Origin of the sequence: Faecousia intestinalis (assembly GCF_040096185.1) — a bacterium.
Classification (GTDB): Bacteria; Bacillota; Clostridia; order Oscillospirales; family Oscillospiraceae; genus JAZOXB01.
The window spans coordinates 1-53,698 of sequence record NZ_JBBMFF010000254.1; the positions used below are offsets into that span (position 1 = coordinate 1).

Below are 53,698 nucleotides of genomic sequence, written 5' to 3' on the forward strand. Positions count from 1 at the left end.
CCTGCTGGCTTATCAGATTTTAAGTCCGAAGATGAAAGATTCTCCATACTACCAGAAGTATGTCATCCTTCGTGTGGTCGATATCTGGCGGGAACCAGTTGTACGGCTTGCTCCGACGGAGCGCTATGATGAAACCATGTGCATTGGCCTATACGGTTGGTGGGGTGATCAAATACCGGATGCCTCTATTGTGAAGGACTTGGAATTCGTGTCAATAGATACTGGTGGCGTGACCAAAATGTGGTGTGCATTTGATTGGGGCTTGTGCCGCGGAGAGAAGCCGCATATTACCCTGTTGGAAGAAGACCCGGCGTGGAGAAGAGAGAGGTATCCGTTTTTCAATACGGAGTGTAAGCTGTGCTTGTACACACATTATATTCCATTTGATGGTAGACTGTGTAGGTCAATACTACCAAAGTTATAATATTGAATCGCGATATAATCCGTAACGAGCAAGTGCAGGAAACCTGTGAAAGGAAAAGCTCCCCCTCTGACTCATCCCGAGCCCGCTGCAGGGGGGGACACGCCGCATAAGGAGAAGCAAGCATGGAAGAAAAATGGTATGACTGGGCCTACAGCCCCATCAGGAGGAAAGTAGATTCCTCTATGCCAGAATCTACGCAGGTCTATGAGGCAAAATTTCTTTCCACGCTGTCCGTTATTCTGGAACGGCCCGGAGGTTATCTCGGTCAACCGTCTCTGGACAGACTGCTGGACCTGATGACCGGTTACATCGTCGCAGTCTTTGATTTGGCGGGTTACCGGATCACATTCGAGCAGCGGTTCCGGCAGTACCTGTGTCAAAAATATCATCTGGACACATCCGGGTTTTCGCTGTATCTGTATTTTTCGGATGGAAGGGACAATGAATCGGGCTTTGTCGCTTTTTCGCAGGAGTTTCGTCTGTTCTGCCAGTCGGAAACAGCTATTGGAAGTCAGTAATTTCAACTTTAGCAGGTTCCGTCAACAGCAGCTGCATCGTTCTCTGCGCAATTCTGCCTGTCTGGCCCATAGCGGCGCTCGCCGCACAAGGCCACTGTGCGAGAGAAAATGTAGCGGCGCTCAGTGAGCGCCCTGTACAGGACAATTCAACGACAGAAGGGCACTGGTGCACCGTCGCACCACCCTGACATGTCATTGCACGGAGGCCAAAGGCCGATGCGGCGCCCTGAGCGCGAAGCGCGTGGAAGTTCCCCTGGGGTGCAATCTTCTGCAGCAACTTACGGATTCGCCATGGTTTTCCTGTTATCCAGCCGAGTACTGCGAGATTGCCTTGCACCACTGAAGTTATGCCGCAAACGCTGCCTGTCTCCACGGGGTCACCGCCCGGAAAGGGCACGCCGCTGCAGTCAGATTTGAGGCAGCTGCAGGAGCATCACATCAAAATCAATGTCCTGCCCGCCGATGCGGAAGAAGGCCGGGAAGGTGCACAGCTTCCGGAAGCCGAATTTTTCATACAGCCGGATGGCGCGGACATTGTCGCTGCGCACCTCGATATCGAGCTGGGCAAAGCCGTTTTCCCGCGCAAAGGCAAGGACGGCCTCCGTCAGGGCCGAAGCCGCACCGCAGCCCCACCACGCCCGCTTCAGGCTGATGCCGAACACGCCGCGGTGGCGCATCCGGCCGGGCTTGCGGTTCAGGCTGGCCGTGCCGATGAGCTCGCCGTCCACCCTGGCAAGATACTGCACATGGTCCGGCGAATCGACCTGTGTGCGCAGATAGGCCTGTTCCTCCTCCGGCGCAAGCGGCACGCCCTCTGCGCCGAAGCTGAGGTTGTCCGTCTCGCCGCCCACGATCTTCAGGTAGTCCAGCAGCGCCGCGGCATCCTCCGGCCGGGCTCGCGTGATCGTAAATGCGTTTTTCTTTTCCATGCTTCTTCTCCTTTCCGATCATACGGCGGGAGGTCTCCTGCCAGAATGCAGCTCGTCAAAAAGTCTTTACGGATCTTTTTTGACAGTCCAAGAATTCTCCGCGCGGTCTCAGAGCACGAGCCGCGCGATCTCCATGGTGGCGATCTTCAGGACCGCGCCGCCGGACATTCCATAGAACCAGAGCTCCCGCATTTTCTGCGTTCTGGCGATCGGCGTGGCGATCGCGGCGACGACGATCAGCAGCGCACCGGCACAGCCGACGACGGTCGGAACGCTGACGAGCGGAAACACGCCCGGCGCGCAGCTGCCGTCGATGGTGTGCTGGATGGTCTTGTCCAGCCCGTCCCGCGCCGCCGCAAAGCAGCAGACGACCAGACCGAACACCAGCAGGAGCAGCGTTCTCCTGCCCCAGCAGGCGATATTGCCGCGGTTCCAGACGGAAACGCCGATGTAGCCCAGCAGAGTAAGGATCATCAGTGTCGTTGCCGTCGTGACGGCGTTTCCAAAATACAGCTTCATGGTAAATTCCCCCTTTCTCTCATTGCGCTCTTGACGTTTCGGCGGCGACGGCCGCCAGCAGGACGCCCATGGATACCCACGGCGCTGCCGCGCATAACGCGCAGTGCTGCGGTGCTCGTGGGATAACGAATTGCGTTCATAAAATCTTCCTCTCAAAAAACAGACGCAGCGCATGATCGGAACCGCGATCAGCACTGCGTCTTTGCGTCTGGCTGTTTATGTAACCGTTCGGTTACTTTCTATTATAGGGACTGTCGGCCCCTTTGTCAAGGCCTTTTTCCGATTTTTCTATGTGCCGCATACAAAGTGCCCCGGGAGAACCCGGGGCACTCGTTCGCTGCTTATGCGTAATTTGCTTCAGGCGTTCTGCAGCGCCGCAAAGCGGAACAGGATCGTCGCCAGCTCCGCGCGCGTTGCACCGGCCTTTGGCGCAAGCTCCGCTGCGCTGCGGCCATTGACAAGGCCCTCTGCAACGGCCCATGCCATGGCATCCTGCGCAAATGCGCTGACCGCGTCGGCATCGCCGTAGGCGCTCAGGTCGGCGCGCTTCTCGGTATTGCTGCCGAGATAGCCCGCAAAGCGATAGAGCATCATCGCCATCTGCTCGCGCGTGAGGGAAGCATCCGGATCAAACAGTCCGCCGCCGACACCGTTAACGATGCCGTTCTCCGAGGCCCAGATCACCGCCGCGCCATACCAGCTGTCGGCAGACACGTCCGTGAAGCTGCTCTCGCGGCCCGCCATGTCCGGCGTACCCGCCATACGGTAAAGCACCATGACCAGCATTGCGCGGGTCGTCTCGCCGTTCGGCTCGAACAGGCCGCCGCCGACGCCGTTCATCACGCCGTTTTTCAGCACCCAGTCAACGTACTCGTGATACCAACCATTCCGGTCGAGATCCGTGTAGGCTTCGCTCGGGCAGGTCTCTGCTGTGGTCTCGTGCTGCTCGATCTCGCCGCAGCGGCCGCACTTGCGCTCTTCCAGACCAGTGTGGAAGCAATCGGCTTCCTTCACCGTCGTCCAGTCGCCGTAGTCGTGGCCCAGAGCAGGGATTTCCTCGCCCTTGCTGTGCACCTCGCCGCAGCGCGTGCAGACCATGTCGCCCGTGTAGCCCGGCTCCGTGCAGGTGGCTTCCTTCGCGCCGGTCAGCTTGTCGTCATGGCCAAGCGGCTGACGGATCTCGCTGATGTAGGTGTAGTCGCAGTGCTTGCAGTGATTCTCCGTGTAGCCGTAGCCCTCGCAGGTCGGGGCGACTACCGTCGCCTCGCAGTCATGGCCCGCTGCATCCACGAAATCGGCCTTGTAGCTGTCGCCGCAAACAGAGCAGGTATAGGTCGTGTAGCCCATATGCGTGCAGTCCGGATCCGTCTTGACCTCCTCATAGCTATGAGCGATCATCGGGATGGACTCGGTATAGCTCTTGCCGCAGTTCGTGCAGGTGAAGGTACGAACGCCCTCCTCCGTGCAGGTCGGCTGCTTCGTCACCTCGCTCGTGTAGCTGTGATCCGCCGCCTGCGTATAGCTGTCGACATAGCTGTCGCCGCAGCGCGTGCAGGTATGCGTCGTATAGCCCATGGCGTCGCAGGTCGGAGCCGTTACAACGGTCTGATAATCATGGCCGAGCGCATCGGTCATGGTATCGACATAGCTGCTGCCGCAGACGGAGCAGGTGTGCGTCGTGTAGCCGCCCTTTTCGCAGGTTGGGGCCGTCACAACGTCCTCATAGCTGTGGCCCGTGGCCGGGAGCATCGCGTCGACATAGCTGTCGCCGCAGACGGAGCAGGTATGCGTCGTGTAACCGGCGGACTCACAGGTCGGAGCCGTCACGACGTCCACATAGCTGTGGCCCTTTGCTGCCACATAGTTCGTGCGGTAGCTGAGGCCGCAGCGCGCGCAGACAGACTCGGTATAGCCGTCCTTCTCGCAGGTCGGTTCCACGACCGTCACAGTCAGATCGTGGCCGAGCGGCTCGCCGACCTTGACCGTCAGCGTATTGCTGACCGCATCGCAGTTGTCACACTTGACATAGTAGACCGCGGCTTCGGTGCAGGTAGCTTCCGACTTGATGACATCAGAGGCAGTGTTCGCGAAGGTATGCTCCGCGTCGGCCTGCCACAGGAGGATCGGATGCTTCGTCGCGGTGCAGCCGCTCGTGAAGGCAGCCTCTGCCAGATCGGCGTTCATCGTGGAAACGAACTCCGCGTTCGCAATTTCCTCTGCGGTCCTGACAGCGGCAGTCTGGGTCTCGGCATTTTTCACGGCGCCGATGCCGCCCTTTTCACAGGTGCCCTCGAGGTAGTAGAGGTTTTTGATGACGGCATCTGCGCTGCTCACCGTGCCAATGACAGAGCCATAGGTAAAGGTTGTGTTGCAGGTGACCGTGCCGAGGTTGAAGCAGCTGCGGACCTCGGAGTTCGCGCAGTAACCGACGATACCGGCGGGATAGTTGCCGCCGGCCTTGATCGCACCGGTGTTGTAGCAGGCCGTGACCTTACAGCCGTTCGGCAGATTGGAAACAATGCCCGCTGCGCAGGTGCTGGGTGCGGTGATGCTGCCGGTGTTGACGCAGCCGGTGATGGTACTGGGCTGGCTGCCGCTGGAAATGTTGCCAACGATACCTGCGCAGTAGCGCCAGCCGGTGACATTGCCGCTGTTGGAACAGTTGGTAACATTCAGGCTGTAGTAAGCACCGCCGACAACGCCGCCGACGCTCTGCCAGTAGTTACCGGCCGTGCGCTTGATGGAAACATCGACATTCGAATGGAGATTCGTCAGGTCGGCATAGTCCGCACGGCCAACGATACCGCCGACGTAAGCATCGTTAACAGGCTTGTTGGAACCGGCGACAACGGTGCCGTTGACCGTCAGGTTCTCAATCTTCGCGCGGTTGGTGGCGTTGGCGCCGGAGACCCAGCCGAACAGGCCGCGATAGAGCGATATCGGGGTCTTGCTGCTGTAGTTGATGGAAAGATGATCAATGGTGTGATTCCGGCCGTTGAAGGTACCGGCAAACTTCTTAGAAGCGGTGCCGATGGGCGTCCACTCGTAACCGGCGAGGTCGATATCGGCCGTCAGGATGCCGGAGAGCTTGGCGCTGCCGCCGTTGACCTTCTGGGCGAACCATGCCAGCTCTGCGCCGGTGCCGATGAGGTAAACGCCGTTTTCGTCGGTGGCAGGTTCCGTGGTGGTCTTGCCGTCCCAAGCGTTCTCGGCCGCCTTGCGGACGGTGAACTTGATGGTCAGGACGCCGTTTTCGACCTTTGCTGCGTCAGCAGAGCCGAGCTTGAAGGAGCCGGTGGTGCGGACATAGCCGAGCTGCTCGACGGCGTAGGAATACGGGCCATAGCCGAGCTTAAAGGTGCCGTCGGCCTCGGCGGTCACTGCCTTGTTGTCACGGTCGGTGAACGTGGGGGTGAGGCCGTCGATCGCGTTGCCGTTTTCGTCCACGGGGACGAGCTTGACGTTGTAGGTGACCTTCGTGTTGACCTCGACGGAAACATCTGCCAGACGGCTGGCAACAAAGCTGGTGGTGACCGCGGAGAAGTTCGTGCCGACGCCGGTGTCGGTCATATTGTACAGCGTATCAAACGGGCTGGCGGCGGAGTACATGCCGCCGGAGATATAACCGTCGGTGACCATAACGGTCGTTTTGTCTGAGCCTTCGGGGAAGGTGATGTCTGTGGGCATCTCCACGGTGACGGAGGCTCTGTCCATCTGCCAGTACTGAGTCAGCTGGCCCTTGGACTCCTCTTCCTCCGCGCTGTAGTTCAGATATAGCAACGTGGGGTTGAAGATACCGGAAACCTTATCCATGCCGCGATACAGGCCGTCGAAGGAGAGCGTGACCTTATCGCCGGGCATGATGGGCTCGCCGTCATTCGAGGCATTCTTCACGGTGACGCTCATCTGCGCCACGCGCGCCAGACGGTAGGACGTGCCGGTGGAATCGGTCAGCTTCAGGATGACGGTGCCGCCGAGCGTCTTTGCCGTGCGAAAGGGCAGGAGGGAGGCGTGGAACATGCCGTTCTCGTCCGCCGTAAGCTCCGTCCAGCCGGACAGGGTGCTGTTCAGGGCAGCGTCGGTGGTGACGACGGCGTAGCTGGCCGTCGCGCCCTTGGTGGTAGTAAAGTCCAGCGTGGGGGCTTCGTCGGTGTCAAGGTAGTACCACGTGTCGTAGTTGTAGTCCCACTCCGCACCGCGGGGGCTGGTCGTGCCGCCGTTAAAGCGGATGACGGCGTCAGCCTTGCCGGCTGCCTTGTTCGTGATAACGAACACACCGGTGCGCTCGGGGGCGGTTGCCGGGAAGAGACCGCCGTGGGTTCCGGCAACGTCCTTGTCGTTGTACAGGTCGATGGCGTCGTAGGTGACGGCCACGATGTCCGTGCCGGTGGGCGTCACGTCGAGCCAGTTGCCTACGGCGTTGCCGCCGCTGACCTGCGTAACGTCCGCCGGATTGCCCTGCAGCACCTGAATGTTGAAGCTCGGCTCGACCATGATGTTGCCTGCATCGTTATTGATTAGCTCCCACATACGGTACGCGCGGATGCGGTAGGTGTCGCTCACGCTCATAAAGCCGCTGTGGCTCAGGAAGACCTGCAGGTCGGCTTCGTCGCGGGAGGATACCGTCGTGCCGAGGTCCTTGAAGCTGTGAGACTTCCTGTCGGTCGGCGCGCCGGAGTCAAAGGTGATCGTCTTTTCCGTCTTTTGGTTGAGGCTGGACAGCCAGCCGGCCTTGGTCACATAGGTACCGGTCTCATCGACCAGACGCCATGTGTAGTTGTTGTTGCGCTCAGAAACGCGGTAGGAATAGGTGGTCATGCCGGTCGCGTCGTCCTTCGCAGTCTTGTACGGCTCGACCGCTCTGGTGTTGAAGTTGTTGTACTGGAAGAACAGGGTGAACTCCGCCGTCGTGGGCGCAGTGATATCCAGCTCCACGGCGTTGGCGATCGTGATGTTCTTCGTTACGACGTTGTAGGAAGGCGCCGTGGTCTGGTTGATCTGCTGATTGAACATATACTTTTCCGTGTTCGTCGGATAAGCATAGATGTTGTACAGCGAAGCGTTCTGCGCCTCCCACGACAGGAAGGGGAAGGCAGTGTAGTCGCTGCCGTAGCGGGTGTAGGTATAGTGTGTACCGGAGTGGATCATGCTGCCGGTAACGGGCATGATCATCTCGACATGGTAGTCGTCCGTGCCGAAGTACTCGTTTTTCTCGTTCCTGGTCGTAGCGTAGACGCTGACAACGCCGAGATGGATGTCGTTGCCGCCGCCGCCGTAGATGTCCTTCTCCATCGGCAGAGGCAGGCTCTGACCGCCAAGATAGATGTCATAGGCCTCGGTCGCAGTGTTCCAGCCGTAGCCGCGCGTGGAGTAGCGGCCGGTGCTCAGGGTGGCGTAGAACATGTTGTAATTGTTCACGACCGTGTTGCTGGCCGTCGCCGTTTCGTCGGCTGCGTCAAAGGCGCTGTTGGTGAACCGGACCTCCTCGTAGCCGTGCAGCTCGTACTTTGTGCCGTCGATCTCGACATAGTCCTTCTCTTCGCCGTCGATGATGGTGTAATCGGCGGGGTTGTAGACGTACACGGTCTTGCCCTCGGCATCGGTAAACCAGCCGACATAGTCAAACTGATTTTCGTCGATGCCCGCGGTCTTGTACATCTTGAGGATCGGGTACTTATTGCCGTTTGTGCTGTAGTTCTGGTCACGGCCGACGTAGAAGTTGATATTCGCTTCGACGACATCGACGAAGGTCAGCGTCAGCGTCCAGGTATCGGCGGAGTAGCCGGCATCGTTCTTTGCGCGGAACTTATAGATATATGTGCCTGCCTTGCTCTGGATCAGGCTCTTGTTCACGCCGCCGAACATTGCTTCCTCAAAGTGCTGCTCCCCGCTCCACGTCGCACCGCCATCGGAGGACATGGTGTAGAAGTAGTTCTTGTAGGTCAGCGTGCCGTTTTTCACGCCGAAGATCTTGCCGTCCATCAGATCGTCGAGCTGATAGCTCTTGCCGGTCTGAACTTCCGCAGCGGCATCGGTCACACCGTCGAGCAGATAGGGCGCTGCAGGATCCTTCGCGCCGCAGACGGTGCAGACGCCGTCTTCATACTGATGTGCGCGGGCCTCCTGCCACGCCAAAAGCGGATAGCCGCCGCAGCCGGTATTCTCCTTGAAGCTGCTGCCGAGCGTCGGTGCCAGCGCCTTCAGCTCCTCTGCGGTCTTCGCCGTGGCGTTCTCGTCGCCAATCGCGGAAGCGCTGCCGAGGTAATACACATTGGAGACCTGATCCGCACTGCCCACGGCTGCGCCGATCGCGCCGCTGGCCACAGCCGTCGTGACCTTGCCGGACACATAGGCATTTGTCAGGGAGGACTTCTCCATGACGCCGATCAGACCGCCCATGAGCGTCTTTTCGGTGGTCACATCGCCGGTGCTGTAGGCATTGGTGATGGTCGCCTGCTTGGCATAGCCCATCAGACCGCCGACATAGGTACCGGTCGCCGTGATCCTGCCAGTGTTATAGCAGCCGGTCATCGTGCCGGAATAGAGCTCATAGCACAGGCCGCCGAGGTTGTTCACGCCGGTGACATCGCCTTCATTGCCGCAGTTCGTCACAGTCGTGTCGATCATGACACCGGCCAGACCGCCCACGGAGGAGGTGCTGCCGACCCTCTCGTCGGCCGTCACATCCACGCGGGAAATGACCTTGGAAAGCTCCGCATAACGGGCAGAGCCGACCACGCCTGCGACATAGCCCGAATAAACGGAGAATTCGCTTGCCGCGTTCACGCTGCCCGTGACCGTCAGGTTCTGAATGACCGCATGTTTTTCGGGCGTGCCCTCGACCTGACCAAACAGGCCGAGATACAGTCTCTCGCCGGAGGCCGCCGTGGTATAGTCCACCGTCAGGTTGGAGACAGTATGCCCTGCACCGTCAAAGCTACCCGCGAAAGCTACGCTGCCATTGCCGATCGGCGCCCAGACCACATCGGCCAGATCGATATCCTTCGCCAGAATGGCAGAGATCGCATTCTCACCGCCGTTGACCTTCTTGACAAACCAGACAAGCTCGTCGGCATTGCCGATCTGATACACGCCGTCCTTCTGCGCAGGCTCCGCAGGAGCCTTGACCGTCACAGCACACTGTGCCTTTGCCTCGCCGCAGCTGGCCGTGATCGTGGCCGTACCGGTCTTTCCGGCAGTCACGACGCCGTTCTGCACGGAAGCGACCTCTGCATCCGTCGTCGTCCAGGCAATGGTCGGATCCGTCGTATCCTCCGGCTGGATTGCAGCGGTCAGGGCCGCCGTGTCGCCGGTATACAGGTTCAGCTCGGTCTTATCCAGCGTTACAGCCGAGGCCATGACCGGGGGCGTGACCGTAACGGCACATTCTGCCTTCACGGTGCCGCACGTCGCAGTGATGACAGTCTCGCCGGCCGCCTTCGCCGTAACGATCCCGTTTTCCACCGTTGCGACCTCTTCCTTCGAGGAGCTCCAGACAATGGTATCCGTCGTGTTCTCCGGCTGGACCGTGGCCTTCAGGGAAGCGGTCTTTCCCGCCGTCAGCGTCAGCTCCGTCTGGTCCAGCGTCACGCCGGTCGCCGGAGTGACCTCGCGGGTCAGCTCGAGATACAGCTCATACGTCGTGCCCGCCATGACATCCATAATGCTCAGATAGGCGACCTTGCTGTTTTCCGCAGGCGTGAAGGGCTTTTCATCCTTGTCCGTCAGCAGGGCCGTCTCCAGCTCCGCAGCCTTCAGGGTGAAGGGATTCGCGCCAGCCTCGTTGAGATAATTGCTCTTCTTGTCCGTCACGAGCAGGAAGCTCGCATCCGCCACATGGATCGTCACATCACTGCCGTAGGGCAGCACGGCACGGTACTTCGTCTCGCCCTCGCCGCCAACGCGGGAAAGGGGGCTGGTCTTGCCGCCGACGCTGACCGTGAGCGGGCTGGCCGTGACCGTGACGGTGCACTCGGCCTTCACGCTGCCGCACGTTGCCGTAATGACGGTGCTGCCCGCGCCGACCGCAGTCACAACACCGTCCGCGACCGTAGCGACCGCCTCATTCCCGGTCGTCCAGGTCAAGGTATCCGTGGTGTTTTCCGGCTGTGCCGCTGCCGTCAGAACGGCCGTTTCGCCCGTCATCAGATTCAGCGTGGTCTTGTCGAGCGTCACGCCGGTCGCCGGGACGACCGCAGCCGCCTTTTCAAAGCGGACTGCCACATCGTCATAGGCGAAGTAGGCGGGCTGCGAGAAGCCATAGCCGTTATCGCTGGAGCCGGTCACATTGAACGTGACCTTCAGGACCTTACCAAGGCCGGACAGGTCCCACCTTGTCCAGTCCATCATGATGTTCTTCGGACCGTTGCAGAGGTAGATGCTGGCCGTTCCGGTCTTCTCCCCTGCCGCGTTATAGCCCGTTGCGACCAGCTTGACCCAATCGTCGTCGCCGATCTTGGCAGTCAGACCGTTGCCGTCGATGTAGCAGTTGAGCGCATAGTCCATGTTGTTGACATACATATGGTCAATGACACGGGCGGTGCCGTCGGCAAAGGTTAGGGTCGGCAGGGAGGCCTCGGTCAGGCCATAGCCGGAATTATCTGCATAGCCGTAATGCACGGCAAAGTTATTCGAGCCGTTGTGGCCGCCGCCGGTCCGCTCCAGACCGGAAACGTCCTTTTTATAAACGGTAAGCTGACTCTCGAAGCCGCCGTACTTGCTGATCTCACCGGAAACATAGTTGGAAACGGCATGACCGCCGCTCCAGTAGCACCAGGAGCCATAGCCCTCGGACAGGGTGTTGCTGAGCCAGGTATTGTTCTTATCCGTCCACTTGTAAGCAGCGTCGACGGAGTCGACACCGGCGCCGCTCTCTCCGTAGAGCATCTTGCCGCCGTACTGCGGGCTGTCAATGAGACTCGTCCAGTTGTTTCCGCCTGCGAAGTTCGTTCCGCCCTTATAGTCGGCATCCTCGAACGTGAGGACGCGCAGCTCATAGTCGGGCTCTGCTGCGAACGCACTGACGGGCAGCAGCGAGCAGACCATCACAATGGCCAGCACGAGCGCCAGCAGGCGCTTTCCGCACGCTGCGGGTTTCGTTTGCATAAGCGATCTCTCCTTTTACTGATAATGTGTATCGGCAGCCGCCGGAGCGGCAGAAGCAGGGTTCAGCCCCGCCACAGCTGAGCTGCGGGGGGCGCTTTGTTTTCCCTTCGGAAAACAAAAAAACGGCTGAAGGGATAGCATACCTATCCCCTCAACCGATTCGGGCTATGGAAATCTCCCAGTAGGTCTTCTGAGTTGCGCCTCCGGCGGAGCATCCGCCACGTCTGCCGCCCTGCCTTCTCAGTTTCCCAATGACCGGCTTTCGCCGACGGACAGCAGCCTCAGCGCTCACAGCGACGGTCATCCAGAAGGCATCTGCCTTCTCGGGGTATTATCCCCATTCCCTTGTTTACCAACGCGCCTGACGGATCCTCCGCCGTTGCGGCCACGCGGTCTCTGCGAGTCGTGTGATTCAATTTTATGGTCTGGTACCAGCCGGACCATCCTTGATTATATCGTCCCGGATTCAGAATGTCAATTGCATTTTGTCCAAAAATGCAAAGCTCCCCGCACCGTTTTCGGCACGGGGAGTCGCTGCATTGCAGAATTACTTCTCGGCAGCCTTATCCTGCTCGATGAGGATGCGCAGCGCACCGACGGCGACCTCGACGCTCTTCGGCATCTCGGAATACGCCATGACGGAGGAGGCGCGGCAGCCGCGGATGGAAGAGATGACAAAGATCGCGGCAGACTCCATCTCGGAGCTGATGACATTGCCGCGGCGCCATGCTTCCCAACGGGCCTTCAGCCACGGCTCGGCGGGCATGTTCTCCGGCTCGTGCTGGCCGTAGAAGGAGTCCTTGGACTGGGTGATGCCCTCGATGAAGTTGTAGCCGAGCTGCTTGGCGGAGTCGGCCAGAGCGGCGACAACGTGGCGGTCGGCGACGGCCGGGTACTCAATGGGGATGTAGTGCTTCGTCGTGCCCTCGTCGCGGACGGCAGCGGTGTTGATGACGCCGTCGAGCGTCGGGTCGAACGCGCGGTCGCAGACGCGGCCGGCTGTGCCGACGCGGATGAAGGTGTCCGCGCCGCAGGCGATCAGCTCTTCCAGGCAGATCGCGGTGGACGGGCAGCCCATGCCGGTGGAGACGACGGAGACGGGAACGCCGTTGAGCGTGCCGGTCCAGGTCTTATGCTCGCGGTTGTGCGCGACGAGCTTTGCATCATCAAAATAGGATGCGATCAGGTCCGTGCGGAACGGATCGCCGGGGAGCAGGACATAGCGGCCGATGTCGCCCTTGCCCACGCGAACGTGATAGGTCTTGCCCTCATCTGTAAAAACAGCCATAGTAATTTACCTCCAATTATTATCTCTTGCTCTTATCATAGGGAACGCCAATGACGCCGGGCGCATTGGAACGCTTCGTGGAGAACGCCAGAACGATCAGCGTCGCCACATAGGGAAGCATCTTGAAGAAGGCCTCCGGGATGCCGAGGTTATACAGGAACGGGATAACGGAATACGACGCGGCAATGGTCTTCGTCAGGCCGAAGAACAGAGCGCCGAGCGCGATACCCCACGGCTTCCACTGGCCGAACACGACGACGGACATGGCGAGGAAGCCATAGCCGCTGACGCTGGCGGTATAGGTCGTGGTCGTCGGCAGGATGAACACGAGGCCGCCGAGACCGGCCAGAGCGCCGGAGATCAGGACGCCGGCATAGCGCATCTTATAGACGCTGATGCCGACACTGTCGGCTGCCTGCGGGTTTTCGCCGCAGCTGCGCAGGCGCAGGCCGAAGCGGGTACGCTTGAGGATGAAGGCCGTGACGATCAGGACGAGGATGCCGAGATACGTCGTGACATAGGCCTTCTGGAACAGGATCGGGCCGAGGACCGGGATCTTGCTGAGCAGCGGGACGGCGTCGATACGGAATGTGTTGCGGAAGACGACCTGCTCCGTGCCGAGCATGACGCGGGCATAGAAGATGCAGAACGCCGTAGCAAACGTGATGATGGCCGTCGAGCTGATGGTCTGCTCCGCCTTCAGGTGGATGGAGGCAAAGGCGTGCAGGGAGCTCAGGAGAATACCGGCAAGGATCGAGATCAGGATCGCGATCAGCAGAACGAGCCATGAGGGCATGGCGGCACTTGCCGAGCGGATGAACATGATGCCCGCGAACGCGCCGAAGACCATGATGCCCTCAAGTGCGATGTTCAGAACGCCGCTGCGCTCGGAGAACAGGTCGCCGAGGCCGACGAGAAGCAGCGGGACGAGGAAGATCAGCGTCTGCTGGCAGATAAAGATAAACAGATTCATTTATTTCTCCGCTCCTTTCCCGGTGTGGTGCACATCCGTCCTCTGGCGAAGCTGCCATCTGCGGATGCCTTCGCGGATGATGAAGGAGAATGCGCTGAAGTAGACGATCACGGAAACGATGATGTCGACGATCTCCGTCGTGAAGCCGTAGGTCTGCATGTAGAAGCCCGAGACCTGCATATACGCGATGAAAATACCGGTGAATATGATGCCGATCGGGTGGTTCATGGCAAGCAGGGCGACCGGAATGCCGTTCATGCCCTCTGCCGCCTGTACGTCCTCGACCTTGATGTACTTACCGGCGGAGGAAAGGTACAGCAGCGCACCGCCGAGGCCGATGAGAGCACCGGAGATGAGCATGGCGGTCATGATCATACGCTTGGCATCGACGCCGAAGCCGATGCTGGCGTCGCGGTTCTTGCCGCAGGCCTTCAGCTCGAAGCCGAAATTCGTCTTCTCCAGCAGGATGAACACGATGATGGCCACAATAATAACGATGAAGATGCCGATATTCGCGGAGCTGTCCGGGAAGAGCTTCTCCAGGCCGGCCGTCGGGAGGCGGTGAGCCGCCGGCACGGGGCGGGTCTGGTTCTTCACATTGTCATAGATCGGGGCGATCTTGATGAGATAGTTCACAAGATACATGCCGATGTAGTTCATCATGATCGTCGCAATGACGATATTCACGCGGCGATAGGCGTGCAGCAGGCCGGGAAGCAGGGCCCACAGGGCGCCGCCGATCATGCTGGCCAGCAGCGGAACGATCCATCCGAGTGCTCCGGGGAGATTCCAGACGCTGGCAGTATAGACGCCGCAGAAGGCGCCCACGATGAACTGGCCGGCGCCGCCGATGTTGAAGATGCTTGCCTTGAAGCCGAAGCCGACGCCAAGGCCGGTCATGATGATCGGCACGGCATAATACAGCACGTTGCCGAAGGTCTTCATGCCGCTGTAGAAGCCGCCCGTGATGAGCGCACTGAAGGCCGGGAATGCATTCGAGGGATTCGTCGCCAGCAAAACAATGAGGCCGACGAGCAGACCGGCCAGAATGGCCAGAATGGAGGAAAGCACGCCCGCGTAGTCTCTCTGGCGGCGCGGAGCAAGGGGACTTGTCTGTTTTTTCATTTTACCGCTCCTTTCCGCTTGCTGCCGGACATGTAGAGGCCCAGCTCATTGACCGTAACCTCTTCCGGACGGACATCGGCAACGATCTCACCCTCGTAGAAGACGATGATGCGGTCGCTGATGTTCATGACCTCTTCCAGGTCGAACGAAACGAGGAGAACAGCCTTGCCAGCGTCGCGCTGGCGGAGCAGGTTCTTATGGATGTTCTCGATCGCGCCGACATCCAGACCGCGTGTCGGCTGCATGGCAAGAATGACGTTCTCATCCGAGTCGATCTCGCGGGCGATGATCGCCTTCTGCTGGTTGCCGCCGGACATGCTGCGGGCCGTGCTCTTCGCGCCCTCGCTGCTGCGGATATCGAACTCTTCGATGAGCTCCTCCGCCAGCTCATGGCGCTTATGGAAGCGGATGAAGCCGTGGTTCTGGAATTCCTTGCGGAAATACTTGCGCATTGCCAGATTTTCTTCCAGCGTATTGTCCAGGATCAGGCCGTACTTGTGGCGGTCCTCCGGCACATGGGCCAGTCCGTGCACATTGCGGTAGCGGATGGAGGCATGGCTGACATCCTCGCCGTTGAGCAGGATCTTGCCGCTGTTCTGCTTCAGCAGGCCGACGATCACGCGGACGAGCTCGCTCTGGCCGTTGCCTTCGATACCGGCCACGCAGAGGATCTCTCCCTTATGGACGGAGAACGAGACCTGATTCAGAATATTCTTGTTCGGGTTGCGCTCCGACTTGAGCGTTACATTTTCAAGCGTCAGGACAGCATCGCCTGCATGCTCGGGAGCCTTCTCCAGATGGAAGTCGATCTTACGGCCGACCATCATTTCGGAAAGGTCCTCGACGCTGGCGGTCGAAACGTCGCAGGTGCCGATGCACTTGCCGCGGCGCAGGACCGTGCAGTAGTCCGAAACTGCCTTGATCTCATTGAGTTTATGGGTGATAAAGATGATCGCCTTGCCCTCGCGCTTGAGGTTCTGCATGATGATCATCAGTTCGTCGATCTCCTGCGGCGTCAGGACAGCCGTCGGCTCGTCGAAGATCAGGATGTTGTTGTCCTTGTAGAGCATCTTCAGGATCTCTACTCTCTGCTGCATACCCACGGTGATGTCAGAGACTCTGGCATCGCAGTCGATATTCAGGCCATAGCGCTCGCTCAGGGCAAGCACCTTCTTGCGCGCTTCCTCCATCTGCAGGACGCCGTGCTTTGCGGTCTCGACGCCGAGGACGATGTTCTCGAGCACGGTGAAGTTCTGCACCAGCATGAAGTGCTGATGAACCATGCCGATACCCAGCGCATTGGCCGTGCGCGGATTTTTGATCTCTGCCTTTTTGCCGTTCACGAGGATCTCGCCCTCTTCCGGCTGATAAAGGCCGAACAGGACGCTCATCAGCGTCGATTTACCGGCGCCGTTCTCGCCCAGAAGGGCGTGTATCTCGCCATAGCGGACGCGCAGGGTGATGTCGTCATTCGCGACGATGCCAGGAAACACCTTCGTGATGTGCAGCAGCTCGATCGCATAGTTGTCCATAAAATGATCCCCCTAGTTGGTAAACCCGGCAGGGAAACGCCACAGCGCTCCCTACCGGGTCCGCCTTATCTCATAGTCGTTTACTCGACGACCTGAACCGTCACATACTGCAGGGTCGCTGCAACATCCTCGATGGTGACCGTGTTGCCATCCGCATCGACATCGCGGCGGATGCCGGAGGTAACGCCGTCCTTGTCAGCCTTCAGGACTTCGACGATGGCATCATAGTCAGCCTGCGTGAAGTTCTTGAAGCGGGAGGACTCCATGGGAAGACCAACAGCGTCTTCGTTGATGGTCAGAGTCTCGCTCGTGCCGCCGGGGAACGTGTCGTTGTAGTAAGCCTTAATCGCGCCGTAGACAGCCGGAGTGAGCATCTTCATGGCGGAGGTCAGGCAGGTCTCGGTGATCTGGGACATGTCGGTATCAACGCCGATGGAGACGCAGTCGCCGCCGGTGGCCTCGCAGGCCGCGAAGACGTTGTCCGGGCCGCCGCAGCCGAAGATGCACTCGGTGCCGGACTGATACCATGCAGCAGCCTTCGCCTGGAAGTCAGGAGAGTTGCCGAAAGCGCCGGTATAGGTGTACTTCATCTCAATGGAGCCAGCCTCAAGGCCGAGCTCCTTGGCAGCGTATTCCGCGCCGTCCACGAAGCCGTAGCCGAAACGAACGACAGCAGGAACAGCCAGAGCGCCGAAGAAGCCGAGCTTGCGATAGCCTTCCTTGACAGCAGCGTAGCCCGCCAGGAAGCCGGACTGCTCTTCCGCAAAGAAGATGGAGCAGGTGTTGTCTGCGATGACGGTGTCGTCATCAAGGGTCGGGGTGGAGTCGACCAAAACGAAGTGGACGTCCGGATACATGGTCTGAGCCTTGTAGATGGCTTCGCCGAACAGGAAGCCCGGGGTCACGACGAGCTTTGCACCGTTGTTGACAGCGCCCTCAATGGCGGAGAGGTAGCTCTGCGTGGACTGGTCGATCGGGGTGTAGTAGGTGTAGGTCTTGCCGTTCTCTTCGGCGTACTGCTTCAGGCCTTCCCAGGAGAACTGGTTGAAGCCGCGATCGTCGATAGAGTTGGCATCGGTGATCAGGGCCAGCTCAGCCTCGCCGCCGGAAACCGGAGTGGTAGCTTCGCTGCCCTCAGTGTTGGTCGTGGTGTCCTTGGTGTTCTCGGTGTTGTCATTGCCGGAGCCGGCGCAAGCGGCCAGGGACAGGACCATGACAAGCGCGAGAATCAGACAGAAGATTCTCTTTTTCATGTTGCCTCCTAAATGTAATACATTTTTATACTCAGTCCGCAAGCGGACCAAATACCGTTGTTATTCAGCCTGCTGTCAGACTAAATGTCATGTTATTTTGTGAATCAGGGAGCCGCTGATTCAATTCTCAAGAGCGGACGGCGAGGAATTTTTCGTCGAGTCGAGGTTTGGAAAGTGCAGGCGTACTTTGTGTACGTCAAGCTTTCCAAACCGATGGATCGGCGGAAAAGATCCGGCATCCGCCGCAGAGGATTTATTCAGGGGCGACTTTTTAAGCCTGGGGTTTGGCAAAGTAGCCCTTATTCGCAGCGGGGAAGCCGCCCTCCGGCAGCATCTCACGCAGGGTGAACTGCTTATAATCCTCCGGTGTCTTGCCGTGGATAACGAGGAATTCGTCCGGATCGCAGAACTCTGCCATGACCTGACGGCACACGCCGCACGGGGAGCAGTACTCCGTCAGCGGGCCGCGCGGGCCGCCGACGATGGCGATGGCCGCAAACTCGCGCTCGCCCTCGCTGACCGCCTTGAAGAAGGCCGTGCGCTCGGCGCAGTTCGTAGCGCTGTAGCCGGCATTTTCGACATTGCAGCCGGTGTAGATCTTGCCGCTCTTTGTCAGGAGCGCTGCGCCGACGCAGAAATTGGAGTAAGGTGCATAGGCAAATTCTCTTGCCGCGATGGCCTTATGGATAAGCTCAGGGATGTTCATGTTGTTTCCTCCTTCTTAGATCCCACGCCAAGGCGGCGGATGAGCGGCCGCCACATGGCGGCGAACACATCGCACAGCTTGCCGCCCAGCAGCAGATTGATGAACGTGCCGACGCCGATGTCACCGCCCGTCAGCCAGGTGGTCAGCAGCATGAAGCCGCAGTACACATACATCGCCGTACCGTAGCTCTTACGGATGAGCTTTGCCACGGTCAGGATGAGCATGTCCATGGGCTGCACACCGGCGTCGAGCTGTACATACCAGCCGAGCGCGATGCAGGAAATCACAACACCGAGGGTGCAAAGGGCGATGCGTGCCCACATCGGCGGCATGGTCGGAAAAATCTTCCCCAGCAGGTCAAGGTACAGGTTCAGCAGCGGCCCGAGGCCGAAGCCGATGACAAGGGAGCCGAGGCCCACAAGGGAGCGATTCGCGAAGATAAAAATCGCGAGAACGGTGCAGTTGAAGATCAGTGTGACCGTTCCGGTCTGCAGGCCGAGCATGCGGCCCAGCCCCTGCTGGAACGAGGTGTTCGTATCGGAGCCGACGCCCGAGAACACGCACATGGCGATACCGAGTGCCAGGACGATCCAGGCCGGGAGCAGCAGGAGCAGCTGCCGCAGCAGGCGCTTGCCGTTCTCACAGGTGAAAATGGCGGATTTTGCGTTTTGTTTCATGCATACCTCATGAGCCGGATCGGAGCAGAGTTTACCAATTCCGATGATTTCGAAGGAACAGGCGCTCGGGAAACAGCTGCACGTGGTCGGGTGAACAGCTCCCTCAATGGCTCGTACAAGAGAATACCACTTTTTTTACGCCGTGTCAATCGAAACGTTTTCACAAATATTTCCATTGCGAATTGTGCATTCTGACGATTTTTTCCGGCTGATGTCGCCGCCCGGAATGCATATCGCTCTTAACAGATGTTTTATTTTGTTACATAATAGCGTAAGAAAACGCACATCACAAATCATGCTTGACAGCCGTAGAATGGCCTGTATAATAGTATTGTGTAAAGACATGCTTATTTCGCGGGGTCAATCTAAGGTTTTGTTTACGAACACATGATTATTTCAGGTCTTTCCGGGAGGGATGCACCATGGGCCGCCAAAAGCGCGCTTATCAATCCGTGACCATTCGCGACGTTGCCGAGCGGGCCGGTGTAGCAGTTTCGACTGTCTCGCGCGTGCTGAACGGGCTGGACCGCGTCAGCGAAGAAACGCGCCGGCGTGTCGAACAGGCTGCCCGCGAGCTGTCCTATGTACCAAATAATTTCGCCGCCTCCATGGTCACGGGGCAGTCCAAGATCCTCGGCATTATCGTGCCGAGCTTCACGCACGACTTCTTCGGCTTCATCGCACAGACGGCAGAGCATGTGTTCCGCAAGCATGGCTATCTCACCATCGTCTCTGCCAGCGGCGAGGACCCGGTCGCAGACCCCGCCGCCTTCCTGCAGCGCTTCTACCACATGCTCGACGGCGTGCTCCTCGTGCCGACGGCCGCGCGCCTGAAGGACCTCGAGTCCTTTGACAAGCCGCTGCTGCTCGTCGACCGCGACATGCCGGGCAGCTCGTTCAGCAGCATCTCGTTTGACAACGAGCCTGCCTGCTATGAGCTGACGCGCCGCCTGACGGAAAAGGGCCACCGCCGCATCGGTCTTTTGGTGCTCAACAGCCCCATGAACATCGGCGCGGACCGGCTGGCAGGCTGCCTGCGCGCCCTGCGCGAGGCCGGCGTGGAGCAGGACCCCGCACTGGTGCGCTGCTGCGCGGCGGCTGCCGTGGACGGCTATACCCAGACGCGGCTGATGATGACCATGCCGGACCCGCCAACGGCCATCGTGTGCTGCAGCGAGGAGCTCTGCACCGGCGCGGTGCGCGCGTGTATGGACCTCTCCCTTGCCCCCGGCCGTGATATCTCGCTCGTCAGCTTCGATGAGCTGATCACTCCGCTGGCCCCAACAGCCATCACCTCGGTTTTCTCCCCGCGCCGCAAAATGGCCAAGGTCGCAGCGGAGCGCCTGCTGGAAATGGTCGCCAATCCGGCAAAACGCATACCGCGCAAGGACGTCGTCGAGACGATCATCCACGAGCAGCACAGCATTGCGCAGCTTTAAGCGCACTGCGTTTTATTTTTCAGGAAGGAAAATCATCGATCATGAGCGAATATCAACCGGCAAATCTTGAAAATCTCTTTGTCAAGCGCGCAGGCAGGCGCATGCGCGTCGCCTCCTGCGACCCGACGGGCGCCAATAACGACAATGTCCTCATTCCCTCCGGCGAGACGTATCTCTTCGCCGACCTGCAGGGTCCCGGCATCGTCACGCACTTTTTCTGCACCATCGGCAACCCGAACAAACGCCGCCCGGAATGCGGCATCGGCACGGAGGAATTCAACGTCCGCAAGGTCGTGCTGAATGTCTACTGGGACGACGAAACGGAGCCGAGCATCCAGGCGCCTCTCGGCGACTTTTTCGGCATGGGCCACGGCATTACAAAGAGCTTTGCCAGTGCTCCCCTGCAGATCACACCGGAGGACGGCCGCGGCTTCAACTGCTGGTTTCCGATGCCGTTCCGCAGGCGCGCCCGCTTCACCGTGAAGAACGAATGCTGCAGCCCGCTGCACTTCTATTTCTACGTCGATTACGAGCAGGTCGAGTCCCTGCCGGAAAACACGCTGTACTTCCATGCGCTCTGGAACCGCGAATGCCCGACGGACGGCATCCCCTCCTCGGCGCGCTCCCGCCATATGGAATGGATCATGGGCGGCGAGCAGGACAAGCATCTCTCCGCAGAGGGCAACTACGTCCTGCTGGACGCCGAGGGCAGCGGCCAGTATGTCGGCTGTAACATCAACATCCATAATCTGGAAAACAGCAGCGAGTGGGACTGGTTCGGGGAGGGCGACGATGCCATCCTGATCGACGATGAGCCGTGGCCGCCCCGTCTGCACGGCACAGGCATGGAGGACTATCTCGGCCTTGCGTGGTGCCCGACGCAGGAATACCACGCGCTCTATAACGGCTGCACGCTCTCGCCCATGGACAACTACAAGGGCATGGCATCGTATTACCGCTTCCACATTCTCGACCCCATCATGTTCGACAGGCACATCCGCGTGACGTTCGAGCACGGCCACAACAACAACCGCAGCGACGACTGGTCTACCACGGCCTACTGGTACCAGACGGAGCCGCACAAGCCCTTCCACCCCATGCTCCCCGTGGAGCAGCGCCTGCCGATCGATCAGAAGCTCTATGAGTGGACCGGCCGCCGCGAATTCTGCAAAAACGAGGAAAACGTCCGATAAATATTTGGAGGAGGACCTAACGGTCCTCCTCGATCATTTTCTTGACATAGTAGCAGAATCAGGATATAATATGACTACCATCAATAGGAGGTGTTGCTATGAACCATGGCATTTCCATCCGGCCGTCTAAGGATATCCGCACGAATTATGCGCAGATCTCTGCCCTGACCCGGCAGAATCCAGTCGCGATCACTGTCAACGGCAAGGAGGACACCGTCCTTCTCAGCCACGAGGAGTATCAGGAGCAGCTGCTCCGCATCAGCGAACTGGAGGCAAAGCTGTCCATGTACGCTCACCTTGCCCAGGCGATGGACGACATCCGGCTGGGCCGGGTGCAGTCCGCAGACGCTGTCTTTGACGAGCTTCTCGGGGAGCTGGAGGCTCCTCAGGAATGAGCACGCAGGTCGTGTTCACCGGGACGGCGAAAAACGATCTCCGGGAGATCGCCGTTCATCTTGCAAAACGGTCCGGCAGCCGGGAGCTTGCCGTCCGCTTTGTCCGGGAGCTGCAGGAGCAGACGGCGATCCTGGCGCAGTTCCCGGAATCCGGCGCATTCCCGCAGGACCGGATGCTGAAGAGCAGCGGCTTCCGTTTTCTGACGCACAAGGACTATCTGCTGTTCTACCGGTACGAAAGGGCCGAGGGTCGGGTCTATATCATGGCCATTTTCCACGGCAGGCGCGACTACCTGCGCGTCATGCAGCAATATCTGTAACGTAAATCGGGAATAAATGTGGAGGAGGGCCGATCGGTCCTCCTCCATTTTTGGCGGCACTGCACAATTCAGCCAGAGCATTCGGCGAAAAATATCCGACGAAGGCCGAAGATGCAATTGTGCGGTGCTGCCTAGGTTTATTCTCCCAGGTCCAGCTCTGCCATGACGGCAGCGCAGCGCGGGCACAGGCCGTCCGCATTGGCCTTCGTCGAGTGCATCCAGCAGCGCGGGCACTTCACGCCCTCAGCGTTGCGCACCTCGATGCGCAGGCCGGGGAAGGCGGTTCCGCTGCCGGTCACGTTCGCGGCATCGGGGTCGTCGTCCGTCAGGATGACATCCGAAACGAGCAGCAGGGCCGTCAGGTCCATGTCCTTCACGGTCTCGAGGGCCTTGGCAGCCGCCTCGTCGCGGGCGCAGAGGGCAACATGGGCCTCGAGCGCCTTGCCGATGCGCTTGTCCGCGCGGGCCTGCTCCAGCACGCCATTGACGTCGCCGCGCAGGGCGATGAGCGTATCCCAGCGAGCCATGGCCTGCGCATCGAGTGCATAGGCCTCATACGGCTGCACCATCTCGTTCAGAACGACATTGCGCACGTCGTCGCCCGCGCGATGCGGCATGGCCTGCCAGATCTCGTCGCAGGTGAACGGCAGGATCGGCGCGAACATCCGCGCCATGGCGTCGACGATGAGATACAGCGCCGTCTGCGCGCTGCGGCGCTTCAGGCCGTTGCGGGACTCGCAGTAGAGGCGATCCTTCAGAATGTCCAGATAGAAGCTGGACAGCTCCACAACGCAGAAATCGTTGATGGCGTGGGTCAGAACATGGAATTCGTAATTGTCGTAGGCTTCAAAGGCCGTGCGGATCAGCTCGTTGAGCTTTGTGACGGCCCAGCGGTCCAGCTCCAGCATATCCTCCGGCGCAACAAGATGCTCCGCGTCGAAGCCGTCGAGGTTGCCGAGGCAGTAACGGGCCGTGTTGCGGAACTTCAGGTAATTCTGGCTGAGCTGCTTGAAGATCTCCTTCGAGCAGCGCACATCGGCGCGGTAGTCCGCAGAGGCGGCCCACAGACGCACGATATCTGCACCGAAATCGCGGATGAGGTCAGCCGGGTCGACGCCGTTGCCGAGGGACTTGTGCATGGCCTTGCCCTCGCCGTCGACCGTCCAGCCATGGGTCAGGCACTCACGGAACGGAGCGCCCTGCCCGAGCGCGCCAACAGACGTCAGCAGGCTCGACTGGAACCAGCCGCGGTACTGATCGGCGCCCTCGAGATACATCGTCGCGGGCCACTGGTCTGGATGCTCGCGGCGCAGGGAGGCAATGTGCGTCGAACCGGAGTCAAACCAGCCGTCGAGCGTGTCGGTCTCCTTTTCAAACGTTCTGCCGCCGCAGTGCGGGCAGCTCAGGCCCTCAGGGACAAGCTCCATGGCCTCGCGCTCAAACCAGATGTTCGAGCCGTGCTCGCCGAACAGGGCGGAGATGTGGGCGATGGTCTCCGGGGTGCAGACGGGCTTGCCGCAGTCCTTGCAGTAGAACACCGGGATCGGCAGGCCCCAGCGGCGCTGACGGGAGATGCACCAGTCGGCGCGGTCGCGGATCATGGCGACCATGCGGTCCTTGCCCCACGCGGGCAGCCACTTGACATTGTCACAGGCGGCGACGGCCTCGTCCTTGAAGGACTCGACGGAGCAGAACCACTGCGGGGTGGCGCGGAAGATGATCGGGCTCTTGCAGCGCCAGCAGTGCGGATAGCTGTGGGTGAATTCCTCGGAGGCGAACAGCGCGCCGCTCTCCTTCAGGTCGGCCAGAATGACGGCGTTGGACTCGTCATAGCGCAGGCCGGCATACTTGCCCGCAGCCTCGGTCTGGCGGCCGCGGTCGTCCACGGGGACGATCAGGTCGATGTTATAGCGGCGGCAGGTCTGATAGTCGTCCGCGCCGAAGCCCGGGGCGGTGTGGACGCAGCCCGTGCCGGAGTCCATCGTGACATAGTCCGCGCAGACAAGCAGGGACTCGCGCGGCAGGAACGGATGCTGTGCCGTCATATACTCAAAATACCGGCCCTCATGGCGCTCGACGATCTCATATTCCTCGATGCCGCCGGCCTTCATCGTCTTTTCAAGCAGCGCCTCGGCGACGAGATAGCGCTCGCCGTTTGCCGCCTTGACGACAACATAGCTCTCCTGCGGGTTCAGGGCGATGGCGAGGTTGCCGGGCAGCGTCCACGTCGTCGTCGTCCAGATGATAACATAGGTGTTTTCAGCCTCGAGCTTGCCCTTCGTGTCCTTCAGGGCGAACTTGACGTAGATGGACGTGCAGGGATCGTCCTGATACTCGATCTCGGCCTCGGCCAGCGCCGTCTCGTCCTTCGGGCACCAGTACACGGGCTTCAGGCCCTTGTAGATATAGCCCTTGCGGTACATCTCGCCGAAGACCTTGACCTCCTCGGCCTCAAAGGCCTTGTCCATGGTCTTATAGGGATGCTGCCAGTCGCCGAGGACGCCGAGGCGGCGGAAGCCGCTCATCTGACGGTCGATGAAGTCCTGCGCAAAGGCCTGGCAGGCATTGCGGAACTCCGGGATCGGCATGGCCTTGTGGTTGAGCTTGTTCTTCTTGATGATTGCCGACTCAATGGGCATGCCGTGGTTGTCCCAGCCGGGAACATAGGGCGTGTAATAGCCGCGCATCGCATGGGAGCGGACGATGAAGTCCTTGAGCGTCTTATTGAGCGCGTGGCCCATGTGGATATCGCCGTTGGAGAACGGAGGGCCGTCGTGCAGAATGAACGCAGGCTTGCCCTCGTTCTTTTCGAGCATCAGGCGGTAGACGTCGATCTTGTTCCAGTGCTCCAGCATGCCCGGCTCGCGCTGCGGCAGGCCCGCGCGCATCGGGAAGTCCGTCTTCGGGGTGATGATGGTGTTCTTATAGTCCATAAATGCCTCCATTTATTTCTTTTAAACGCTTGTAACTGGTTATTGTCCCAAAAAATCCTCTGTCTCATCAAGAGACAGAGGATTTCTCTGCGGTACCACTCCTGTTCCCCCGGAACGGGGGCGCTTGGGGCGCGATAACGGGCGCAGGCCGTCTCCCCTTACGCAGGCGCATGGCCCTTCCGGGGAAAAGCTCCGGGGTGATGCCCTGCAGCGCGCGTCTGCCTTGCATCCTCCGGCAGCTTTCTGAACGCGCGGGGTCCGCAGGTCCGTCCCCTTCGTCGCTTGATCGGTATTCGGTTCCGGTACGAATGTACAGAGATTCTTACCGCTTTTTCGGGTCGTAATTCCGCCCGAACTGCAGATCTTCAAATTTTTTGCTCACGGGGAAGCCGTGCAGCGTGTCGAGCTTGCGCGTATCGCCGGAGTGATCCTCCTGCGCGATGTCGCCGAGCGTCGAGCCGCTGAGGCTCTGCTCGATCTGCTGGCCGATCTCCTCGATGAGGGCGTCGGCCTTCTCCTCGGCGGAGGGATGAGACTGCTCTGCCTCGTAGTCATAGGCGCGGTTGTGAGACGGCTCCTTCGGCTGCTCCTTCGGGGTCAGCACGGGGGTCTGCGGCTCCACCGGCGGGGTGAAGCGGTGGACGCGCTCCGGCTCCTCCGGCTGGGAGGGCGTGAGCGGCGTCTCCCTGCGCAGCTCGTCGATAAGCTCGAGCTGGCGCTTCAGGCGCTTTTCCATGCCATCCAGGAACTGCGATGTGGCGGCCTTGGCCGCATCGAGGCGCTCCTGCTCCTCGCCGACGAGAGCGTCGACATTGTTCGTCTTGGCGCTGGCGGCATCCTCTGCCTCATGCAGCATCTGCGCGCACTTTTTCTCGGCGTCCGCGACCATCTGGTCGCACGTCTTCTGCGCGGCAAGCAGGGCGTTCTGCATGGAAGCCTCCTGCTTGCGGTATTCCTCCAGCTTTTCCACAAGAATGCGCATCTTGCTCTTCAGCACGGAATTTTCTTTATAGAGGGTAACATAGTCCTCGGTCAGCGGCTCGAGAATGTCATCGACGGAGTCCATATCGTATCCGCCGAACAGCGCCTTCTCAAAGCTGATGTCCTGGATCTGCTGCGGGGTCAGCATCGTCTTCAGCTCCTGTCTCTGTCTTGCGTGGGATGGAACGCACCTTAGAAGTACATCCCGTTGTTTTCGAGTTCCTCAACGAGATCGCCAACGACATCCACGTTGTACGGCGTGATGAGATAGGTGGAAATGGCGATCTTCTTGATCTTGCCGTCGAGCGCATAGGCGCAGCCGGAGAGGAAGTCCACCAGACGGCGGGCGACGTCCTTGTTCGTGGACTCGAGGTTCAGCACGACGGCCTGCTTGTCGCGCAGGTGATCGGCGATGTCGGAGACCAGATCAAAGCGGTCCGGCTTGACCAGCACGACCTGCAGCTGGGTGGTGGCGTTGATATTCACGACCTTGTTGCCGCCGCGGGTCGTCTGCGTATCCTGCGCGGCCGGGGTGCTGCGGCTATAGCTGCGGCGGGAAGACTGAGGCGCGGGAGCGGGATCGTTGTCCAGCGGCTCGTCGTCATAATCATCATAATCATCCTCTTCCGGTTCGGAATACGGGTGAGTCAGCTTCTTCAGTTCGTCCATAAATCCCATGGGTTCGTCCTCCAATATTGTTTCGATATGATCGTTAATCGCTCTTTACCGGCGCATAGTTCCGCGGGCCAAAAATGGCCGTGCCGATGCGCACCATGGTGCTGCCGCAGGCAATGGCGTCCTCGAAATCGTCCGTCATTCCCATCGACAAAAAATCCATAAAAATATTATCGTATTTTTGGGCTGTTATGTCAACAGCAATTCTGCGAATTTTTTGAAAATATCTGCAATTATCGCCCTTTTTCCTGCCGATCGGCGGCACCGTCATCAATCCGCGCACGCGAACGGCGGGATAATCTGCCATTTCTTCCACGATCCGGGGGAATTCCTTCAGCAGGAAGCCGGACTTCTGCTTCTCGCCGCCGGCGTTGACCTCCAGCAGGATATCCTGCACGATGCCGCGCTTGGCGGCCTCGGCATTGATATCCGCAAGCAGCTCGCGGCGGTCCACGGACTCGATCACATCGACCTGCCCGACGACCTGCCGGACCTTATTGCGCTGCAGCGCGCCGATGAAGTGCACCGGAGCGCCGTCATAGGCATGCTCGTCCAGCTTTTTGACCAGCTCCTGCACGCGGTTCTCGCCGCAGCAGTCCACCCCGGCCGCAATGGCCTCGCGCACGGCGGCGCTGTCGTTCATTTTTGTTGCGGCGCACAGGCGGATGTCCGCCGGGTCGCGCCCGGCAGCCCGGGCGGCAGCCGCGATCCGGCTGCGGATCTGCGCCACGTTTTCCGTGATCATGCTCATGCTTCCATCACCTTTCCGTCCTCGATGTCATCCGAGGTCAGGATAATATCGTCGCCCGGCCAGAGGTTTCCCGTGCTGGACTGATCCAGCTCGACAACGTAGCCGTCTCCGTACGCATAAAGGATCTCCACCGGCTTCCAGCGGGCGCGCGCGCCCTCGAGCACATAGACGCCCGCCTGCCCATCGACCATATAGAGCGCCTGCTTCGGCACGCGCAGGCCGGTATAAGAGGAGAAAATGATATCCGCGCTCTGGCGGCGCAGGGCCGTGACCTCCTGCGGCTCGCGCTCGCAGGACAGCACGATGGTACAAACGCCGTCCTCCGCCTCGCTGATGGCCTCGACCTGCATTCTGATCTGGGAGAGCTTTTCCAGTCCGAAGCTGACGGTCAGCGTCTCGCCCGCGGCAGTCTGCTCCGCGCGCGCCTCCGGGATCTCGGCTGCAAAATACCACTTCTGGCCCGTGATGAGCCTGCCGACGGCATTGCCCGGAACGGCAGAGGCATGCTGCGCAGCGGCGCGCAGCTCGCTCGGTTTCATCTGCAGCACGCTCTCCGGCGTGAGCACGCGCTCAAGGCCGTCCGTCTGCTCGGAAAAATAGCCGGCGCTCTCGACCGTCACGGCCTCGGCGCTCTGCTCCGTCTCGGCGGAGAGCGCGGAGATCTGCGACTCGAGCTCGGCGATGCGGCCCTCCATGCGCGCGGCGTCGTCCGCCGTCACGCTGCGGCGCAGCACGAGCGGCTGCAGCTCGGACATCACATCGTCGGCCTCCGTCAGATCACGGCGGGCCGTCAGTGCAGCCAGCTCGCCGAGGGCCTTTTCGATGGCGTCGTCCGTCTGGGTCGTGTCCTCCCCTGCCGTGCCGGAGGCCGCATAGCGCAGCTGCGAAAGCTGTTCCTGCAGGGCCGTGAGCCTGTCGCGCTTTTCGCGCGCCGCAGAGGTCTGATAGCCGTCTGCCACGCACTGCCCGCTGCCGACGCGCTCGCCCTCGGTCAGGGCGCAGACCACAACGGGCTGTGAGGCCGTGATGATCTCCTCCTCACGCACCACAAAGCCGGAAACGGTCTGCCCGTCGCCGGCTTCGCAGCGCACGGCAGTCTCGAGGGTGTAGCTGCTCCCGCCGCTGCCGAAAAGGACCGACAGCACGAGATAGGCCACCACGATGCCTGCCAATACGATGGATACGATTTTTAGGTAAAGGTCTCCCTGCTTTTTCATCTGGGTACTCCTGTCCGGCCGGGGCACTCGGCCCGCGGCCCGCGGGAGCAGGGTCTTCAGGTACGAACGGGCTGCGCCGGGACAAGCGTGGAGATGGCGTGCTTGTAGATCATCTGCTGCTTGCCGTCCGAGCTGAGCACAACGACGAAGTTGTCAAAGCCCGTCACGATGCCCTTGAGCTGGAAGCCGTTCATGAGGAACATGGTCACGGCCGTGTGCTCGCGGCGCACCTCGTTTAAGATCAGATCCTGCAAATTTTCCGTGTTTGCCATATGTGGTACTCCTTTTCTTTGTTTTCCGGCTCAGCCGGTGTTGGAATACCACGATTGTATCAGATTCCGCTGTCGAAATCGGCCGCTTTTTGCAGGGCCGCGCGGAAAATCTCGTCTGCGCCCGCAGAGGCATCGAGCCACTGCACGGCGGGATTGGCGCGGAACCACGTCATCTGGCGCTTGGCATAGCGCCGCGTGGCCTGCTGGATGGTCCCGAGCGCCGCCTCCGGCGGCAGGCCCTCCTCCAGCGCCTGCACGACCTGCTTATAGCCGATGGCCTGCAGGCTCGTCGCCCGGTCCGGCACGCCGCTGTCAAGCAACGCGCGGACCTCCTGCGCAAGTCCCTGCGCATACATCAGCTCCACGCGCAGATCGATGCGGGCATAGAGCTGCGCGCGCTCCGGGAAGTGCAGGCCGAGCCACAGCGGCCGGTAGCGCGGCGGGATCGCCCGGCTCTCCCGGTCGAAGTCCGTCATGGTCCTGCCGGTCTCCTGCCAGATCTCCAGCGCGCGGACGATGCGCTTTACGTCCGAGACGGACAGCCGCGCCGCCCGCTCGGGGTCCACGGCGCGCAGCTCGTCCAGAAGCGGCTGTGCGCCCTCCTCGGCCGCGCGGCGCTCCAGGGCCTCGCGCCTGCCGGTCTGCGGCAGCGGCGCAAACTGCCGCCCCGCGATGAGAGAATCGATATAAAGCCCCGTGCCGCCGACCAGAATGACGGGCTTCCCGCGTGACAGGATGTCCTGCACGCAGGCATCCGCCTCCTGCACATAGCGGCTGACGGAGTAATTCTCCGCCGGGTCGGCCACGTCGAGCATGTGGTGCGGCACGCCGCAGCGCTCCTCGGGCGTGGGCTTTGCCGTGCCGATATCCATGCGGCGGTAGACCTGCATGGAGTCGAACGAAACGATCTCACCGCCGAGCGCCTGCGCCAGCCGGACGGACAGGGCCGTCTTGCCGGAGGCCGTCGGGCCGACGATGCAGATCATATTGTCTCGCTGCTCCATGGTCAGGCCCTCTTGAACTGCCGCTCAAGCTGCGAAGCCGTCAGCTCCAGACAGATGGGACGGCCGTGCGGGCAGTATTTCAGGTCATTGCGCGTCAGCACCTCGTGCACCACAGCCTCCCACTCCTTTGGGTCGGTGTGCCAGCCGCCCTTGATGGCGGCCTTGCAGGCGATGGTGTGCAGCAGGCGGTCGCGCAGCTCCGTCGGGTCGGCGTGCCGCCCGGTCAGAAGCTCGGCCGCCAGCGCGGTCAGACTCTGCGCGGCGTCGTCCGGCGCGATCTCCGTGGGGATCTGGCGGATGGCGAGCACGCCGTCGCCGTAATCCGAGATCTCATAGCCGTACTGCGCCAGCAGCTCGGCATTTTCCAGCAGCACGGCCGCCTCCTCGCGCTCCGGCTCGCACAGCACAGGCGTGAGCAGCAGCTGCGGCATCACAGGTTCCGTGTCGGCGCGGAGCTTTTCAAACAGGATGCGCTCGTGCGCGGCATGCTTATCAATGAGGAGCAGACTCCCTGCCTGCTCAACGAGGATGTAGGTGTTCAGCGCCTCGCCGATGATGCGGTAATCCGGTACCTTGGGCAGCGGGAGCTCCTGCTGCGTCTCTTCCGTCTGCTTTGGCTCCGGCCGGGCCGGCTCCTCGCGCTTTACCGGCGGCTCACCGTGCTTCCCGGGCGTCTGCCGCTCGGGCTGCGGAGGCGGCATCTGTACGGGCGCTTCCCGCTGCTGCACCGGCGCAGCAGGCTGCGGAGCCGGACAGGGCGGTTCGGGGCGAGTCACAGGCTGCACCGGCTTCGGCGAGGCAAGCGCCGCACCGTCGCGGCGCTCCGTCAGCGAGCCGATCTGCTCGAGCACCGTGCGGGAGGCCGCCGGGCGCGGGCCGTCCTGCAGGGCGGCCGCTGCGGCGCGGTATTCCGCCGCCGACATGGTGCGGAAGGCAGAATTTCCGTCGTTCTGCGGCTTCAGCTTCATCTGCACGCGGCCGGAGGCCTGCTCCAGTGCGCCGAGCACGCCGTAATGCACGCAGTCGAACACCTCCTGCTCGCGCAGGAAGCGCACCTCCGTCTTCGCGGGGTGCACATTGACGTCCACAAGATGCTCCGGCAGGTGCAGATGCAGCACGCAGGCCGGGAAACGACCCTGCAGGAGCTGATTGCGGTAGGCCTGCTCGAGCGCGGCCGTCATGAGCTTGGAGCGGACATGCCGCCCGTTGACAAAAAAGATCTGGCTGCCCCGCGTGCCGCGCGTCGCGGCCGGGCGGGTCACAAAGCCCGTGACGGAGAGCTTGTCCCAGCTCCCGTCCACCGGGGTCATCTCCTGCGCGGTCTGGCGGCCCATGACGGCATAGATCGCGCTGAGGAGCTTGCCGTCGCCGGGCGTGGAGAGCTGCTCCTGCCCGTCGCGCAGCACGCGCACGGCGACCTCCGGATGAGCCAGCGCAAGGCGCTGCACCGTGCTGAGCACGGCGGAGGCCTCCACGGAGTCTCGCTTCATGAACTTCATGCGCGCAGGTGTATTGTAAAACAGGTCGCGCACGAGCATGGTCGTGCCGTTCGGGCAGCCCGCCTCGCCGCGCTCCGTCACAACGCCCGCCTCGAGATGCAGACTCGTGCCGAAGGGCGCGTCCGCCGTCTTCGTCAGCACGTCGATGCGCGAGACGGAGGAAATGGCCGCCAGCGCCTCGCCGCGGAAGCCGAGCGTGTGGATGGCCTCCAGATCGGCCGCCTCATGGAGCTTGCTCGTGGCATGGCGCAGGAAGGCCGTCTCCACATCCTCTGCCGCCATGCCGCAGCCGTCGTCCGTCACGCGCAGGAACGTCATGCCCCCGTCGCGCAGCTCGACTGTGACCTTATGGGCCCCGGCGTCGATGGCGTTTTCGACCAGCTCCTTTGCGGCGCTGGCCGGGCGCTCCACGACCTCGCCAGCGGCGATCAGGTCGGCGACATGGGGAGAAAGCTGTTGGATCTTTGGCATAACTACCTCACAGGAACGCTTGCATCAGCGAGCGCAGAAGGCTCGCGAGCACAGATTGGAAATTGATGAACATATGCAGGAAAATACAGGCCCAGATGTTGCCCGTCTTCTGATAGACCCAGCACAGCGAGAAGCTCGCCGGGAGATAGAGGCTCAGGCACAGGATCGTATTGGCCGCAGTCATGGAGCCAAGGAATTGGAACACATGCATCCCCGCAAACAGGAACATGGACAGCGCATAGGCAGCCGGGAGGCATCTGCGCGCCAGCGGCGCAAACAACACGCCGCGGAACAGGCACTCCTCCGCCAGCGGCGCGAGCACGACGGTGCAGAGCGTCATGGCCAGCGGGTAACCGCCGAGCAGGGAGTTGACGGCCTCCTGATTATAGTTCTCCGGCATGATATCCAATACCGTATAGGCCGTCGTCAGCACAAGGTTCGCGCCATAGCACATGCCAAAGCCGATCAGCACGCTCAGAAGCATTTTCCCCTCGAATTCCCGAAGTGACTGCCAAAGCGTGCGGCGGAAGATCAGGAGCATGACGGCAAAATTCACGGTCATATAGAGCAGATTCGCAAAAAAGTAATTGCGCGGCTCCGTCAGCGGAAAGCCGAGTGCCGGAAAGTAGGTAAGGATCGCAAAATTCAAAAAAAAGAGAAAAACAGGCAGATACAGTGCGCCGAGGATCCATTCGCGCGGCTCGGGCGCCCGGATCCCGCTGCGGCGGGGAAACATCCAGCTCATCCGGCATTCTCTCCTTTCCGTCAGAGCATTTTCTTCAGCTCGAACAGGGCGTTCATGGCCTCGATCGGCGTCATGGTCTCGATCGCAAGCGATTCGAGCTTCCGCCGCAGGGCGTCGTTCTCCATGCTCGTGATGGAGATCTGGTCGTCCGCCGCCACGCGCACCGTGCGCACGGGCGCGCCGCTCTCAAGCGCCCGCAGCAGCTCCCGCGCGCGGGAGACGACTTTATCCGGCAGGCCCGCCAGCCGCGCGACCTCGACGCCGTAGGAATCGTCGGCCGCACCGGGGACGATCTTGCGCAGGAACACGATGTCCGCGCCGCGCTTGCGCACGGCAATGTTGTAGTTCCGCACGCCCTCGATCTCCTGCTCGATGTCCGTCAGCTCATGATAGTGCGTGGCAAAGAGCGTCTTTGCGCCGATGCGCTTTTTGTCGGCGGCATATTCGAGAACGGCGCGGGCAATGGCCATGCCGTCAAATGTCGACGTACCGCGTCCGATCTCATCGAGGATGAGCAGGCTGTGCGACGTCGCGTGCTTCAGGATCTCCGCGACCTCCGTCATCTCCACCATGAACGTGGACTGGCCGGAGGCCAGATCGTCCGAGGCGCCGATGCGTGTGAAGATGCGGTCCACCACGCCGATGCGCGCCGTGCGCGCCGGGACGAAGCAGCCCATCTGCGCCATCAGCACGATGAGAGCAACCTGCCGCATATAGGTCGATTTACCGGCCATATTTGGGCCGGTCAGAATGGCAACGCGGTTCGCGCCGCAGTCGAGCGCCGTGTCGTTCGGGACGAACAGCGCATCCTTGAGCACCTGCTCCACGACGGGATGGCGGCCGTCCGTGATGTGCAGCTCGCCGGAGAGGTCGATCTCCGGGCGGCAGTAATTCTGCCGGGCGGCCAGCGCCGCAAAATTCGTCAGCACGTCCAGCGCGGCCACGGCGCGCGCCGTGCGCTGGATGCGGGCGGACTGGTCGGCCAGATGCTGGCGCACCTGTGAGAACAGCTCGTATTCCAGCGCCGTGATGCGGTCCTTTGCCGTCAGGATCGTGCGCTCGAGCTCCTTGAGCTCCGGCGTGATATAGCGTTCGCCCGTTGTGAGCGTCTGCTTGCGGATGTAGGTCTCCGGGACCTGGGCCGTCTGGCCCTTTGAGACCTCGATATAATAGCCGAACACGCGGTTGTAGCCGACGCGCAGGGTCTTGATGCCGGTCTTCTCGCGCTCCTCGGCTTCGATGCGAGCCAGCGTTCCCTTGCCGCCCGAGACGATGTCACGCAGCTGGTCCAGTTCTTCGCTGTAGCCGTCGCGGATCATGCCGCCCTCGCGCACGGAAAACGGGGGCTCGTCCACAATGGCGTTCCGAATTTCGTCCCGCAGGTCGGAAAGGTCGTCCAATTCGTCCAGCAGCACGCCGAACAGCGAGGCATGCAGCCCGCCGATGGCAGCGCGCAGCTCCGGCAGCGGCTCACAGCCGTTTCCGAGCGAAACCAGGTCGCGGCAGTTCGCCGCGCCTGTGACGATGCGGGCCGTCACGCGCTCATAGTCCGAGACATCCTGCAGCATGTGCACAAGCTCGTCGCGGCCGATGCTGTTTTTCGTCAGCTCCTCCACGGCGTCGAGGCGCGCGTTGATGCGCTTCGGGCTGAGCAGCGGCTTTTCCAGCCAGCTGCGCAGCATGCGGCTGCCCATGGCCGTTTTGGTATGGTCCAGCACCCACAGGAGGCTGCCGCGCTTTTCCCCCGCGCGCATGGTCTCCGTCAGCTCCAGATTGCGCCGGGCACTGAGATCCAGCTCCATAAAGCGGCCGCTGACATAGAATTCCAGCTCCCGCACATGGGAAAGGCCTGTTTTCTGCAGCTCACAGAGCGTCCGCAGCAGTGCGCCCGCACTGCGCCAGACCTCTGGCCGCTCCGTGAGGCCAAGCTCATCGAGCGGCCTGCCGAACTGTTTTTCCACAAGCTGTGCCGTCTCCTGCGGAGCAAACAGCTCGACCGCGCCAAGATCGGCGCAGCAGCTCAGCCGCTCCTGCAGTGTGCGGGTCAGCTCCTCGCTTTTGGCCGCGTCGCCGCCACGCAGCACCTCGGCCGGGGCAAAGCGCCCCAGCTCGGAGATGACGCGCTCCATGGCCTCTGCACCCTCGGCCTGCGTGGCATAAAACGCGCCGGTCGAAATATCGCAGAAGCTCAGGCCGTAGCGCCCGCCCTCGCCGAAGACGCAGGCAAAATAATTGTTGCGGCTCTCGTCGAGCATGGAGCTTTCGATGACCGTTCCCGGCGTGACGATACGGGTGATATCCCGCTTGACAAGGCCCTTGGCCAGCGCAGGGTCCTCCATCTGCTCACAGATGGCGACCTTGTAGCCGCGCGCGACGAGCCTTGCGATATAGCTCTCTGCCGAGTGATACGGCACGCCGCACATGGGGACCTGCTCGGACTTCTCCTTGCCGCGGTCCCGCGTTGTGAGCGTCAGGTCAAGCTCATGGGAAGCAAGCTTGGCATCGTCGGCAAACATTTCATAAAAATCGCCCAGACGGAAAAACAGGATGCAGTCCGGGTGCCGTTCCTTGATCTCCAGATACTGCCGCATCATCGGCGTCAGTTCAGCCATACTTCTTCTCCTTCTGTCGTGCCGTCAGGCGAGCTCGCCCGTCAGGCTCCACGTCGTGCTGCCCGTGATGCGCACATCGCGGAACTGGCCGATGAGCCCGTCGCCGCCAGACAGGCGCACGAGGCGGCCGCCGTCCGTGCGGGCCGTGAGCAGGTCGCCGTCGCGTCCGTCGATGAGCACGCGGAACGTCCGGCCGATATAGGCACGGTGCTTTTCCTCCGAAATGCGGTTCTGCAGGGCGACGAGGCGGTCGAAGCGGCGGTTTTTCTCCTCCTTCGGCGTGGGATCTGGCATGGAGGCCGCGGGCGTGCCGCCGCGCGGCGAGAAAATAAACGTAAACAGCGCGTCATAGCGCACGCGCCCGATCAGGCGCAGCGTGTCCTCAAATTCCTCCTCCGTCTCGCCGGGGAAGCCGACGATGACATCGGACGTGAGCACGAGCTCCGGCATGAGGCTGCGGCCGTAATCCACGAGCTCGAGATACTGCGCGCTCGTATAGCGGCGGTTCATGGCGTGGAGCACACGGTCGTTTCCGGACTGGAACGGCAGATGGAACTGCTTGCAGATCTTCGGATAGGCCGCGATGGTGTCAAACAGCTTATGACTGGCATCCTTGGGATGGGACGTCATAAAGCGCAGGCGGAAATCGCCCGGCAGGCTCGCGATCTGCGCCATGAGGTCGGCGAAATCCACGCCGAGGCCGAGGTCCTTGCCGTAGGAATTGACGTTCTGGCCGAGCAGCGTGATCTCCTTATAGCCCTGCGCGATCAGCGCGCGGCACTCCTGCAGGATGTCCTCCGGCTGGCGGGAGCGCTCTCGGCCGCGCACATAGGGCACGATGCAGTACGAGCAGAAATTGTTGCAGCCGTACATGACGGAGACCCACGCCTTGAGCTTATTCTCGCGCACGACGGGCAGGCCCTCGGCAATGGCTCCGGCAGAATCCTCCACGGAGAACACGCGCTTGCCTGTCGTCAGCACGCCGAGCAGCAGCTGCGGCAGCTCCCACAGGTGGTGTGTGGAGAACACGCCGTCCACATAGGGATAGGACTTGCGCACGCGCTCGACCACGGCGGGCTGGCCCATCATACAGCCGCACAGGAAGATCTTCTGCCGCGGGTGGCGGCGGCGGGTATGCACGAGCGCGCCGACGTTGCCGAACACGCGCTGCTCGGCGTGCTCGCGGATGGCGCAGGTATTGAAGATGACGAGGTCCGCGCCCTCAGGGCCGTCCGTCAGGCCGTAGCCGCAGTGCTCGAGCATGCCGCGGATCTGCTCGGAATCCGCCTCGTTCTGCTGGCAGCCGTAGGTCTCCACAAAGGCCACAGGCGTGATTCCCTGCGCCTGCCAGTATTCGCGCACCCGTCCGCAGAAGCCCTCCTGCCGCTGCAGAGCCTCGGGAGAGATCACAGTCGTTTTCTTTTCCAAAAGAGGAGTTCCTCCCAATTCATGAGATTCTTATTCAGTTTAGTATTTTATCATTCTTTCCGCCCCATTGCAAGTGGGGATTCCCCGGAAGCATCCCACTTTCGTTTTTATCTTGCCCCATTCGGAAAAGTATGATATGATACTCCAGAGGTGATATCCATGGAAGAAAATCAGAAGGACATGCCCGCCGTACAGGAGACGCCGGAGGCGCCGCAGTCCGAATTTGTGCCCAGCCCGAAGTGGAAGCGCGTGCTGGCGTGGGTGCTGTTTGCCATCGTCGTGCTCGGCATCGCCAGCTGGCTGCTGAATATCGCCGTGCCGGAATGGCCGGAGAAGCTCTTTGGTTATACTCGGGGTTGATCCCGGCTATGCGACGACCGGCTTCGGCCTCATCCGGGCGGAGCGCGGGACCTATGCCCTGCTGCGCTACGGCACGGTCACGACCCCGGCGGGGCTGCCGTTCCCGCAGCGGCTGAACATTCTGTTTGAGGACATGACGCAGCTGCTGGAGGTCACGAAGCCCGAGGCCGTCGCCGTGGAGGAGCTATTCTGGGGGCACAATATCACGACCGGCATCGGCGTTTCGCACGGACGCGGCGTCATCCTGCTCGCCATCGAGCGGGCGGGCGTGCCGCTGTTTGAATACACGCCCATGCAGGTCAAGCAGGCCGTCGTCGGCTACGGCAAGGCGGAGAAGCATCAGGTCATGGATATGACGCGCCGCCTGCTCCGGCTGGACCGCATGCCCCGGCCGGACGATGCGGCCGATGCCATCGCCATCGCGCTGTGCCATGCGCGCTCGTCCACGTCGCAGCTGGCACGGCTCATGGGAGGAAAACCGTAATGTTTTATTATTTCAACGGTGAGGTCACGCTTCTCGAGAGCAATCTGGCCGTCATCGACTGCGGCGGTGTCGGCTACGCCTGCCGGACGTCGTCCTATACGCTCTCGCGCCTGCATGTGGGCGAGCGCGCGAGGCTCTATACCTACTGCAGCATCCGCGAGGATGCGTTCGATATCTACGGCTTCAGCACGCGCGAGGAGCTGCGGAATTTTGAGCTGCTGCTCGGCGTGACCGGCGTCGGCGCGAAGGCCGCGCTGGCCATTCTGTCGTCCACCACGCCGGACCGCTTTGCGCTTGCCATCTTCTCGCAGGATGAGAAGGCCCTGACGGCCGCGCCGGGCGTCGGCAAAAAGCTGGCCCAGCGCATCCTGTTGGAGCTGAAGGACAAGCTCGGTGGCGCCGCACCGGCAGAGGGCGGCATTTCGCTCCCGGCCGGGGATGTGCCCGCCGCCTCCGGCAGCGCGCTGGCGCTGGCGCAGGCCGCACTGGCCGAGCTCGGTTACCGCCCGCAGGAGATCACGGCGGCGCTGCGCAGCTTTGAGCCCGAGGGCATGAAGACGGAAGAGATCGTGCGGCAGTGCCTGCGCGCCATGGTGATGAGGTAAGAACATGAGCATCGATTTTTCACAGGACTACGAGGCCCCGCTCGTAACAACGAGCTTCACGCCCGCAGACGAGTCCGAATTCTCGCTGCGGCCGAAGCGCCTGACGGAATATAACGGGCAGGAGAAGGTCAAGGAAAACCTGTCTGTTTACATTGAGGCCGCACGCCGCCGCAACGAGCCACTCGACCATGTGCTGCTCTACGGTCCTCCCGGCCTCGGCAAGACGACGCTTGCCGGCGTTATCGCCAACGAAATGGGCGTGCATATCCGCGTGACGTCCGGCCCCGCCATCGAAAAGGCGGGCGATCTGGCCGCGCTGCTGACGAACCTCTCCGAGGGCGACATTCTCTTTATTGATGAAATTCACCGCCTGAACACCGCCGTGGAGGAGATCCTCTACCCCGCCATGGAGGATTTTGCCATCGACATCATCGTCGGCAAGGGGCCATCGGCCAACTCCATCCGGCTCGATCTGCCGCGTTTCACGCTCATCGGCGCCACAACGCGCGCCGGGCAGCTCTCCGCCCCGCTGCGCGACCGCTTCGGCGTGTCGTTCCGGCTGGAGCTGTATACGCCGGAGGAGCTGTGCCGCATCATCACGCGCTCTGCCGCCCTCATGGGCATGCGCATCGACGCGGACGGCGCAATGGAGCTGGCCTCCCGCAGCCGCGGCACGCCGCGCATCGCCAACCGCATGCTCCGCCGCGTGCGCGACTTCGCCCAGCTGTATTACGACGGCGTCATCACCCGCGAGGCGGCCGACCACGCGCTCGGCAAGCTTGAGGTCGACAAGCTCGGGCTCGACGCGACGGATCGCCGCATGCTCACGGCCATCATCCGCTACTATAACGGCGGCCCCGTCGGCCTGGAGACGCTCGCGGCGACCATCGGCGAGGAGGCCGTCACGCTGGAGGACGTCTACGAGCCCTATCTGATGCAGATCGGCTTCCTGACACGCACGCCCCGCGGGCGTTGTGTTACGCAGCTTGCCTACGACCACCTCCATCTGCAAAATAACAATGCAGAGCAATTGACTCTTTGAACGGAAATTTTGAGGCTTTTCGTCGAAATCGCACAATTGTTTTTTTCTAACAAAATATTTTTTCATCCACTATTGACAAAGGGCGGAAAGATGCTTATAATAGGCACTGTCCACGGGATATAGATTTCCGGGGATGCGCCGCCTGCTTTGGCGGCACGTATCAACCGACCCTGTATCAGGAAAACCAGCAATTTTGATGGACGAAGCGTCAGGGCAATTTTTTTCAAGAGAGGTTACCAACATGTACGAAGACAAGACTTTAGTTTGCAAGGAATGCGGCGCCGAATTCGTGTTCACCGCCGGTGAGCAGGAGTTCTACGCGGAGAGAGGCTTCCAGAATGAGCCCCAGCGCTGCAAGGCCTGCCGTGACGCTCGCAAGAATGCTGCCCGCAGCCCGAGAGAGTACTTCACTGCTGTCTGCGCCAACTGCGGCGGCGAAGCTCGTGTTCCCTTCGAGCCGAAGACCGATCGCCCGGTCTACTGCAGCGAGTGCTTCGCGAAGATGCGCGAGAACGGCTGATCTTACCGCAAGCCACGACCGGCGTCCCGTTGGGGCGCCGGTTTTTCACGCTTCCCTGTCCGCGAGTCGTGGACAGCTCTTGTCTGCGGCAAAGTCGGTTTTGCAGAGCAGAACGCCGGACTTGCGTTTTTCCGCGCCGTGTGGTATGCTCTGCCTGTCAAAATTGCAAAAATTGGATTTTGCGTCATCATTCTGCATTTTTTCCGCCATATCGGGCGGTGAAGCATAAGAGGGAGTCAAGGCGATTCCCTTCCCGGAGGAAACAGCAATGGACCGAAAGAAACAGATCGCCGCCCTGACGGACGACGAAGGAGAGCGCCTGCTGCTGGCACAGGCCTGTGAACGGCTGACAAGGGCGGAGCAGCGCGGCATTCCCGCCGCGACCGTGTTCCTGACGCCGCGGGAGCAGGCCCTGCTGCGGCAGCTCCTGCCGCAGTGCCGCTTTTGGGGCGGCACGCCGGACGCGGAGCGAGCCGTGGCCTACTGGCTGCCGGAATACGAAGACGAGGACGACTACCGGGAAAACGGGCCGGTCGCCTGCCTGCGCGCCGCATTTTTTGAGGAAAATGCCGTCGGACACCGCGACATGCTCGGCGCGCTCATGGGCTGCGGCATCCGCCGCGAGGCCGTCGGCGACCTGTGCCTGCAGCCGCGTCAATGCGACCTGTTCGTCACGGCGGAGCTTGCACCGTATCTCCTCGACAACCTGACCTCCGCCGGGCGGGCCCACCTGACGCTCACGCGCATCGCCCCCTCGCAGGCAGATCGTCCGCCGCAGGCCCTGCAGGAGCTGCGCGTGACGGTCTCCTCGCCCCGGCTGGACAGCGTGATCTCCGCCGCATTCCATCTGAGCCGTGGCAGCGCGGCCGATGCCGTCGCGGCCGGGCGGGTCAATCTCAACGACCTGCCCTGCCTGAAGCCCGACCGCGCCGTGCAGGAAAACGACACCGTCTCCGTGCGCGGGCTCGGCAAGCTGCGCGTGCTCGCCCTCGGCGGGCTGACAAAGAAGGGCCGCCTCGCCCTGACACTCGGCAAATATCTATAAAGAAGCACTCGGCAGCGATGCTGCCGAGTGCTAATTTTCGCTAATTTTCGCTTATTTTTCGATCAGGAGCTCCGCGACCTGAATGGTATTCGTCGCAGCGCCCTTGCGGATCTGATCGCCGCAGCACCAGAGCGTCAGGCCGTTGTCGTCAGTCAGGTCCGGACGGATGCGGCCGACATAGACAAGGTCCTGATCGGACGTGTCGAGCGGCATGGGATACTCGTGGTTGCCGAGGTCGTCGACCAGACGGCAGCCCGGCGCAGCGGCAATGGCATGGCGTGCCTCGCGGACGGACACGGGCTTGTCAAAGCGCAGTGTGACGGAAATGGAGTGGCTGCGCACGACCGGTACACGGACACAGGTACACGTTACGCGCAGGTCCGGCAGGTGCATGATCTTGCGGCCCTCGTTCTGCATCTTCATTTCCTCGCTCGTATAGCCCTCGTACTGCTCGCCGCCGATCTGCGGGATGAGGTTATAGGCGATCTGGTGCGAGAAGACCTTCGGCTGCACGGGCTTGCCGGTGCGCAGTGCCTCGACCTCCTCGGCCAGCTCCACGGGGCCGCCCGCGCCTGCGCCGGAAACAGCCTGATACGTCGAGGCGACCATGGAGCGGATCGGGCTGATGGCGTTGAGCGCGTTCACGGCCGTGACCGTGATGATCGTCGAGCAGTTTGCGCTGGCGATGATGCCGTGGTGCAGCTTCACATCCTCCGGGTTGACCTCCGGGATGACGAGCGGCACATCGTCGTCCATGCGGTAGGCGGACGAGTTGTCCACAAACACCGCGCCCGCGCGCACGACCTCCGGCGCATAGAGGCGGGCGATGTCGCTCTCGGCGGCGCCGAGCACGATATCAAGGCCGCGGAAGTTCTCCTCCGACGGCTCCTGGATCATGACGGGGCGGCCGTTCCACTCCACGACCTTGCCCGCGCTGCGGCTGCTGGCAAACAAGCGCAGCTCCGAGATCGGGAACTGACGCTCCGCAAGGATCTTCATCATTTCGCGGCCGACCGCACCGGTCGCACCGAGAATACCGACTTTATACAATTTCATGGTAATAACCCCCCAGGCGCTTATTTGACAAACGCATTATATAGTACGCGGATCGCATCCGCATAGTCCTTGTTATCGACACCCAGAATGATGGCCTGCTCGTCCGGTCCCTGCGAGATCATGCGGATGTTGATGCCGGCCTTGCCGAGCGCGGCGAAGATCTTGCCGGACGTGCCGACGCGGAAGGCCATCTTGCGGCCGACGACGGCGATGACGGCAATGTGATCGTTGATCTGGATGCTGTCCGGGCGGATCTCGCTGCGCAGCTCGTCGAGCAGGCTGTACTGGTTCGGCGTGAGCGCCTCCGTCGGCATGGCAAGCGAAATGCAGTCGATGCCGCTCGGCGTGTGCGCCACAGGAATGCTGTTGTTCTCAAAGACCTCCAGAATGGCGCGCAGCGTGCCCACGGCGCCGGAAAGGCCCTTTTTCGACACGGTGACGATGGAAAAATCGCACTTTCCCGCAATGCCGGTCACAAAGCGCTCCGGGTTCGGGGCCTCGACAAAGCTCTCCGTGATGAGCGTGCCGGGATGGTCCGGCTCGTTCGTATTGCGGATGTTGAGCGGGATATTCTTCTCGCGCACCGGGAAGATCGTCATTTCATGCAGCACCTGCGCGCCGCTGTAGGAAAGCTGGCGCAGCTCGCTGTAGGTCGCGCGCTCGATGGAGCGCGGATGATCGACAATACGGGGATCGGCCATGAGAATGCCGGAGACATCCGTCCAGTTTTCATAGACATCCGCATCCAGCGCCGCCGCGGCCAGCGCGCCCGTGATATCCGAGCCGCCGCGCGTGAGCGTGCGGAGCTTACCGTCCGGCATCAGGCCATAGAAGCCCGGAATGACGACGCACTTGTCCCTGGCCAGCGCGCGCAGCGCGGCATAGGATTTCTCCTGATCGATGGTGCCGTCATAGTGGAAGAACAGCCACTGCGCGGCGTCCACGAACGTAAAGCCGAGGTAATCGGCCATAAGCAGGGCGGAAAGGTACTCGCCGCGCGAGACGAGCTCATCGCGGGAAATGCCCTGCTCCATCTGACTGCGCAGGCGGTCGAGCACGCCCTCGAGATCGACCCGCAGGCCAAGCTCGCGGTGGATGTCGCCGTAGCGCTCGCGGATCATCTGATAAATGCCGTCGCACGACACACCGTACTGCAGGTGCGCATAGCACAGATACAGCAGATCGGTGATCTTATTGTCGCCCGCGCTGCGCTTGCCCGCCGCCGAAACGACCACCACGCGCCGCGAGGGATCAGACCGGATGATATCCCGGATCTTTTGATACTGACCGGCGTCCGCCATGGACGACCCGCCGAATTTTGCAACCTTCAGCATGGCTTTCCCCCATCCTTAACGGAGCGACGCCAGGAAGCCGCCGGTTTCCGTCAGTTTTCTCTCTCTGGCCCAGGCGTGGATCTCCGAGACCGCCACGGGCGTTGTTATTATACCGCAGTCGAGCATTTTGTCAATACGCGTTTGCAGCCAGCGGTCCATGCCGTTGACGCGGACATAATACGGCCGCATGATGCTGCTGTTGTCCACGCGCGCCGGGCGGAGCTTGTCCGTGTAGAAGCGCGTCAGGCCGTTGCGGATATCGAGGCAGTCCTGCATGACGTTGTAGGCCGTTGGGAAGCGCCCCGCGCCCTGCCCATAGAAGCTCTGCTTGCCGATGTGCATGCCCGTGATGGAGATCAGGTTGAAATTCTCCGGGACGGCAGCCTCGTGCATGCCCTGCGGCATCATCGCAGGCTCGAGATAGCAGGCCACATCACCGCTGTCCAGCAGGCGGGCGCTTGCCATCAGCTTGACGACGCGATGCATTTTCCGCGCCGCGCCGATATCGCAGGCACGGACGCCCGCGATGCCGAACGTCGTGACCTCCGGCTCCTGCACGACGCAGCCAAAGGCGACGTTCGTGGAGATGACAAGCTTGCGCCGCGCATCCGCGCCGTTCAGGTCCTCCGTTGGGTCGACCTCGGCGTAGCCGAGAGCCTGCGCCTGACGCAGGGCATCTTCGAATTTCAGCCCGGACGTCGTCATGGTGTCGAGGATATAATTCGTCGTTCCGTTCATGATCCCGCTGACGCGGAGCACCGGTTCCATATCGAGCGTGCTCTCCAGATTCGTCAGCCAGCGGATGCCGCCGCCGACGGCCGCGGAGCAGCGCAGCGCGACATGATTCTCCCTGGCAAGCTGCACCAGCTCGCCATAACGCTCCGACATAAGCTGCTTGTTCGCCGTGACGACGTTCTTGCCCGCACGCAGCGCGGCGCACATATACTCATAGGCAGGCTGACGGCCACCCATGACCTCGATGGCGGTATCCACCGTCGGATCCGAGACGATCCGGCTGAAATCCGATGTGACCGGGCAGTTCAGATCCGGACGGGGCCTGCGGCTGAGCACATAGGCGATCTCCATATCCGTGCGCTCCTGCACGAATTCGTAAACGCCGCCGCCCACCGTACCGCAGCCCAGCAGTGCGATGCGCATCGGTCTGTCCTCTCTCCACAACATGAAATCGCTCTCCTTCCGCATCCGGCGTTCAAAAAAAGAAGGCAGGGCGGCCTGCAGCAGCTGCTGCTCCGGCGCCTGCCGCACACAGCCCCGCCGCACGGCGCAGGCAAGCGTGACGTTCTCCAGCCGCTCCGTACGCGGCACAGTACAGTCATGAAACTTCCGGAAAAAGCTCTTGCATTTTTCTGCTTTGCAGTATATCATAGCTTTTGCGAAAACGCAAGAATTTCATTGAAATTCCGATTGAGGGAGGCAGTCTCATGCACTTCTGGAAATATTGCGGCGCCGGAAACGACTTTGTGATCCTCGAGAACTTCGACGGCTCCATCGCGCCGGAGCGCTATGCCGCACTGGCCGCGACACTGTGCCGGGAACATTTTTCCGTCGGCGCAGACGGGCTGATGGTGCTCGAGCCGCCCGCGCAGGGCGGCGACTGCCGCATGCGCTTTTATAACCGCGACGGCTCCACGGCCGAGATGTGCGGCAACGGCGCGCGCTGCCTCTGCCGCCACTGCCACGACCGCGGCCTTGCATCAGGGCCGGTGCAGCGCATCGAAACGCCCGCCGGGCTTGTCACGGGCAGGCGCATCGCAGCCGACCGCTACCGCATCCGCCTGAACCGCCCGAGCGTCGTTCGCCTGCACGTTGAGGCGGAGGGCGTGCGCTGCGCCTATCTGGAGCTGGGCGAGCCTGGCATCCCGCACGCCGTTGTGCTGACGGAGCTGGACCGTCCGCGCGCCGAGCTGCGTGAGCTGGCCGCGCGCCTGCGCAGCAGCCCCGCCTTCCCGCGCGGGGCCAACGTCAACCTCTGTGCCGTGACCGGGGAAAACCGGGTCCGCCTGCTGACGTTCGAGCGCGGCGTCGAGGACTTCACGCTCGCCTGCGGCACCGGAACGGGCGCGACCGTCGCGGCCCTGGCCCGGCTCGGCCTTGTCAGCGGCGGCGGCACGCAGGTGCAGACGGACGGCGGCCTGCTCAGCGTCGATCTGGACGGCGAGGACATCGATCTCACCGGCCCGGCCGAGCTGACCTTCACCGGCGATCTTCCCGAGCTTCCCGCCTGAACCCCATTTGACAACGCCGCCCACACGCGGTATAATAAGATCAATCATTATAAAAGGAGCGATCCACCATGAACGAGATCTTCCGTTTCCATCACGAGGATGGCGAGCATACGCATCCGCACGAGCACGGCCATTCCCACAGCCACGAGGGCTGCGACCCGCACGACTGTGCCGCCTGCGGCTCCTGTGACCCTATGCAGGAGACCGTTGCCCTGCTGCAGTATATGGTCAACCACAACGCCGCCCATGCAAACGAGCTGGCGCAGCTTGGCCGGAAGCTCACGGAGCTTGGCAACCGCGAGGCCGGTGAGCAGGTGCTTGCCGCCGTTTCCGAGTTTGAAAAGGGCAATCTGCGCCTGTCCGCCGTGCTCGCTTCTCTGAAATAAAGGAGGGACTGCATATGTGCCTGTCCACTGTCTACAAAAACACCGTCACGCCCGAGACCGTCGCCATGAAGAACGTCATGAAGATCGAGTGCCAGGGCGATATGGTCATCCTGACCGACCTGATGGAGCGCCAGATGGCCATCCACGGCGAGCTGGTGATGGCAAACCTCGTAGAAGGCGTTGCCGTCGTGCGTGAGGCCGCCTGATCGATCATTTTCGCGCAGAAACATTCAAAAATCGCTTCGGCCCATTTCCGACCGAAGCGATTTTTTTGCGGCGCGCTCCTCAGGGCTGAAAGATCCCGAGCGGCGGGGCCGCGAACGTAAACAGAACGAGCGCCGCGCCATAGAGCATGACGGCCAGCAGCGAAGCGCCCGTCAGCCTGCGCGCAGGCCCGCTGCGGCTGAGCCGCGCGGCAAGCAGGAAGCCGCCCGCCATGGCCAGGACATACAGCGTCAGGTCGACGGCAAGCCCCTGCACGCCGAGCGCGCGCAGGCCGTAATAGAGCGCCAGCAGGAAGACCGGCTGCAGCACGATGGCCGGGAAAAAGCCTGCCCAGACGGCAATGCGCCGCGGCCCGCGCGCCAGCACGAGCGCCGCGGCAAGCATGGGCCAGTACAGCAGCTTCAGGTGCTCCCAGACGCTCTCGTTCACCGGTGAAATGAGGGCGAACAGCGGATTCGGCAGCGCCTGCCACAGGAAATGCAGCCCCGCGCCCGCCAGGATCGCGCCGAGCGCCGTCAGGAGCCAATGTCGTTTCATTTCATCCCCTCCCCTGCCAGTCTATGCCGCGTTCCTTGTGATTCTGCACAAAATATTGTCCTGTTTTTCTACTTCGTTTTTGCGACATTCACGTTTTCTTAACAGAAATCGCCGGGTAAATATGATATAATGAGGATGTCAAGACGCGTGCGCCTGCGCGCGGAAAACTGTTTCAAAGAAGGAGATGCCTTTTGAATCTGCTGTTCTTTCTGACCCCGAAGGCGACCTGCTGCTATCTCTATGCCGACTACACGCTCCGGCAGGCCATGGAGCGCATGGAGCACTCCGGCTACTCGGCCCTGCCGATCCTGACCCGTGAGGGTACTTATTGCGGCACGCTGACCGAGGGCGACCTGCTCTGGGCAACGAAGAAGCTCTGCTGTATGGACTTCCGCGATACGGAGGAGCACAGCATCATGGAGATCGCCCACCGGCGCGACAATCTGCCGGTCTCCGTCTCCACGGATATGCAGGACCTGCTCGTAAAGGCAACGGATCAGAACTTTGTCCCCGTCGTGGATGACAAGGGGGACTTTATCGGGATCGTCACCCGCCGCGCCATCATGCGCTATTTTCTGGAGCAGATGCGCGTTCCCGTCGGCGCAGCCGCGGAAAATTGAATTCCATAATAAAACCATAACAAAAACGTCCTGCACGGCTGCGCCGTGCAGGACGTTTTTCTTGTCAGGCCGTCGAGAATTCCGTCCAGCCGAAGGTTTCGGAGGGAAGGATAGTGTGAAAGGAAACCGTCAGGGTTTCCTTTCGCGTCAAATAACCCGCCGCAGCGGCAGAATTGCAAAATCATGCTGCAAAATTTGATTTTTGCAATTCTGAAAGCAGCTTGGCAGAAAAGTCCGAAGGAACTTTTGGGCCAAGCTGCTGCACGGCATGGCCGTGCAGGACTTTTCTATTACACCTCGAACATGAGGTCGCCGTAGGTCGGCACCGGCCAGATGTCCTTGTCGACGATCAGCTCCAGACGATCGATCGGATCGCGCAGGTCCTGCATGGCGGGCATGATCATATCGTGGCAGAACACCGCCATATCATGCACATTGTCCATGCGGCCGAGCTGCTCGACCAGTCCCTCGAGATGATGCTCGGCGGAGGCGGCCTTCGTCAGCAGCTCGCTCGTCTGGCACAGCAGCGTCTCCTGCACGCCGGTCGGCGCGGCCGGGCAGGCCGTGTGGACCTTGCAGACGGAGTCGGCCAGCCGCGTGCAGTTGCGGACGACGGCGGGGATATAGTGCTTGCCCGCCATGTGCAGCATGGTGCGCGCCTCGATGGAGATGACCTTCGTGTAGGTCTCATACATGATCTCACTGCGGGACTCCAGCTCCGCGCGGGTGAACACGCCGAACTTGCCAAACAGCTGCACGGCCTTATCCGTCGTCAGGCTGGGCACGGAGGAGACCATGCTCGGCAGATTCGGCAGGCCACGGCGCGCTGCCTCGGCGATCCAATCGGCGCTGTAGCCGTTGCCGTTGAAGATGACGCGGCTGTGCTTGCGCAGGTTCTCGGCGATGACGCGGTTGGCGTCCGCCGTAAAGTCCGTGCTGCCCTCCAGCTCGTCTGCCGCCTCGCAGAAGGCCTCGGCGACGATGGTATTGAGCACGGTGTTCGCCGTGGCGATGCAGTCGGACGAGCCGACCATGCGGAATTCGAACTTGTTGCCGGTGAAGGCAAACGGTGAGGTACGGTTGCGGTCCGTGGCATCCTTGTTGAGGACGGGCAGCGTCGAAACGCCGGTATCGAGCTGGCCGCCCGCGATGCAGCCCGCGGCCGTGCCGTTCTTCACGATCTGCTCCACAACATCCTCGAGCTGATTGCCGAGGAAAATGGAGACAATGGCGGGAGGCGCCTCGTTCGCGCCGAGGCGGTGGTCATTGCCGACGCAGGCTGTGGACATGCGCAGGAGGTCCGCATGGCGGTCGACGGCCTTGATGATGCACGAGAGCACCAGCAGGAACTGCAGGTTGTCGTTCGGCGTCTTGCCGGGGTCGAGCAGGTTCTCGCCGAGGTCGCTCGTGATGGACCAGTTGTTATGCTTGCCGGAGCCGTTGACACCGGCGAAGGGCTTCTCGTGCAGCAGGCACACAAGACCGTGCTGTGTGGCGACGCGCTTCATCGTCTCCATCATGAGCTGGTTCTGGTCGACGGCGACGTTGCAGGTGCAATAGATCGGCGCGCACTCGTGCTGGGCCGGGGCGACCTCGTTGTGCTGGGTCGTCGCGGTGATGCCCATCTTCCAGAGCTCCTTGTTCAGATCCTTCATGAACGCGCCGACGCGCTCCCGGATGACGCCGAAATACTGATCGTCCAGCTCCTGCCCCTTGGGTGCAGGCGCACCGAACAGGGTGCGGCCGGTATAGATGAGGTCGCGGCGCTTGAGATACTTTTCACGGTCTACAATAAAATACTCCTGCTCCGCGCCGACGGACGGGATCACACGCTCGGCCTGCGTGTTGCCGAACAGGTGCAGAATGCGGACGGCCTGCTGGCTCAGCGCCTGCATGGAACGCAGCAGCGGGGTCTTGTTATCGAGCGCCTCGCCGGAATAGGCCACAAAGACCGTCGGGATGCACAGGATCGTACCGCAGGCCATTTCCTTCACGAAGGCCGGGGACGTCATGTCCCAAGCCGTGTAGCCGCGGGCATAATGTGTGGAGCGCAGACCGCCGGAGGGGAAGGAGGACGCATCCGGCTCGCCCATGATGAGCTGCTTGCCCGTCAGGTTCAGGATCTCCTTGCCGTTCTCGTCCGGCGCGGAGAGAAACGAATCGTGCTTCTCCGCCGTGACGCCCGTGAGCGGCTGGAACCAGTGGGTGTAGTGCGTGGCGCCCTTCTCAATGGCCCATTCCATCATGGCCTTGGCCACGACATCCGCCGAGGCCATGGAGATCTGACCGCCGTGCTCGACCACGCTCATGACCTCCGCATAGACCTTCTTCGGCAGACGCTCCTGCATGACGGCTCTGCTGAATACATTTTCCCCAAAATATTCGGATACCTTCATTGGAATTCCTCCCTGTCTGATTCTTGCCGCAGCCTGTAGCCGCTCACAAATTACCGTCTCAGTGTAACGAAATCCGGCCGGAATTGCAAGTGTTTTTGCAGCGGCAGGCACGATTTCAGAGGCGTGCCCAAACGCGGCAGTTATTTGCCGTCAAGATTTGGACATTTTCCCATGAATTTTATCATTTTCTCCAACGGATTTTTCAATATAAACTTTTTCGCATGCAGGAGCGGCGGAATTTTCCTGCATAAATTGCATTCTGCTCTCCATACTACCGGCAGGAGTGTGAAGCCATGCTGATCTCTTTTCTCCGCACCGTCGTACTATATCTGCTGCTCATCGTGACCGTCCGCCTGATGGGCAAGCGGCAGATCGGCGAGATGGAGCCTGCGGAATTCGTTGTGACCATGCTGTTGGCCAATTTGGCAGCCATCCCCATGCAGGACAGCGCCATTCCCCTGCTGTCCGGTCTGGTGCCGATCCTCGTCATTCTCGGGCTGGAGCTGATTCTGGCCGCCGTTTCGCTGCGTTCCATCCGGATGCGCCGCCTGCTGTGCGGCAAGCCCGTCATTCTCATGCAGGACGGGAAAATTCTCGAGCGGAACCTGCAGCGCACGCGCGTGAACCTCGACGAGCTGACCATGCATCTGCGGGAGAAGGGCATTTTCGACCTCAGCACCGTGAAATTCGCCATTCTGGAGACGAACGGCCAGCTCTCGACCCTGCTGTATGCCAAGGAGCAGCCCGCTTCGGCGCGTGACGCGGGCATCCGCGTGCGGGAGACGGAGCTGCCCGTCACGATCATATCTGCCGGGCGCATTCTGGCGGAAAATCTGCATCTGGCAGGGCGGGACGGCGGCTGGCTCGAGGCGGAGCTGAAGCGGCGGAGCCTCACAGCGGAGCAGGTGCTCCTGCTGACAGTCGATGCCGCGGGGACGGTCTATCTTGTGCGGAAGGAGGACTTGGCATGAAGCTGTGCTGGCTTGGCTGCGGTATTCTGGCCGCGCTGCTGGCGCTGTCGCTTCTGTGCGGCCTGCTCACGCAGTGCAGCACACGGGACGCCGCCGCCGCGCTCGAACTGGCGCTCGACGCGCTAGACCGGGACGAGACGGCGCAGGCCGTGGAGGCAAGCGCGCAGGCCCGGCAGCACTGGCAGCGCCATCGCCGCTTTCTCTGCGCCGTGCTGAGCCACGACGAGCTCGACGGCATTGAGCAGGGCTTTGCGGAGCTGCGGGCCTATTCCGCCGTGGGCGACGCAGCGGAGCTGCGCAGCCGCTGCGAGGTCCTTCTGCTGCAGCTGCAGCACATCGCGCAGCTGGACGCGCCGTATGCCGAGAACTTTCTCACCTGCCCGGTGCGGATTTAGGCAGGCTTGTCATTCCGAGGAGCGAAGCGACGTGGGAATCTCTGGCAAACGATCTCGAATTCGCCGAAGTCCACCGAAACTTCGGTCCGGTTCTGCAAAATTGTACCCCAAGGGTGCTTCCTCGCGCTGCGCCCCCAGCAGGGGCCATGCAATAACGCGCCCGACTTTTTCCCATGCGGGGGTTGACCAATATGCATGCAAGGCTGTATAATAGGCGCAGGACGGACCCGTGCGGTCCGACGGGAGGCTAATTATGCTTACGCAAACACTCGATCAGCAATATCTTGCCCACACCTATAACCGTTTTCCGCTGGAGATCGTCGGCGGTAAGGGCTCGCTCCTCCGCGGCGCGGACGGGCGGGAGTACATCGACCTCGGCAGCGGCATCGGCGTGAATATCTTCGGCATGGACGACGACGAATGGCGCAATGCCGTTACGGCGCAGCTCGGCCGCTTCCAGCACGTCTCCAATCTCTACTACTCCGAACCGGCCGCGAAGCTCGCGCAGATGCTCTGCGAGCGAACCGGCCTGAAGCGGGTCTTTTTCTCGAACTCCGGCGCGGAATCCAACGAATGCGCCATCAAGGCCGCCCGCAAATGGGCCGCCGAACACAAGGGCCCGGAATACTGCAGCATCATCACCCTGCGCGGCAGCTTCCACGGCCGCACGCTCGGCACGCTGGCCGCGACGGGGCAGGATGTGTTCCACCGCGACTATCAGCCGCTGCCCGGCGGCTTCCTCTACGCGCAGCCCGGCGAATGTGAAGCCCTCGAGCGCCTTGCCGCAGAGCACCCCTGCGCCGCGATCCTCTTTGAGGCCGTGCAGGGCGAGGGCGGCGTGCGCCCCATCGGGCAGGAATTCGCCTCCTGCCTGCAGGAGGTCTGCCGCAAGCATGACCTGCTGCTCATGGCAGACGAGGTCCAGCTCGGCAACGGCCGCAGCGGCAGCCTCTACGGCTATATGAACTACGGTCTGCAGCCCGACGTCGTCTCCACGGCAAAGGGCATCGGCGGCGGTCTGCCCCTCGGCGTGACCATGTTCGGCGAGCGCGTGGCAGACGTCTTCCACCCCGGCGACCACGGCACGACGTTCGGCGGCAACCCCGTCTGCTGCGCAGGCGCAGTGAACATCCTCAGCCGCATCGACGACAGGCTGCTCGAAGGCGTGCGCGAGCGCTCGGACTATCTCCGCCGCACGCTGCAGGCCGCGCCCGGCATCCGCAGCGTCACCGGTATGGGCCTGATGCTCGGTCTGGAGATCGATATCCCCGCCCGCGAATTTGCGGAGCGCGCACTGCGCGAAGGCGTGCTCGTCACGACCGCCAAGCAGAAGATCCGTCTTCTGCCCGCGCTGAATATCCCCATGGAGCTGTTGAAAACTGCCGCCCAGGCACTGGTGCACTGCGCGGCTGAATAAGGAGGTACCCCATGAATCTAAACGGTAAAAGCTTTCTGACCCTGCTGGACTTCACCCCCGACGAGATCACCGGTCTGCTCGACCTCGCCGCCGCCCTGAAGGCCAAAAAGAAGGCCGGCGTCCCGCACGACACGCTCCGCGGGAAGAACATCGCGCTGATCTTTGAGAAGACCTCGACCCGCACGCGCTGCTCCTTTGAGGTGGCCGCGCACGACCTCGGCATGCACGTTACTTATCTCGACCCGACCGGCTCCCAGATCGGCAAAAAGGAATCCATTGCCGACACGGCCCGCGTGCTCGGCCGCCTGTATGACGGCATCGAATACCGCGGCTTCGGTCAGAGCATCGTGGAGGAGCTGGCAAAATACGCCGGCGTCCCCGTCTGGAACGGCCTGACGAACGAATTCCACCCCACGCAGATCTTGGCGGATATGCTGACGATCCGCGAGCACTTCGGCAGCCTGAAGGGCCGCAAGCTCGTGTTCCTCGGCGACTGCCGCTACAATATGGCAAACTCCCTGATGATCGGCTGCGCCAAGCTCGGCATGCACTTCGTGGCCAGCGGCCCGGAGGGCTACTTCCCCGATCCCGCGCTCATCGCCCGCTGCGAGGCCATTGCCGCCGAGACCGGCGCAACGCTGGCCTTTGAGACGGACCCGGCAAAAGCCGTCGCCGGTGCGGACGTGCTCTACACTGACGTCTGGGTCTCCATGGGCGAGCCGATGGAAGCCTGGGCCGAGCGTCTGGAGAAGATGCTCCCCTATCAGGTCAATCAGAAGCTCATGGACGCCGCCGGAGAAAAGGCCCTGTTCATGCACTGCCTGCCCGCGTTCCACGACCTCAACACCGGCATTGGCCGCCAGATCGGCGAGCAGTTCCATCTTGAGGCGCTGGAGGTGACGGACGAGGTCTTTGAGGGCCCGCGCTCCATCGTCTTCGACGAGGCCGAGAACCGCATGCACACCATCAAGGCCGTCCTCGCTGCCACGCTGGCTAACTAATCCTGATTCCTGATTAAAACATTTCATCAGGAATCCCGTGTGCTACGCACACTCGCATCGTGCTGACGCACGCT

General features: G+C 61.5%; 46 protein-coding genes. 20 read left to right on the forward strand and 26 right to left on the reverse strand.

The window, feature by feature from the left end:
• Both WMO66_RS12045 and WMO66_RS12050 read left to right on the forward strand, forming a co-directional pair.
• Positions 1–424 (forward strand): hypothetical protein (locus WMO66_RS12045; RefSeq protein WP_349136666.1); only part of this gene is annotated, 424 nt, incomplete at its 5' end.
• A 122-nt stretch (positions 425–546) separates the two neighbouring features.
• Positions 547–942, forward strand: a complete 396-nt coding sequence (locus WMO66_RS12050; RefSeq protein WP_349136667.1) for a hypothetical protein — start codon at positions 547–549, stop codon at positions 940–942.
• 407 nt (positions 943–1,349) lie between these two features.
• On the opposite strand, the gene WMO66_RS12055 is transcribed toward WMO66_RS12050, so the two are convergent.
• The 10 genes from WMO66_RS12055 to WMO66_RS12100 form a co-directional block, all read right to left on the reverse strand.
• Complete coding sequence (locus WMO66_RS12055) at positions 1,350–1,871, reverse strand: GNAT family N-acetyltransferase (RefSeq protein ID WP_349136668.1); 522 nt, start codon at positions 1,869–1,871, stop codon at positions 1,350–1,352.
• 108 nt (positions 1,872–1,979) lie between these two features.
• Positions 1,980–2,390 (reverse strand): hypothetical protein, encoded by a 411-nt coding sequence (locus tag WMO66_RS12060; protein WP_349136669.1) that lies wholly within the window; start codon positions 2,388–2,390, stop codon positions 1,980–1,982.
• 357 nt (positions 2,391–2,747) lie between these two features.
• Positions 2,748–11,495 carry an S-layer homology domain-containing protein gene (locus tag WMO66_RS12065; RefSeq protein ID WP_349136670.1) on the reverse strand — a complete coding sequence of 2,916 codons (8,748 nt, stop codon included), beginning with the start codon at positions 11,493–11,495 and terminating at the stop codon, positions 2,748–2,750.
• A 547-nt stretch (positions 11,496–12,042) separates the two neighbouring features.
• Positions 12,043–12,783 carry a nucleoside phosphorylase gene (locus tag WMO66_RS12070; RefSeq protein WP_349136671.1) on the reverse strand — a complete coding sequence of 247 codons (741 nt, stop codon included), beginning with the start codon at positions 12,781–12,783 and terminating at the stop codon, positions 12,043–12,045.
• 19 nt (positions 12,784–12,802) lie between these two features.
• Positions 12,803–13,756, reverse strand: a complete 954-nt coding sequence (locus WMO66_RS12075) for an ABC transporter permease (protein ID WP_349136672.1) — start codon at positions 13,754–13,756, stop codon at positions 12,803–12,805.
• Positions 13,757–14,881, reverse strand: coding sequence for an ABC transporter permease (locus WMO66_RS12080; protein WP_349136673.1), 1,125 nt, complete (start codon positions 14,879–14,881; stop codon positions 13,757–13,759).
• Positions 14,878–16,413 (reverse strand): ABC transporter ATP-binding protein, encoded by a 1,536-nt coding sequence (locus WMO66_RS12085; RefSeq protein WP_349136674.1) that lies wholly within the window; start codon positions 16,411–16,413, stop codon positions 14,878–14,880. The genes WMO66_RS12080 and WMO66_RS12085 overlap by 4 nt, the downstream gene beginning before the upstream one ends.
• Before the next feature lie 80 nt (positions 16,414–16,493).
• Positions 16,494–17,666, reverse strand: coding sequence for a BMP family lipoprotein (locus tag WMO66_RS12090; RefSeq protein ID WP_349136675.1), 1,173 nt, complete (start codon positions 17,664–17,666; stop codon positions 16,494–16,496).
• A gap of 271 nt (positions 17,667–17,937) precedes the next feature.
• Positions 17,938–18,372, reverse strand: a complete 435-nt coding sequence (locus WMO66_RS12095; RefSeq protein WP_349136676.1) for a cytidine deaminase — start codon at positions 18,370–18,372, stop codon at positions 17,938–17,940.
• Positions 18,369–19,049: a YczE/YyaS/YitT family protein gene (locus WMO66_RS12100; protein ID WP_349136677.1), complete on the reverse strand. Its 681-nt coding sequence runs from the start codon at positions 19,047–19,049 to the stop codon at positions 18,369–18,371. Before WMO66_RS12100 ends, WMO66_RS12095 begins: the two co-directional genes overlap by 4 nt.
• A gap of 422 nt (positions 19,050–19,471) precedes the next feature.
• Between WMO66_RS12100 and WMO66_RS12105 the strand changes: the two genes are divergently transcribed.
• From WMO66_RS12105 to WMO66_RS12120, 4 genes are all read left to right on the forward strand, one after another.
• A complete protein-coding gene (locus WMO66_RS12105; RefSeq protein WP_349136678.1) occupies positions 19,472–20,488 on the forward strand; it encodes a LacI family DNA-binding transcriptional regulator in 1,017 nt (338 codons plus the stop codon).
• 41 nt (positions 20,489–20,529) lie between these two features.
• A complete protein-coding gene (locus WMO66_RS12110) occupies positions 20,530–21,681 on the forward strand; it encodes a glycoside hydrolase family 172 protein (protein ID WP_349136679.1) in 1,152 nt (383 codons plus the stop codon).
• A 98-nt stretch (positions 21,682–21,779) separates the two neighbouring features.
• Positions 21,780–22,076, forward strand: coding sequence for a type II toxin-antitoxin system Phd/YefM family antitoxin (locus WMO66_RS12115; RefSeq protein WP_349136680.1), 297 nt, complete (start codon positions 21,780–21,782; stop codon positions 22,074–22,076).
• Positions 22,073–22,396, forward strand: a complete 324-nt coding sequence (locus WMO66_RS12120) for a type II toxin-antitoxin system RelE/ParE family toxin (protein ID WP_349136681.1) — start codon at positions 22,073–22,075, stop codon at positions 22,394–22,396. Before WMO66_RS12115 ends, WMO66_RS12120 begins: the two co-directional genes overlap by 4 nt.
• Before the next feature lie 137 nt (positions 22,397–22,533).
• On the opposite strand, the gene ileS is transcribed toward WMO66_RS12120, so the two are convergent.
• The 11 genes from ileS to miaB all read right to left on the reverse strand — a co-directional run bounded on the left by ileS (position 22,534) and on the right by miaB (position 36,984).
• Positions 22,534–25,329, reverse strand: coding sequence for an isoleucine--tRNA ligase (ileS, locus tag WMO66_RS12125; RefSeq protein ID WP_349136682.1), 2,796 nt, complete (start codon positions 25,327–25,329; stop codon positions 22,534–22,536).
• Positions 25,330–25,651: 322 nt separating this feature from the next.
• Positions 25,652–26,458 (reverse strand): DivIVA domain-containing protein, encoded by an 807-nt coding sequence (locus tag WMO66_RS12130; protein ID WP_349136683.1) that lies wholly within the window; start codon positions 26,456–26,458, stop codon positions 25,652–25,654.
• 44 nt (positions 26,459–26,502) lie between these two features.
• Positions 26,503–26,988 carry a cell division protein SepF gene (locus WMO66_RS12135; RefSeq protein ID WP_349136684.1) on the reverse strand — a complete coding sequence of 162 codons (486 nt, stop codon included), beginning with the start codon at positions 26,986–26,988 and terminating at the stop codon, positions 26,503–26,505.
• Positions 26,989–27,022: 34 nt separating this feature from the next.
• Positions 27,023–27,736: a YggS family pyridoxal phosphate-dependent enzyme gene (locus tag WMO66_RS12140; protein WP_349136685.1), complete on the reverse strand. Its 714-nt coding sequence runs from the start codon at positions 27,734–27,736 to the stop codon at positions 27,023–27,025.
• Positions 27,733–28,953: a biotin/lipoyl attachment domain-containing protein gene (locus tag WMO66_RS12145; RefSeq protein ID WP_349136686.1), complete on the reverse strand. Its 1,221-nt coding sequence runs from the start codon at positions 28,951–28,953 to the stop codon at positions 27,733–27,735. The genes WMO66_RS12140 and WMO66_RS12145 overlap by 4 nt, the downstream gene beginning before the upstream one ends.
• A 56-nt stretch (positions 28,954–29,009) precedes the next feature.
• Positions 29,010–29,225, reverse strand: a complete 216-nt coding sequence (gene hfq / locus WMO66_RS12150) for an RNA chaperone Hfq (protein WP_349136687.1) — start codon at positions 29,223–29,225, stop codon at positions 29,010–29,012.
• 59 nt (positions 29,226–29,284) lie between these two features.
• Positions 29,285–30,229, reverse strand: a complete 945-nt coding sequence (gene miaA, locus WMO66_RS12155; protein WP_349136688.1) for a tRNA (adenosine(37)-N6)-dimethylallyltransferase MiaA — start codon at positions 30,227–30,229, stop codon at positions 29,285–29,287.
• Between the two features lie 2 nt (positions 30,230–30,231).
• Positions 30,232–32,199 (reverse strand): DNA mismatch repair endonuclease MutL, encoded by a 1,968-nt coding sequence (gene mutL, locus WMO66_RS12160; protein WP_349136689.1) that lies wholly within the window; start codon positions 32,197–32,199, stop codon positions 30,232–30,234.
• A 7-nt stretch (positions 32,200–32,206) separates the two neighbouring features.
• Positions 32,207–32,944, reverse strand: a complete 738-nt coding sequence (locus tag WMO66_RS12165) for a CPBP family intramembrane glutamic endopeptidase (RefSeq protein ID WP_349136690.1) — start codon at positions 32,942–32,944, stop codon at positions 32,207–32,209.
• Between the two features lie 20 nt (positions 32,945–32,964).
• Positions 32,965–35,556 (reverse strand): DNA mismatch repair protein MutS, encoded by a 2,592-nt coding sequence (gene mutS / locus WMO66_RS12170; RefSeq protein ID WP_349136691.1) that lies wholly within the window; start codon positions 35,554–35,556, stop codon positions 32,965–32,967.
• Positions 35,557–35,580: 24 nt separating this feature from the next.
• A complete protein-coding gene (miaB, locus tag WMO66_RS12175) occupies positions 35,581–36,984 on the reverse strand; it encodes a tRNA (N6-isopentenyl adenosine(37)-C2)-methylthiotransferase MiaB (protein WP_349136692.1) in 1,404 nt (467 codons plus the stop codon).
• Between the two features lie 159 nt (positions 36,985–37,143).
• Between miaB and WMO66_RS12180 the strand changes: the two genes are divergently transcribed.
• The 6 genes from WMO66_RS12180 (at position 37,144) to WMO66_RS12205 (ending at position 41,040) form a co-directional block, all read left to right on the forward strand.
• A complete protein-coding gene (locus WMO66_RS12180) occupies positions 37,144–37,344 on the forward strand; it encodes a hypothetical protein (RefSeq protein ID WP_349136693.1) in 201 nt (66 codons plus the stop codon).
• Positions 37,325–37,828 carry a crossover junction endodeoxyribonuclease RuvC gene (gene ruvC, locus WMO66_RS12185; RefSeq protein ID WP_349136694.1) on the forward strand — a complete coding sequence of 168 codons (504 nt, stop codon included), beginning with the start codon at positions 37,325–37,327 and terminating at the stop codon, positions 37,826–37,828. Before WMO66_RS12180 ends, ruvC begins: the two co-directional genes overlap by 20 nt.
• A complete protein-coding gene (gene ruvA, locus WMO66_RS12190) occupies positions 37,828–38,433 on the forward strand; it encodes a Holliday junction branch migration protein RuvA (RefSeq protein WP_349136695.1) in 606 nt (201 codons plus the stop codon). The genes ruvC and ruvA overlap by 1 nt, the downstream gene beginning before the upstream one ends.
• A 4-nt stretch (positions 38,434–38,437) precedes the next feature.
• Positions 38,438–39,475 (forward strand): Holliday junction branch migration DNA helicase RuvB, encoded by a 1,038-nt coding sequence (gene ruvB / locus WMO66_RS12195; RefSeq protein WP_349136696.1) that lies wholly within the window; start codon positions 38,438–38,440, stop codon positions 39,473–39,475.
• Between the two features lie 241 nt (positions 39,476–39,716).
• Positions 39,717–39,995, forward strand: coding sequence for a zinc-ribbon domain containing protein (locus tag WMO66_RS12200; RefSeq protein ID WP_349136697.1), 279 nt, complete (start codon positions 39,717–39,719; stop codon positions 39,993–39,995).
• Positions 39,996–40,263: 268 nt separating this feature from the next.
• Complete coding sequence (locus WMO66_RS12205; protein WP_349136698.1) at positions 40,264–41,040, forward strand: YlmH family RNA-binding protein; 777 nt, start codon at positions 40,264–40,266, stop codon at positions 41,038–41,040.
• A 51-nt stretch (positions 41,041–41,091) separates the two neighbouring features.
• Here the strand turns inward: WMO66_RS12205 and WMO66_RS12210 are convergent, their stop codons facing one another.
• The 3 genes from WMO66_RS12210 to WMO66_RS12220 are packed head-to-tail and all read right to left on the reverse strand — an operon-like array spanning position 41,092 to position 44,612.
• Positions 41,092–42,096 (reverse strand): aspartate-semialdehyde dehydrogenase, encoded by a 1,005-nt coding sequence (locus WMO66_RS12210; protein WP_349136699.1) that lies wholly within the window; start codon positions 42,094–42,096, stop codon positions 41,092–41,094.
• Between the two features lie 20 nt (positions 42,097–42,116).
• The gene (locus WMO66_RS12215; RefSeq protein ID WP_349136700.1) at positions 42,117–43,430 is read right to left on the reverse strand and encodes an aspartate kinase; all 1,314 of its coding nucleotides are present in this window, start codon (positions 43,428–43,430) and stop codon (positions 42,117–42,119) included.
• Between the two features lie 15 nt (positions 43,431–43,445).
• Positions 43,446–44,612, reverse strand: a complete 1,167-nt coding sequence (locus WMO66_RS12220) for a homoserine dehydrogenase (RefSeq protein WP_349136701.1) — start codon at positions 44,610–44,612, stop codon at positions 43,446–43,448.
• A 260-nt stretch (positions 44,613–44,872) separates the two neighbouring features.
• On the opposite strand from WMO66_RS12220, the gene dapF reads away from it, so the two are divergent.
• The 3 genes from dapF to WMO66_RS12235 all read left to right on the forward strand — a co-directional run bounded on the left by dapF (position 44,873) and on the right by WMO66_RS12235 (position 46,268).
• Positions 44,873–45,676, forward strand: a complete 804-nt coding sequence (dapF, locus tag WMO66_RS12225) for a diaminopimelate epimerase (RefSeq protein ID WP_349136702.1) — start codon at positions 44,873–44,875, stop codon at positions 45,674–45,676.
• Positions 45,677–45,744: 68 nt separating this feature from the next.
• The gene (locus WMO66_RS12230) at positions 45,745–46,062 is read left to right on the forward strand and encodes a DUF8180 domain-containing protein (RefSeq protein ID WP_349136703.1); all 318 of its coding nucleotides are present in this window, start codon (positions 45,745–45,747) and stop codon (positions 46,060–46,062) included.
• A 14-nt stretch (positions 46,063–46,076) separates the two neighbouring features.
• Positions 46,077–46,268: a CooT family nickel-binding protein gene (locus WMO66_RS12235; protein ID WP_349136704.1), complete on the forward strand. Its 192-nt coding sequence runs from the start codon at positions 46,077–46,079 to the stop codon at positions 46,266–46,268.
• 79 nt (positions 46,269–46,347) lie between these two features.
• Here the strand turns inward: WMO66_RS12235 and WMO66_RS12240 are convergent, their stop codons facing one another.
• Entirely contained in the window at positions 46,348–46,824 is a 477-nt protein-coding gene (locus tag WMO66_RS12240) for a DUF6512 family protein (protein WP_349136705.1), read from the reverse strand.
• 191 nt (positions 46,825–47,015) lie between these two features.
• Here WMO66_RS12240 and WMO66_RS12245 point away from each other — a divergent pair, with 191 nt between their 5' ends.
• The gene (locus tag WMO66_RS12245; protein ID WP_349136706.1) at positions 47,016–47,444 is read left to right on the forward strand and encodes a CBS domain-containing protein; all 429 of its coding nucleotides are present in this window, start codon (positions 47,016–47,018) and stop codon (positions 47,442–47,444) included.
• 290 nt (positions 47,445–47,734) lie between these two features.
• Here the strand turns inward: WMO66_RS12245 and WMO66_RS12250 are convergent, their stop codons facing one another.
• On the reverse strand, positions 47,735–49,840 hold the full coding sequence (locus tag WMO66_RS12250) for a glutamine synthetase III family protein (protein WP_349136707.1): 2,106 nt from the start codon (positions 49,838–49,840) through the stop codon (positions 47,735–47,737).
• Positions 49,841–50,133: 293 nt separating this feature from the next.
• On the opposite strand from WMO66_RS12250, the gene WMO66_RS12255 reads away from it, so the two are divergent.
• The 4 genes from WMO66_RS12255 to argF all read left to right on the forward strand — a co-directional run bounded on the left by WMO66_RS12255 (position 50,134) and on the right by argF (position 53,624).
• Positions 50,134–50,811: a DUF421 domain-containing protein gene (locus WMO66_RS12255; protein WP_349136708.1), complete on the forward strand. Its 678-nt coding sequence runs from the start codon at positions 50,134–50,136 to the stop codon at positions 50,809–50,811.
• On the forward strand, positions 50,808–51,206 hold the full coding sequence (locus WMO66_RS12260; RefSeq protein WP_349136709.1) for a DUF4363 family protein: 399 nt from the start codon (positions 50,808–50,810) through the stop codon (positions 51,204–51,206). Before WMO66_RS12255 ends, WMO66_RS12260 begins: the two co-directional genes overlap by 4 nt.
• Positions 51,207–51,459: 253 nt before the next feature.
• Positions 51,460–52,623 carry an aminotransferase class III-fold pyridoxal phosphate-dependent enzyme gene (locus WMO66_RS12265; RefSeq protein WP_349136710.1) on the forward strand — a complete coding sequence of 388 codons (1,164 nt, stop codon included), beginning with the start codon at positions 51,460–51,462 and terminating at the stop codon, positions 52,621–52,623.
• Positions 52,624–52,634: 11 nt separating this feature from the next.
• A complete protein-coding gene (gene argF, locus WMO66_RS12270) occupies positions 52,635–53,624 on the forward strand; it encodes an ornithine carbamoyltransferase (RefSeq protein WP_349136711.1) in 990 nt (329 codons plus the stop codon).
• Positions 53,625–53,698 lie beyond the last annotated feature (74 nt).

Bases quoted from the DNA above. Each gene is read 5' to 3' on its own strand.
- WMO66_RS12075 (WP_349136672.1), bottom strand. From the start codon at position 13,756: ATGAATCTGTTTATCTTTATCTGCCAGCAGACGCTGATCTTCCTCGTC.
- WMO66_RS12120 (WP_349136681.1), top strand. From the start codon at position 22,073: ATGAGCACGCAGGTCGTGTTCACCGGGACGGCGAAAAACGATCTCCGG.
- WMO66_RS12180 (WP_349136693.1), top strand. From the start codon at position 37,144: ATGGAAGAAAATCAGAAGGACATGCCCGCCGTACAGGAGACGCCGGAG.
- WMO66_RS12210 (WP_349136699.1), bottom strand. From the start codon at position 42,096: ATGAAATTGTATAAAGTCGGTATTCTCGGTGCGACCGGTGCGGTCGGC.
- WMO66_RS12100 (WP_349136677.1), bottom strand. From the start codon at position 19,049: ATGAAACAAAACGCAAAATCCGCCATTTTCACCTGTGAGAACGGCAAG.
- WMO66_RS12080 (WP_349136673.1), bottom strand. From the start codon at position 14,881: ATGAAAAAACAGACAAGTCCCCTTGCTCCGCGCCGCCAGAGAGACTAC.
- WMO66_RS12060 (WP_349136669.1), bottom strand. From the start codon at position 2,390: ATGAAGCTGTATTTTGGAAACGCCGTCACGACGGCAACGACACTGATG.
- WMO66_RS12235 (WP_349136704.1), top strand. From the start codon at position 46,077: ATGTGCCTGTCCACTGTCTACAAAAACACCGTCACGCCCGAGACCGTC.
- WMO66_RS12095 (WP_349136676.1), bottom strand. From the start codon at position 18,372: ATGAACATCCCTGAGCTTATCCATAAGGCCATCGCGGCAAGAGAATTT.
- WMO66_RS12110 (WP_349136679.1), top strand. From the start codon at position 20,530: ATGAGCGAATATCAACCGGCAAATCTTGAAAATCTCTTTGTCAAGCGC.
- WMO66_RS12265 (WP_349136710.1), top strand. From the start codon at position 51,460: ATGCTTACGCAAACACTCGATCAGCAATATCTTGCCCACACCTATAAC.
- WMO66_RS12215 (WP_349136700.1), bottom strand. From the start codon at position 43,430: ATGCTGAAGGTTGCAAAATTCGGCGGGTCGTCCATGGCGGACGCCGGT.
- mutS (WP_349136691.1), bottom strand. From the start codon at position 35,556: ATGGCTGAACTGACGCCGATGATGCGGCAGTATCTGGAGATCAAGGAA.
- WMO66_RS12230 (WP_349136703.1), top strand. From the start codon at position 45,745: ATGAACGAGATCTTCCGTTTCCATCACGAGGATGGCGAGCATACGCAT.
- argF (WP_349136711.1), top strand. From the start codon at position 52,635: ATGAATCTAAACGGTAAAAGCTTTCTGACCCTGCTGGACTTCACCCCC.
- WMO66_RS12070 (WP_349136671.1), bottom strand. From the start codon at position 12,783: ATGGCTGTTTTTACAGATGAGGGCAAGACCTATCACGTTCGCGTGGGC.
- WMO66_RS12135 (WP_349136684.1), bottom strand. From the start codon at position 26,988: ATGGGATTTATGGACGAACTGAAGAAGCTGACTCACCCGTATTCCGAA.
- WMO66_RS12240 (WP_349136705.1), bottom strand. From the start codon at position 46,824: ATGAAACGACATTGGCTCCTGACGGCGCTCGGCGCGATCCTGGCGGGC.
- ileS (WP_349136682.1), bottom strand. From the start codon at position 25,329: ATGGACTATAAGAACACCATCATCACCCCGAAGACGGACTTCCCGATG.
- WMO66_RS12090 (WP_349136675.1), bottom strand. From the start codon at position 17,666: ATGAAAAAGAGAATCTTCTGTCTGATTCTCGCGCTTGTCATGGTCCTG.
- WMO66_RS12220 (WP_349136701.1), bottom strand. From the start codon at position 44,612: ATGTTGTGGAGAGAGGACAGACCGATGCGCATCGCACTGCTGGGCTGC.
- WMO66_RS12065 (WP_349136670.1), bottom strand. From the start codon at position 11,495: ATGCAAACGAAACCCGCAGCGTGCGGAAAGCGCCTGCTGGCGCTCGTG.
- WMO66_RS12130 (WP_349136683.1), bottom strand. From the start codon at position 26,458: ATGCTGACCCCGCAGCAGATCCAGGACATCAGCTTTGAGAAGGCGCTG.
- WMO66_RS12255 (WP_349136708.1), top strand. From the start codon at position 50,134: ATGCTGATCTCTTTTCTCCGCACCGTCGTACTATATCTGCTGCTCATC.
- WMO66_RS12260 (WP_349136709.1), top strand. From the start codon at position 50,808: ATGAAGCTGTGCTGGCTTGGCTGCGGTATTCTGGCCGCGCTGCTGGCG.
- WMO66_RS12200 (WP_349136697.1), top strand. From the start codon at position 39,717: ATGTACGAAGACAAGACTTTAGTTTGCAAGGAATGCGGCGCCGAATTC.
- WMO66_RS12145 (WP_349136686.1), bottom strand. From the start codon at position 28,953: ATGAAAAAGCAGGGAGACCTTTACCTAAAAATCGTATCCATCGTATTG.
- WMO66_RS12140 (WP_349136685.1), bottom strand. From the start codon at position 27,736: ATGAGCATGATCACGGAAAACGTGGCGCAGATCCGCAGCCGGATCGCG.
- WMO66_RS12105 (WP_349136678.1), top strand. From the start codon at position 19,472: ATGGGCCGCCAAAAGCGCGCTTATCAATCCGTGACCATTCGCGACGTT.
- WMO66_RS12205 (WP_349136698.1), top strand. From the start codon at position 40,264: ATGGACCGAAAGAAACAGATCGCCGCCCTGACGGACGACGAAGGAGAG.
- ruvB (WP_349136696.1), top strand. From the start codon at position 38,438: ATGAGCATCGATTTTTCACAGGACTACGAGGCCCCGCTCGTAACAACG.
- WMO66_RS12055 (WP_349136668.1), bottom strand. From the start codon at position 1,871: ATGGAAAAGAAAAACGCATTTACGATCACGCGAGCCCGGCCGGAGGAT.
- WMO66_RS12050 (WP_349136667.1), top strand. From the start codon at position 547: ATGGAAGAAAAATGGTATGACTGGGCCTACAGCCCCATCAGGAGGAAA.
- WMO66_RS12085 (WP_349136674.1), bottom strand. From the start codon at position 16,413: ATGGACAACTATGCGATCGAGCTGCTGCACATCACGAAGGTGTTTCCT.
- dapF (WP_349136702.1), top strand. From the start codon at position 44,873: ATGCACTTCTGGAAATATTGCGGCGCCGGAAACGACTTTGTGATCCTC.
- miaA (WP_349136688.1), bottom strand. From the start codon at position 30,229: ATGGAGCAGCGAGACAATATGATCTGCATCGTCGGCCCGACGGCCTCC.
- mutL (WP_349136689.1), bottom strand. From the start codon at position 32,199: ATGCCAAAGATCCAACAGCTTTCTCCCCATGTCGCCGACCTGATCGCC.
- WMO66_RS12250 (WP_349136707.1), bottom strand. From the start codon at position 49,840: ATGAAGGTATCCGAATATTTTGGGGAAAATGTATTCAGCAGAGCCGTC.
- WMO66_RS12165 (WP_349136690.1), bottom strand. From the start codon at position 32,944: ATGAGCTGGATGTTTCCCCGCCGCAGCGGGATCCGGGCGCCCGAGCCG.
- ruvA (WP_349136695.1), top strand. From the start codon at position 37,828: ATGTTTTATTATTTCAACGGTGAGGTCACGCTTCTCGAGAGCAATCTG.
- hfq (WP_349136687.1), bottom strand. From the start codon at position 29,225: ATGGCAAACACGGAAAATTTGCAGGATCTGATCTTAAACGAGGTGCGC.
- WMO66_RS12115 (WP_349136680.1), top strand. From the start codon at position 21,780: ATGAACCATGGCATTTCCATCCGGCCGTCTAAGGATATCCGCACGAAT.